We start from the raw sequence: 55,977 nt of genomic DNA on the forward strand, positions 1-55,977 counted from the left end.
ACACGTTCGGCGGATGCGTCTGGACGGCGTCGAGCGCCAAGGACGGCTTCAACGAGGCGATTTTCGCGGCGGTGCTGCCCAAGGCCCAGTACGAGTCCGTGGCCGAGATCGGGGACCCGCTGAGCGGATTCGTCGACGGCGCCACCTACGCCGAACTGCACGGCGAGCTGTGGTTCCCCTGCCGTGCCGGGGACTACTGCGGGATCAAGGTGCGAACCGCCAGCTCGGATGGCCGCCAGGAGACCGCGCTGCGACTGGCCAAGATCCTCCAGGACCGTATATAGGTATCGTCGAAACGTAAGAAACCCCCTGGACTCGGAGGTCCAGGGGGTTTCTCATTAGGTCTCGCCAGGAGGACACCGAGGCGCTATCGCGACCTCACTGCGGTGTCCATGGGAATCAGACACCTGCTTGGCCTACTGCCGCTTCGCTTAGCAGCCCGACGCGACTGGGCCGTTCTTCCACGTTATGATCTTGTTTTTGCTGTCGTATGCGATGACGCGCGTGTATGTCTGGTACGCGTTGCATCGCATGCTGGGGCTACTGATCCCGCCGCTGGAGTTCGACGGAAGCGTGCCAGTGCATGCACTCGGGCCGGGTTGATCAGTGTAGATCGTCTGCAGCATGAGGTTCACACACACTTTTTTCACCGTGGTGCCAGTCTTATAGGTGGCGTATGCATGAAGGTTTCCATTGTTATACGCAGGTAGATATGGCGTGAGACTGTAGGACGCAGCCGATGCCGGCACTGCGGACGCCGTGAGCAGAGCAGCCGATGCTCCAGTTGCGGCGAGAAAAGAAACCAGCTTGTTGCGGATCACCCGACATCCTTCCATTTCCCGTGATCTCTAACCTGGATGGAAAGTACTAGCGACCGCATCTCCATGCAAGGTCTTGTCGTGATTAATACGGCGTACTGATGAAGCCGCTACGCCGGGCAGATCTGTCATATTCAGGCATGACCTGGTCCGATGAATTTCCCTTGCAGGCGTCGTAGACGCCATCGATATCTGGGGCTCCAATTCGCAACGGGGACCACCATGCAAAGCCCCGCCGGTGTGTACGCCGGATGGTGCCCGGCCGATCGAGGTCGTCTACGGCGAACGGCACGTACTAATACTCCAGCCGCACTTATTGATCTTTGAGTTGTTGCCGCTGGTAGTGGGACTGCTGGGGCCGCCATTTTTCATGATCAGGTTAGTGGCGGCGGCGCTGGCGCTTGTAGTAGGCGCGCTTCGTGCGCCGAGCGTGCGGGTGAGTCCTTTTTGAAGCGGTGTCGGTGGTTGCGCCAGGTGGAACCAATAAAACCAGGAAGGGTCACCGAGGCCGGCCCGTATTTGCCCGGCCCGCTACGGACAGGAGCCGTACTTCTGCGCGTAGACCCGGGCTGTTCCGAAGTTTTCGACCTTGACGTAGACGGGGGTGCCCATGCCGGACCGGTTGTAGGTCATCTCCCAGTTCTTGCCCGGGACCGAGAACGCGACCTTATAGCACCATCCCGCGTCAACACGGAATGCGTCCCAGTCCTCGCCGTTGTTGGTCTGCAGCCGCCACCGCCGCCTGGCGCGTACGGGTACCCGCGCCCTCGTCCCCTCGGCGTGATCCAGCTCCTCTGAGGCGGTTACCCGGCGCCGGAGCCGAGGACGTCGCGGATTTGGTGGCGGGCGGTGACTCCAAGGAGGGGGAAGGACCGGTAGAGGTGGGAGCCGACGGTTCGGGGCGAGAGGCTGAGCCGTTCGGCGATCTCGCGGTTGGTCAGTCCCTGGGCGGCGAGACGGACGATCTCGCGTTGTTGCGGGGTGAGCTGCGCCAGGCCGTCTGACGCGGCGGCTCCGGGGAGGGTGACTCCGGAGGCGCGGAGCTCGGTTTCGGCCCGTTGCGCGTACGGCTTCGCTCCGATGCGCTGGAACACCTCCACGGCTGAGATCAGCAGAGGTTTGGCCTCGTTGATCCGCCGCCGTCGCCGCAGCCATTCGGCGTAGTCCAGCCGCAGGGAAGCTCGTTCGAAGGGCCACTGCTCACCCGCTGGGTCGGCGAGCGCGCGGGTGTAGTGCTCCTCGGCCCGATCGCGTCCGGACAACAACGCGCGCGCGTGCGCGACCAACTGCTCGAGACGTGGCGACATGTCCCCGTCCACCTGGCTCACCGCGCGTTCCACGATCGCTCTGCACTCGTCGACTTGGTCCGTACGGACCGCGGCGGAGGCGAAGTCCACCAGCGCGAAATATGAGGCGTGGTAGTGGAGCGGGACGCCGTCGTCGCCGAGCACCTGGCGGAGGATGGTGTAGGCCGCCTCGAAGCGTCCCTCGACCAGCGCGATCAGCCCCGTCACCCGGCGTTCTCGCGCCGCGATGAACGGGACGTCGGCCGGATCCACGGCGGCGACCGCCGTGGCGGAGAGGTCGCGCGCGCGGAGCGTGTCGCCGCGAAGGGCCGCCAGTGTGGCGGCGGTGAGGCTGATCCCCGCAGTGACGATCTCCATACCGTAGGCCGCGGCCAGTTCGGACGCCTCCGCGCACGCGTCCAGCGCCTCGTCCCATCGGGCGGTGTCGAGGCAGGCCCAGGCGAGCCCCATCATCATGGCGCCGCTGGCACCCTGGATGCCGGATTTGTGGAGCCTCTCGCGCGCCTCCGAGAGCCCTATCACCATGGCGCCGCTGGCACCCTGGATGCCGGGTTTGCGGAGCCTCTCGCGCGCCACCCGGAGAATGCGCACCGCCAGATCCGACTCGTCGAGCACCCAGGCGGCCGGGCCCGCCGTCGACAGGCCGAGGATGTCGAGCTCGCGTTCGGTGATCCGGCGAATGTCGGCCAAGGCCGCCGCCCGTCCCTGGTAGGGGCTGGTCGCCGTATGCGTGAACAGCCGGACGGCGTCCGCCCAGTCCGGGGCGCCGGCGTGGATCGCGGCCTCCCGCGGGGAAAGCCGGTCCACCACCTGACGCACCGCGATCCGTCCGGCAGGCGCTCCCAAGTGGTAGGCGACGGACGCCGCCGGCCCCAAGGTGCTCCAGGCGATGAGCGGGGCCCACGCCGCCGTCTCCTCACCGAGCGTGACGAGCGCTCTCAGCGCCTCGGCCTGATGTTTGGTCCAGGCGAGCGCCCACCCGATCGCCCGGTTCGCCTGCGCCCTCAACGTCGGGTCGGACGTGGCGGCCGATGCCCGGGTCGCGAGGTCACGCACCCATGTGGCCTGCCCCGTGGTGGTGGCGTAATCGGCCGCGATGACGAGCCGTCGTGCCCGGCTCTCAGGGTCCGGGCTGAGCTCCGCCGCCCGTTCCATGGCGAGGGCGGCGGCCACGCAGCCGCCGCGTCGCAGAGCCTCCGCCGCGGTCTCCTCCAGGAGCAAGGCCACACTCTCGTCGGGATGGAGTGTCGCCCTCGCCAGATGCCAGGCCCGGCGATCCGGCTGCCGTGTCAGTACGCCGGCCAGCCGGCGATGGGCGTCCGCGCGATCGGCGAACGAGGCCGCGTGGTAGACGGCCGAGCGCACCAGAGGGTGTGAGAAGGCCACTCCGGCGCCGCTCACCGTGATCAGGCCGGCGTTCTCGGCGGGTTGCCAGATCTGCGCCTCCAGGCCGGGAAGGCCGGCGCCGGCCGCCTCCGACAGCTCGGACGGGCCGGCCGCCGCGGCGAACAACAAGGCGGTACGGCAGGCCTGCGGCAGGGCGCTCACCCGTTCACTGAACAGACGTTCCAGGCGCTCACTCAGCGGAAGCGGGTCTTCGAGCCGGTATCCGCCCCATGTCCTGTCCGTCGCGATCGCCCTGGTCAGCTCTACCAAGGCCATCGGGTTGCCCTGCGCCTGGGCCAGGACGGTCGACCGAGCCAGGCCGCGAGGGGGGTGCGGCTGCGCGTCGAGCAACCGGTTGGCGTCTGTCTCGGTGAGCGGCTCCAGCCGCAAATGGGCGACGTCGTGGCCGAACGGCGACGGGGGCGCCTGTTCCCGGGTGCTCACCACCATCACGATCCGCTCGTTCCTCAGGCGTCTCCCGACGAAGGCGAGAACGTCGCGCGAGTTGTAGTCGAGCCACTGGGCGTCGTCGACGACGAGGAGCAGCGGGGACCGCTCCGCGACCTTGATGAGCAACGTCACGGCCGCTATGCCGATCAGCAGGCGGTCGGGAGCCGTGAACTCCTGTGCCAGGCCGAAGGCGGCCAGCAGCGCGTTCCGATGAGGTGGCGTCAGGTCGGCCACGGGGGAACCGGCCGAGCTGAGGATCGGGCCCAGCAGTTGGTGGAGTCCGGCGAACGCGAGATGGGTCTCGGACTGGTCGGCCACGACCGACAGGACGTTCACCTTCTTCTCCCGGGCCTGCTCGACGAACCGCGACAGGAGGCTGGTCTTGCCGATGCCTGCTTCGCCGAGGAGCGCCAGCGCCTGGCTCGATGGCGAGTCGAGCAGGCCGATGAGCCGGTGAAGCTCGGTATCCCGGCCGATGAGCAGCGACGACGTGCGTTCGGACATGCTGGCTGGGGTTTCCGTTCGGGTCTGAAGACAGGACAATTTGGACTTTAGTGCGGCAGGGGGAGGGTGCGTGGCCGGGGGTGCAGTCATCCTTCGGATACCGCTTGCGCACCCCCGCTCGGGAGACTGGTCCGGCCACGCAGCCTGATCCTTCGAAAGGAGCGGACGTCCGTCCATGAGCACCCGACCTGATCGAGGCAGCCTTGCTCCTGGGTCGTGAGGAGGAACTCGCGCAGTTGGAGGGTCTGCTCACGGCCGCCCGTGAAGGTGCCGGCGGCGTCCTCGTACTCAGGGGGCCGGCGGGGATCGGGAAGACGGCGCTCCTTGACCACGCCATGCGGGAGGCGCGCGGCACCCGGGTGGTGCGGGTCGCGGGCATCGAATCGGAGACGGAGATCGGCTTCGCGGCCCTGCACCAGCTCCTGCTGCCCTTCCTCGGCCGCCTGCCGAACCTGCCGCCCCCGCAACGATCGGCCCTGGCCGCTGTCTTCGGCCTGCGTCAGGGCAAGGAGCCCGAGCGCTTCCTCGTCGGGCTGGCCGCACTGAGCTTGCTGGCCGACGCCGCCGGTGAGCCCCTGCTGTGCGTCGTCGACGACGCGCAGTGGCTCGATCAGGAGTCGGCCCAGGTGCTGGCGTTCGTGGCACGCCGTCTCCAGGCCGAGCGCCTCGTCATGATGTTCGCGGTCCGCGAGCCCACCCCCCGGCTCCTGCCGCTGACGGGGCTTCCTGACCGCGAGATCCGGGGCCTCGCGCCGCGCGCGGCGGCCGAACTGCTGGCCTCGGCGACGCCCGGCAGGCCGGACGACCGGATCAGCGAGAGGATCGTCGCCGAGACGGGCGGCAACCCGCTGGCCCTCATCGAGCTCGCCCATGAGCTGGATCCCGGGCACCTGACCGGTGCGGCCCGGTTGCCTGACCCGCTGCCGATCAGCCAGAGGCTCGGGGCGCGGTTCGTCCGCGAGATCCGTGACCTGCCGGCGAGCTCACAGATGATGTTGCTGACGGCCGCCGCCGAGCAGACGGGCGACCCCGCGGTGTTGTGGCGCGCCGGGGCCGAGCTCGGCTTCGGGTGGGACGCGGGCGCGGGCGCGGAGGCGCGACAGCTCCTGGAGCCGGGCACGCGGGTCAGGTTCCGTCACCCGCTGATCCGCTCGGCGGTCTATTACGGCGCGTCCAGCGGTGAGCGTCGGAGGGTCCACCAGGTGCTCGCGGCCGTCACCGATCCCGATCGGGACCCCGACCGGCGCGCCTGGCATCTCGCCGAGGCAGCCACGGGGCCGGACGAGGTGCTGGCCGCGGCGCTTGAGGACGCCGCCGGCACGGCCAGGTCACGCGGCGGGTCCGACGCCGAGGTCATCATTCGGATGCGCGCGGCCGAGCTGACCCCCGAGCCCGCTCGCCGGGCAGGGCGACTGGTCGCCACCGCGCAGGCGGCTCTGACCGCCGGCGCCTTCTCCCAGGCGGGGTCACTGGTCGAATCGGCCGAGCCGGCCCTGGCGGATCCGCTCACACGCGCGCTGGCGGCGGAGATACGCGGCAAGATCCAGATGCGGGCCGGCGGCTCGGCCGCCCGGCTTCCCGCGCTGTTGCTGACGACCGCGCGCGCCTACGAGCACGTCGACGTACGGCGCCGCCGGGAAAAGCTCCTCGAGGCCATGAACATGGTCTTCACGGTCCGGCAAGCCGCTCTGGAGGTCACTCCGCTCGAGATCGCGAAGGAGGCGCTCACGCTCACGCCGCCGCCGGAGGGCGAGGCGACGCCCGGCGACCTGTTGCTGGAAGGCTGTGCCACGCTCATCGCGATCGGCTACGCCGAGGCCGTGCCCGTGCTCCATGCCGCCCTGGCCGCCCTGGCCGATCTCGCGGACCCGCGGGCGCCCGGCACGCTCGGGGTCGCGGCCGCGCACGCCGTGTGGGATGACCGTTTCGCCGACGAGTCCGCCGACGAGCGGGCCCCGGCCGTAGCGGGTCCTTCCGAGGCGCTCGGGCGTGGCCGCTACCGCGACGCGTTCGAGGCGGCCCGTCACCTGTGCGAGCTGGACATGGTGAACCTGGACCATCAGCGCCTGCCCGACCTCATCGAAGCCGGTGTCCGGTGTGGTGAGCGCGACCAGGCTCAGTCGGCGTTGTCGCGGCTCAGGGCGAAGGCCCAGGTGGCCGGCACTCCGTGGGCGCTCGGGCTGCTCGCGAGGTCGGAGGCGCTCCTGGCGGAGCCGGCCGACGCGGAGCGTCTCTACCTGCTGGCGATAGAGCACCTGGAGCGCACGCGTATGACGGCCGATCTGGCCCGCGCGTACCTGCTCTACGGCGAGTGGCTGCGCCGGCACAGGCGCAGGAACGACGCCCGCGCACGGCTGAGCATGGCCCACGACATGTTCGTGGAGATGGGCGCGGCGGCGTTCGCGGATCGATGCCGGATCGAGCTCGTCGCGGCCGGCACGCGCCACGGCGCGTCCGCGGACGCGTCCGATGACCTCACGCCGCAGGAGAGGCAGATCGCCACACTGGCGGCCGGCCGCGCGACGAACCAGGAGATCGCCGCGCAGCTGTTCATCAGCCCGAGCACCGTCGACTACCACCTCAAGAAGGTGTTCAGGAAGCTCGGAGTCACCTCACGCCGCCAGCTCAAGCTGAGGAAGCCGTGAGGTGGGCGGTGCGGTCAAGTGACCGCACCGCCCGGCGCTCAGCCCTCGGCGCAGGCCGCCTTCTCGATGAAGCTCGTGACGGTGCCAGGCTGGGAGATGATGCCCAGGTGGGAGGCGTTGAACTTCTGGGTGCGCGCGCCGGCGTGCTCGGCCATGGCGACCTGCTGCGCCTCCGGGATGATCTTGTCCTTGGTGCCGATCAGGTCCCATGAGGGGATCGTCTTCCAGGCCGGAGGCCCGGAGTGCTCGCCGAGGGCGATCAGGGACGTGGGGGACTGGGAGGCCGCGAGCTGGGCGCCGGTCGCAGGGGGCAGATCGCCGGCGAAGCCCCGGACGAACACGTCCGGCAGCACGTACGTGTCGTACACGCCCGCCGGTGCGCCCGGGTAGTTCACGAGCTTGAAGACCGATGTCGGGTCGGTGACCGCCGGTGCGAGCGCGGAGTCCTTGCCGCTGAGGTCGGCGACGGTCTGATCCGCGTCCGGGAGGTAGGCGTCGATGTAGACCAGGGCCTTGACGTTGGCGTTACCCGTCGCGGCGTTGGTGATGACGGCGCCGCCGTACGAGTGGCCGACGAGCACGATCGGGCCGGTGATGCCCGCCAGGTAGTCGCGCAGGTAATCGGCGTCGCTGGACAGGCCCCGCAGCGGGTTGGGCGCCACGGCGACGGTGTAGCCGTCGTGCTGGAGGCGGCTGACCTCGCCGGACCAGCTCGATCCGTCGGCCCAGGCGCCGTGGACGAGCACGATCGTGGGCTTCGCCGCGTGGTGGGTGGCCGTGGCGCTGGTCGTGGCGGTCGCAGCGGTCGCCGAAGTCAGTCCGAGGGGAAGCAGGACTGCTGCGGCCGCCGCCGCGGCCGTGGCGGCCGTGGCGTAGCGGATCCGGTGCACGAGCATGGACTTGCCTTTCTTCAATGCGGTGTGGGGATGAGTCGTGATCAGGCGAGGAAGCCGAGCAGGGCCGTGTTCACCTGGTCGGTGTGGGTCCACGCGATCGCGTGGGGCCCGCCTTCGATGACGATGTATTCGAGGTCGTCGACGAGCCCGCTCAGCCGCTCGCCGGCGACTTCCTTGGGCAGGATCCGGTCCTGGTCACCTGTGATCACCAGGATCGGCACGTCGAGCTTGGCCACGTCGGGCCGGAAGTCGGTCAGCCAGGTCGGGATGCACGCCACCGCGGCGACCGGCGAACCCGCGACCGCGATGTTCCAGCTCGACTGGAACGCCGGCTCACTGACGAGGGTGCCGCCGTAGACGTCGTAGTTGTAGAAGTTCTCGAGGAACTGCTTGAGCCACTGTGGCCGGTCGGCCTTGGCCGTCTCGACGAAGCCGTCGAACAGGCCCTGCGGAGCGCCCTCGGGGTTGTCGTCGGTCTGCAGCAGGAAGGGCGGGATCGGCGAGATCAGTACGGCCTTGCGCACGCGGGCACTGCCGTAGACGCCCAAATAGTGGGTCACGTCGCCCGTGCCCATCGAGTGGCCGACGAGCACGGCGTCGTGCAGGTCGAGCTTCTCCATCAGGGCGTTCAGGTCGGCGGCGAACGTGTCGTAGTCGTAGCCGGTGGCCGGCTGGCTTGAGTTCCCCCAGCCCCGGCGGTCATAGGTGATCACACGGTGCCCGGCGGCGATCAGCACGGAAACCTGCTTCTCCCACGCCTTCCCGCTCAACGGGTAACCGTGGCTCAGCACCACGGGTGCCCCCGCGCCGTGGTCCTCGTAATAGATGTCGATCGGTATTGAGTTCTCCGTGCCTACGTTCACGTAGGGCATGGTGGTTCTCCATCTCACGCGGTTTCGGATTCGTCCGCGGCAGACGCTAAACCCGAGCACTGATGTCGGGAATCATGTGAACCTCATAGTCCGGCTGCGACCCCCACGCACCGGACGGCGCCTGCGCTCGCGAAAAGACACCCGATCTGGGCAATTTGCACATGTAAACGCCTGTGAATGGCCGCATGGGGATGGCTACGTGTTTCACGGGATGTCGAGGTACTTCGCCCGCCCCGGCCGACCTCGGGCTGGGCGCGGAGACGGTCGCTGCACGCTCGAGGACCAGGCCCAGGTCGTGCAGAGGCACGTCTACGACCAGTCAGAACGTGATGGTCCATCCTTCACGCCGGGCCTGCTGCTTGGCGGAGGAGACGCCGTGGACCTTGAGACCGGCGGGGTCGAGCAGGGTGATGGCACCACCGCTGTTGCCCAGTTGGGCCCCGCCGTCGACCGGGAGGCGTACGGAGCCTCCGGGACCGAGGGGCCCGGAAAGGAGGAAGAGTGCGCTTGCCCTGATCGGCGAGACCCCATCCGGTGAGGTCGACCGGGTCGGGTGCGGAGTTCCCGCATGATGGTCGCCGTGTTCGGCATCGAGCCGACGGTGCATTACGCGCACGCGGCCCGGATGTGGCGGAGCGACTGCTGAACATCGCCGTCCGTGTCCGACAGCCCACCCGACGATGTCGGGAACGTCTGAGCGAACTCGAACAACGCGGCCTGAAGCTCCTTAGACGGGGCACCGTCCACGTCCGTATACGAGCCCTCAGCGAGCCCATCCGCCATCCGCGTCAGGGTGGACCACAGCGGCGTGGTCTCGTCCGGGGAGACGTATCCGACCGTCGTGCCCTGGTGCTCGACGATGTCGTCCACCTGACCGACAAGGACCATCGCCCTGTCGCACGGGGACTGCATGTCCTCCCGGTTCGCGCCAGCGAAGATGCTTGCCGCGACGAGCACCACCAGGCCCACCGTGACGCTCACCGCGATCCCCAACCACGGCGGTCGCTTCCTCGACGGCACGGTCGGCTCAGGTGGTCGACCCACTTGGAAGGTGGCTGGCTCGTCGGCCATGAGGTGCTCCACGGACTGGGGGGAGAGCTCGCACCCATTAGACAGAACAAGCTCAATGCTAGCGGGGGAGCATCACGCGGAACACGGTGCGGCCGGGGCGGCTGTCCATGTCGACCGTGCCGTTATGGGCTCCCACGACCGCCCTGACGATCGCGAGGCCGAGGCCGCTCCCCCCGGAGGCGCGCGAGCGTGCCTTGTCCGCTCGGACGAACCGCTCGAAGATCTCCCCCTGCAGCTCATCGGGGATTCCCGGCCCGTCGTCGGCGATTGTCAATGCCGCCGCGCTGGAGCCGGAAACCGTCGCGACATCGGTCGTGATGGTGACGGTGACGGTGGTGCCGGGCGGAGTGTGGGCACGGGCGTTGCCCATAAGGTTGGCGACCACCTGGTGGAGCCGGTCGGCGTCGCCGACCACGGTCACCGGTTCCTCGGGGAGCTCCAGCCGCCACCGGTGGTCCGGAGCGGACACGTGCATGTCACCCGTCGCGTCGATGACCACCCTGCTCAGGTCCACCTCGTCCCGGGCCAGCGGCCTGCCCTCATCGAGCCTGGCCAGCAGCAGCAGGTCGTCGACCAGTGCACCCATCCGGAGGGACTCCGCGTCGATCCGCTCCAGCGCGTGCTCTACGCGTGGCGGCATCGGGCCGGTGTCCCGGCGGGCCAGCTCGACGTGTGCCCTGACGGTCGCGAGCGGGGTGCGTAGCTCGTGGCTGGCGTCGGCCGCGAACGTGCGCATCCGCTGCTCGCTCGCGTGCCTGCGGGCCAGGGCGTCTCCGACATGGAAGAGCATGCGGTTGAATGCCGCGCCGACCTGCCCTATCTCGCTTCTCACGTCGTCGTCCGGCACGGGGGCGGGAAGCTCCACCGCCCCGCTGGCCAACGGCAACTCGGTGACGCGCCGGGCCGTTCCCGCGACTCGTTGCAGGGGGCGCAGCGAGAGCCGTACCCAGATCGTGGCGGCGACGCCGGTGCCGAGCATGACGGCGGCGAAGACGACGGACTCGATGATCTGGAGGCGGTGGACTGTGGCGTTGTCTCCTGCCAAGGGCAGCCCGTTGATCAGCACGTCGCCGTCGGCACCGGCGATGGCGATCACACGGTAGTCGCCGAGAGCCGACAGATCCACGGTGTGGGCGCGACCGTCGAGCGGGACCCGGGCCAGGCAGGACGCGTCGGCCGCGGGGAAGCTGATACGGGAGTTCCCGGACGCCACGACCACGGCGGCGTCGGTCACCTGCCCGCCCATGAGGCGTACGCCGAGAGTGCCGGGTGACTGCCCTCGGCTGTCGCCGAGGTCGCCGTTCTCAATGTGGTGCTCCAGGCTGGCGGCGAACTTGCCGACCGTCATCGACAGCTGCTGGTCCATGCGATCGAGGAGGGACCTTTCCAACGCGAGAGAGGTGGCCACGCCGACCGCCGCGCAGGCGAGCGCGAGCAGCACGAGCACGCCGGCCACCAGGCGGCCCCGGAGGGTGCGGGGCCTCATGGCTTGAGGACGTATCCCACGCCCCGAACCGTGTGAATGAGCGACGACCGTCCCGCGTCGATCTTCTTGCGCAGGTAGCTGATGTAGAGCTCCACGACATGGGCCTGGCCGCCGAAGTCGTAGGACCAGACCCGGTCGAGGATCTGGGCCTTGCTGAGCACCCGGCGCGGGTTGCGCATGAGAAAGCGCAGCAGCTCGAACTCGGTCGGCGTGAGTTCCACCAACTCGCCGCCGCGGGTCACCTCCCGCGCGTCTTCGTCCATGACCAGGTCTCCGACGATCAGCCGGTTTCCCTCCGTCGCCCGGGCCCTGCCGGCACGGCGCAGCAGCCCGCGCAGACGGGCCAGAACCTCCTCCAGGCTGAACGGCTTGGTCACGTAGTCGTCGCCGCCCGCGGTGATCCCGGCGATGCGGTCCTCCACGGCGTCCCTGGCGGTCAGGAACAGCACGCACACATGCGGCGCCTCGGCCCGCAGGCGACGCAGCACCTCGATGCCGTCGATGTCAGGCAGCATGATGTCGAGCAGCACCGCATCGGGGTGGAACTCGCGGGCGGCGCTCACCGCCGCCGCGCCGTCCGCCGCGGTGCGCACCTCCCAGCCCTCGTAGCGCAGCACCGCGCTGAGCACCTCGACGAGGTCGAGCTCGTCGTCGACGACGAGGACACGGACGGGCGTTCCATCTGGGCGGAGCAGGTCGGGAAGACCATCGGAGGTCGTACGCATGATGATGTCAGGGTCCTCCTTAATCTCGACGCGGACCCTCTGAGCTGCCTCTGAGAATGCTATGAACCGTTGGCAAATGACCCGGAACATAGGGAAACGAGAGGTTCAGTTGGCACGGTGAGTGCTCACAGCGACGAGAGGGGAGATCGCGTGAGCACCACCTTCACTGGGAGTACGGCCACCGGTACGCACCGGGCCGTTCGCTCAGGAGGCGCCCGAGCCAACCCGGCGGTCGTCCTGACGATCGTCTATGCGGGGGCGCTCGCCGTGCTCGGCCTCTGGTGGGCGAACACGCTCAGCGTCTCCGGTCTCGACGGCTGGCTGACCGGAGCGGGACGCATCACCGGGCTTCTCGCCGGCTATGTGATCGCCGTGCTCCTGGCGTTGATGGCCCGGATCCCCGCGCTTGAACGGGGAGTTGGATCCGACAAACTCGCCCGCTGGCACTCCATGGGCGGACGCTACGTGGTAGGACTCTCCGTCGCGCATACGCTGCTGATCATCTGGGGGTACGCGGTGGCCGACGGCACGGACGTCGTCGGCGAGACCGTCACGCTGAACCTGTCCTATCCGGACGTGCTCAAGGCGACGGTGGCCGTGCTCCTCCTCGTCGGGATCGGGACCGTCTCCGCTCGAGCCATCAGGCCGAGGCTGCGCTACGAGACCTGGTTCCACCTGCACTTCTACACGTACCTGGCGGCGTGGCTGGCGTTCGGGCACGTGCTGGCCACCGGCAACGAGTTCATCGGGAACCGGCCGGCGCAGGTCGCCTGGTACGCCCTCTACATCGGGGTCGCGGTGGTGCTCGCCTGGTACCGGTTCATCACGCCGGTACGGCACGCCTTCCGGCACCGGCTGAGGGTCACCCGGGTCGTCCGCGAGGCTCCAGGAGTCGTCTCCGTCCACATCACAGGGCGGCATCTCGACCAACTACGCGCGGAACCCGGCCAGTTCTTCCGTTGGCGGTTTCTCACCAGGCAGCTGTGGTGGTCCCCCAACCCGTACTCACTGTCAGCGACTCCCAGACGCGACGCACTGCGGATCACCGTGAAGGACCTGGGCGAGCAGAGCCGTCGGCTCGCGCGCCTGCGCCCCGGCACCAAGGTCGTCGCCGAAGGCCCCTATGGCGCGTTCACCGCGGCCCACCGCAAGAACCGCAAGGTGCTGCTCATCGCAGGAGGGGTGGGCATCACCCCCATGCGCGCGCTGTTCGAGTCGATCCCCGCGAGTCCCGGTGACCTCACCCTGCTCTATCGCGCGCGAACCCCCGCTGACCTGGTCTTCCGCGAGGAGCTTGAGGCGATCGCCGCACACCGGGGCGCGGCCCTGCACTACAGCGTCGGCCCCCGCGACGTGACCGGCGACCCCTTCGCCCCCCGGACGCTCACCGCGCTCATTCCCGGCCTGCGCGACCATGAGGTCTACGTGTGCGGCCCCTCCGGCATGACCGGCAGCGTGATATCCGCATTACGCGCCGCCGGAGTACCGAGCCGCCGCATCCACCACGAATCGTTCGAGTTCTAAAGGAATCCCATGCGCAGAGCGATATTGGCCGTGCTCGCCACCGCCGTCGGCCTGGTCCTGTTGTTGTCCTTCAAGCCCCACGAGATCACGGCGTTGGCCGATCCTCCCGCCGCGATCTCAGACAAGAGCAGCGGCTCGAGCGGGGACATGAGTGGGGATGGCAGTCCCAAGAAGTCGAACAGTTCGAGCACGTCGGGTGCCAAGGAATCGGTACACCAGGGGAACTGGACGAGCGCGGGCGCCGGCGCGGGTGCGACAAGCGGAGACAAGGTCGTCACCGGCGGTATCGCCGACACCCGCTGGGGGCCCGTGCAGGTGGAGATAGTCCTCTCCGGGGGGAAACTGACCGGTGTCAACGTGTTGCAGGCGCCCGACGGCAACAACCGGGACTTCGAGATCAACACCCAGGCGCTGCCGATCCTGAATCAGGAGACGCTTTCCGCTCAATCCGGCCGGATAGACAGCGTCTCCGGCGCCACCTACACCAGCGAGGGCTACATCGCGTCGCTGCAGAGCGCCATCGACAAGGCAGGGCTCTGACACGGCGCGTCGAGCACGTCATGGGGACTCACCTGGGCCCTGTTACGAAAGTGCTGGTCACAGTCGCAAGTACGTCTGGCCGCCGTTGCGGCGTGTGTCGGTGCGACCTCGCAGGCTCTTGGGCACGTGGTAGTAGGGATCGCCGTGGAAGACTCGACCGGTATCGCAGTGCTGACCGAGATCCTCACCAACCCGGGGAAGCCACCCCTCCTCTGCTGCCGAGGACGACCTCGTTGGCATTTTCGGATTCGCGCATGACCTCCTCGATCACTTCGCCTGAGACGAGCGTCGTGGTCACGTCGATGCCCGGCGCTCGTCGGCGGGCACGGTCGGCAGCGGCGGCCACCACACCCTCACAGTGGTCGAGGAAGTCATCGCGATCCGACACGTCTCCCACGGGATATTGGGTCTCCCATGGCTCACGAACGTGCATGATCTTCAACGTGGCACTCCTGCGGGACGTCCCCTTCAGCGAAGGACCCTCGTCCCTGCGTAGATCCCTTTTTGCGCATGCGTCACCTCATCGCACCCCCTCGCCGCAGGCCCTGTAGACGGATCAGCGAGCCGGCGGTCCTGATCGAGCCTGCGACGCCCGGGTTTCTGAATTGCGAATCTGCGCAATTCAGTTCATCATGATGTGAGATTTCTCGTTGCCGAGATCAAGGATGTGACGTGAGCGGGCCATTCGCTGCTGCGATCAGAGAACGGGCACGTTCAGCACGTGAGGCGCTCGAGCGGGCGCGCCGTGATCACGACGTCGACGAGCTGCTCGTGGCCGAAGGAGAGTGGGACGACGTGGTCCGGCTTGCTCGCGCGCGTGGTGTTCAGATCGGCGCCGAGGATGCCAACTCGGGCGAGGGGACGGCGCTGTGATGTCGGTGCCGCTGTACGAGGCGAAGGCCGAATTGTTCCGGCTCCTGGGACACCCGGTACGGATCCGCGTGCTGGAGTTGCTGCAGGACGGGTCGAGGCCGGTACGTGAGTTGCTGGCCGCCATCGAGGTCGAGCCGACGGGTCTGTCGCAGCATCTGGCTGTGCTGCGCCGCTCAGGGATGGTGACCGCTCACCGCGACGGCTCCACCGTGGTCTATGCCCTGGCCGGTGGCGACGTCGCCGACCTGCTACGAGCGGCCCGCAAACTCCTGACGCAGAAACTCACAGGGCAGAACGAGCTGCTGAGCGAGCTGCTCGACACGGAGACCGGAGTCCGGTGACCAATGCGCTCACCTCGGGCTTGGCCCGAGTCCGTTCCGTGTTGCCTGAGCGCGGCGAGCTTGCAGCGATGGGCCGTCGTCCCCGCCGCGACCTGTTGGCCGGGCTCACGGTGGCGATCGTCGCGTTGCCTCTGGCGCTGGGATTCGGCATCTCCTCCGGCATGGGGGCCGAAGCGGGCCTGGCCACCGCAGTGGTGGCCGGGGCGCTTGCAGCCGTGTTCGGCGGTTCCGGCCTGCAGGTGTCCGGCCCCACCGGCGCGATGACGGTGGTCCTGGTGCCGATCATGCACCAGCACGGCGCCTCCGGCGTGCTGACGGTCGGTGCGCTGGCAGGGTTGCTGCTCATCGCGCTCGCGCTGGGACGCGCGGGCAAGTACATGGCCCTGGTCCCGGCTCCCGTGGTGGAGGGCTTCACCATCGGCATCGCCTGCGTGATCGGTCTGCAGCAGATCCCCGCAGCCCTCGGCGTTCCGGCTCCCGCGGGCGACAAGGTCACCATGGTGGCCTTGCACGCGGCCGGCGACTTCCTCGCGCAGCCGCACTGGTGGGCCGTGGCCATCGCCGCCACCGTGGCCGTACTGATGCTGGTGGGAGCGCGCCGGCGACCCACGTTTCCCTTCTCGCTGGTCGCCGTCGCCCTCGCCACCGTCACCGCCGAGCCGGCCGGTCTGCCGGTGACGCGGATCGGAGACCTCCCCGCCGGACTGCCCGCTCCCTCCTTGTCCTTCCTGCAGCTGAGCGCGTTGCCTTCGCTGCTGACCCCCGCGATCGCGGTCGCCGCCCTGGCCGCACTGGAGTCGCTGTTGTCGGCCACCGTCGCCGACGGCATGAGCGTCAACCACAAGCACGACCCTGACCGGGAGCTCTTCGGCCAGGGTCTGGCCAACCTGGCGGCTCCGTTGTTCGGTGGTGTCCCGGCCACCGGAGCCATCGCTCGCACCGCCGTCAACGTCCGCTCCGGTGCCCACTCCCGGCTGGCGGCTCTGGCCCACGCCGGCATCCTGGCCGTGATCGTATTCACCGCATCCGGCCTGGTCGCCCGCATTCCGCTCGCCGCGCTGGCCGGCGTCCTGCTGGCCACCTCCATCCGAATGGTGGAGGCCGGCTCTGTGAAAGCCATGATGCGTTCCACCCGCGGCGATGCGGTGGTCCTGGTCCTGACCGCGATCGCCACCTTGGTGCTCGACCTGGTCCAGGCCGTCATCCTCGGCCTGATCGTGGCCGGCGCGCTGGCCCTGCGCACCATCGCACGCAATGTCCGCCTCGATGCGATGCCGATCCGCCCCGACCTGCCCGGCAACCACACCGACCAGGAACACGCCCTACTCGCCGAGCACATCGTGGCCTACCGCCTGGACGGCCCGCTGTTCTTCGCCGCGGCCCACCGCTTCCTGCTGGAGCTGTCCGAGGTTGCCACCGTTTCCGTAGTCATCTTGCGCATGTCCCGCGTGACCACCATCGACGCCAGCGGCGCCCTGGTCCTCGGCGACGCCATCCAACGGCTGGAACGCCGCGGCATCATCGTCTACATCTCCGGAATCCGCGACGGCCATCACCAGCCGTTGCATGCCCTTGGCGTCATCGCTCGCCTCGATCATGCGGGCCGGGTCTTCGCCACCACTCCGGAGGCCATCTCCGCCGCCCGCGACCAGCTCCGCCGCGTCGGAGTCCTTCCCGCCTCCCCGCACCATGCCCTGCCGGGCTGAACCGAACCGCTGCAGAGAGGTCCTCTCGATCTTGGGACCCATCTCCGCGAACGTAACGGCCCGGTGAGTCAGTCCAGCGCGTATGGCATCACTACGCGATCACTGGCGACATGGAGTTCCTCGCCGGGACCGGTGCGCGCCTTCTGGCCTAGATCGCCCGCTTCTGGGTGCTTGCCGAGTCTCACAGCACTGTCACTGTCCATCCGCTATCGGGGTGCAGAGCTCGCCATCGACGCCGATCCCATCCAGGTACGGATCACTCGAGCCGACGACGGGCCCCCGACGCTGGAGGTCACCGTGCACGGCCGGCACGCCAAGCTTCGACGCGGGGAAAGGCGCACGTTCTCCTTGCCGGGACAGAGCGTGGGCGCCTGATCGACAAGCGGGCCGCCGATCGCCCGAGCGAGAGTGGACCTGGGACCTCTGAGGCCAGGGCTTAGGTCCCTAGGCCCGCAGGGTTCACGGTGGGAGCGTAGACGAATATGAAGGCAGCAGTCGGCGACCGCCTCATCGAAAGTCCTCGTCTGGACGGGCCGCGCCGCATTGGTCTGATCACGGCTCTTTACCACGCCAACGGGTCGCCGCCCTACGTCGTGCTGTGGCTCGACCAGGTGCGGGAGACTCTCGTCTTCCCAGGGCCCGACGCGCATATCGAACACCAGCCGCATCCCTGGTAGGGCTGACCCCGGCGGGAGCCGCACAGGAACGTGCTCAAGGTCTGCCGCTCGCGGAGCCGAAGATGCGAACGCGAAGGAATATCGATGGAACCGTGGGCGCAGATCAAGGAGACGCATGCGGGCGTGGTGATCTTCCTCGGAGACCACGCGTACAAGGTCAAGAAGCCGGTGGGCCTCGGTTTCCTGGACTTCACCACACTGGAGGCCCGGCGGACGATTTGCCAGGAGGAGGTGCGGCTCAACCGGCGACTGGCGCCCGATGTCTACGAGGGAGTCGCCGACGTGTTGAGCCCGGGCGGCGAGATCTGCGAGCACCTGGTCGTGATGCGCCGTATGCCCGACGAGCGCCGCCTTGCCGCGTTGATCCGCTCAGGCAGTCCAGTGGAGGACCACCTCCATCAGATAGCCCGGATGGTGGCGAGCATGCACGCGCGATCCCCTCACTCCCCGGAGATCGACGAGGAAGGGGGCTGGAACGCGCTGAGATCTCGCTGGATGGCAAGCTTCGCCCAGGTCCGCGGGCTGCGGGATGTCCCAGTCGGTGGCGACGTCATCTCCGAGATCGAGCTCCTGACCGTGCGCTTCATCGACGGCCGGCATGCTCTTTTCGAGGCGCGGGTCAGTGCGTGCCGAATCGTGGACGGCCATGGCGACCTGCTCGCCGACGACGTCTTCTGCCTCGACGACGGGCCCCGAATCCTGGACTGCCTGGAGTTCGACGAACGCCTCCGCTTCGTCGACGGCCTGGACGACGCGGCCTTCCTGGCCATGGATCTGGAACGACTGGGCGCGGACCGGCTGTCCGAGCTCTTCCTGGGCTGGTACGCCGAGTTCTCCGGCGATCCCGCCCCGCCCTCGCTCTGGCACCACTACGTCGCTTACCGGGCTTTCGTCCGTGCCAAGGTCGCTTGTCTGCGGCACGCACAGGGAGATGCCGACGCGGCCTGGAGGTCCCGCGAGCTCGCTGAGCTCACCCTTCGCCACCTCCGGGCCGGCGCCATCACTCTCGTCCTCGTCGGTGGACCACCCGCGACCGGCAAATCGACCCTGGCGTCCGCCATCGCCGATCGTCTTGGCAACACGGTGCTCAGCAGTGACCGCGTCCGTAAGGAAATCGCCGGCATCGCGCCTGAACAATCCGCCGCCGCGCCATTCGGGGAAGGCATCTACCGGGCGGACTGGACCGAGCGCACCTATGAGGAGCTGTTGTCCAGAGCGGCGAGACTGCTCCGGCACGGAGAGCCGGTCATTCTCGACGCGTCCTGGACCGACGCCGCTCACCGGGCCGCCGCCGAACGGCTCGCGGAACGCACGTGCAGCGACTTCGTCGCGCTGTGCTGCACCGCCCCGCCGCACGTCGTCGCCGAGCGGCTCTCCCACCGTGTCGGCGGCGTCTCGGATGCCGACCAGACGATCGCCGCAGCCATGACGGCGAGAGCGGCGCCCTGGCCCGAGGCGTCCGAGATCGACACCAGCGCGCCCTCGGATCAGGCACGGGAGCAGGCACTCAGGGCGATCCATCCCCGCTGCGGCGGCGTTCCACGGCGGTTCCACCGATCCCGGATGCAACCAGGCTGATCAAGGAAGTCGACAGGAACATCGGTCCCGGAGGCATACGGATGGTGACACGACGGCAGTTCCTCAAGACGGGGGCGGGCGCGGCCGCGATGCTCGCATTCCGGACCGCCGGGGGCGCCGCGGCCACGGAACGGGCACTGGACCCGGCGGCGATCCCGAAATATGTGGCACCGCTGGCCATCCCTCCCGTGATGCCGAACCTGCCATCGCCGGAAGGACCGGTCGACCACTACATGATCGGCGTTCGGCAGTTCCAGCAGCAGATCCTGCCGCCGGGTCTTCCGACCACAACCGTCTGGGGTTACGGGTCCGTACTGCATCCGCGGACGTTCAACACCCCTGCCTGCACCGTCGAGGCGACGGTGGACCGGCCCGTCCGCATCACCTGGATCAACGAGTTGGTCGACGGCGACGGCCGCTACCGTCCCCACCTCCTGCCCGTCGATCCGACGTTGCACTGGGCCAACCCTCCGGGAGGGCCGTCCGAGCGAGACACCCGGGCGAGGTTCACATCGACTCCCGGGCGCTATCGGGGACCTGTCCCGATCGTCACCCATCTCCACGGCGGCCACAGCTGGGACGACAGTGACGGGCATCCAGAGGCATGGTTCCTGCCCGCGGCGAGGAACATCTCCGCCGGGTACGCCCGTGAGGGCTCACTCTATTCCGAGTTCGCGCACACGTTCGGAATACGGGAAGGTGTGCGATGGGCGGCCGGTTCCGCCGTCTACCAGTACGCCAACGACCAGAGAGCCGCCACACAGTGGTTCCACGACCACACATTGGGCATCACCCGGCTCAACGTCTACGCCGGCCTCGCCGGCTTCTACCTCCTCCGCGGCGGCCCCTCCGACCTGCCGTCCGGCGTCCTCCCCGGCCCCGCCCCCAGGGCGGGCGACGCCCCGACCACGCGGTATCACGAGATTCCGATCCTGATCCAGGACAAGTCGTTCTCGGCCGGCGGCTCGCTCCTCTACCCGGACAACCGAAGGCTCTCCGACGGCTTCTCCGGGCCCTATGTGCCCCGCAGTGACGTCTCGCCCATCTGGGTGCCGGAATTCTTCGGCACCACGATGACGGTCAACGGCCGGACCTGGCCGGACCTGCACGTCGAGCCGCGCCGTTACCGGTTCCGGTTCCTGAACGGCTGCAACTCCCGGTTCCTCGACCTCAAGATCGTCAGTGCTCCGCCGGCGAAGAGCGCGCGGACGGCGGCGCTGCCGTTCTGGCAGATCGGATCGGACGGCGGTCTCCTGCCGTCACCGGTCCAGTTGGGCGGCCTGCTCCTGGCTCCCGCCGAGCGGGCCGACGTCATCGTCGACTTCACCGGCATCCCGGCCGGGACACAACTGTTCCTGATCAACGAAGGACCTGACGGGCCCTATCGAGGTGCCCGATCAGCCCCACCGGCGAACCCCGCCACCACCGGACAGGTGATGAGATTCACGGTGGGGCCGCTCGTGGACCAGGACACCAGCGTGCCGCCCTCCGAACTCCACCTGCCCACTCTCAACCGGCTCGGCGCGGCCAGGCTCACCCGCAGGCTCGCCCTGCTGGAGCACAGCTCAGCGGTCGTCGCGGGCGCGGGGCCCATCGCGGCACTGCTCGGCAGTTCGGAGTCACGCGGTTCGGCGAAGATGTGGGCCGACCCCATAACCGAGAATCCGGCGACCGGTTCGACCGAGATGTGGGAGTTCCACAACTTCACACCCGACGCCCATCCCATGCATGTCCACGAGGTTCAGTTCGAGGTCGTCGACCGACGGCCGTCCAATGGGCTCACCCAGTTACCGGAACCCGGGGAGAGAGGGTTCAAGGACACGGTGATCGCTCCGCCGAACGCCATCACCCGCATCAAGGCCACTTTCGACCGGCCCGGGCTGTTCGTGTGGCACTGCCACATTCTCGAGCACGAGGACAACGAGATGATGCGCCCCTACCGCATCGGCGCCTGAGCCCAGCCAGTGGAGGTCCGGCCCGCGTCAGTGCTCCTCCAACACCTCCGAGGACGGGCGACGGACGCTGCCGGCATCGTCCAGGGTGAAGCCCAATCTCATGACCATCTGTGGGAAGGCGCCCTCACAGATGTGCCGCCGGATGAACTCCCGCAGATCATGCATCTCCAGCGCCTGAGTGTGGAAGGCCGCACTCACCCCGTACGCGGAGGCGTGAAGCAGGGTGCGCTGTAACGCCTGGCCGGCGGCCAGCCAGTCCTCGCGGGAGTCACCCGTCGTGGTGAGCACGGCGACGAGACCCGTGGCGACGGACACCGGCAGGTCGTCCTCCTTCCCCCATGCCTGCCCCCGGGTGTAGTCGCGCTGTGCGAAGTGCTGTGGTTGCGTGCGCCTCGGCGCCGCGGGGTAACTGCGAGCCGGAACACCGTCGCGCCGGGAACTGCCCGGAGGGCTGCTCCACCGCGTCATCTCCAAGCCGAACGCCCGGTTCTGAGATTCGACCTCCTGGGCCGCGCTCGTGAGCGTGGCGAGCACGCGCATCGCCGATTCCGACCGCACCACCATGAGCGCGGCCCCCTCCTCGCCCGCCTGGGCGGCCAGCGCCTCGATCAGAGCATCGGAGACAGGCAGAGCGGTGAATCCCGCACGATGGGTCCTGCGCCGCGGGATCTCCGCGTGGAGCATGCGGGCATCCTCATGAATCTCGCCACACGCTCGCGGCCGGACGGTGGCCAGCAGTGATGGGCGGTCGGGGTCGGGCAGCGCTCGCACGTCCGGCTCGTAGCCGAGTGCGCTCAACGTGACCCGCACGTTGAAGAGCGCGGCGCCACAACTGATCAGCATCTGCCGGCCGATCGGGTCGGCGACGTGCAGCTTCCTGTCGGGGTCCGCACGAAGGCAGATCTCATCTCCTGACACGCCGAACGACCAGGGCTGTGTGTTGTGCACCGAGGGCGCCCAGACCGCGGCCTCGATCGCCGCGCGCATCGCGCCGGCGACGGCTTCCGATGTTCGGGTGTTCATGTCTCGCCTCCAGGTGAGATGTCAGGCCGCGTCACGCGCGAAGGCGTCACAGGAGGGGCGGGGGCACGAGGAGGTCGTCGAACAGGAAGGCCAGGTCGGCCTTGACCTCGACGACACCGTCGACGGCGCGGACGGCGTCGAGCAGGGGCCGCAGCTGCGAGTGCTTGGGGATCCATCCCTTGAGGCTGACCACGCCCGCCTCGACCGTGACCCGCAGCTCCGACAGGTCGATGCGGAGCCGGCCCGCGATGCCCTCGATCTCACTGGTGATGTCGGCCGCCGGTCGGTTGAACACCTTCAGCAGATCGCCCTGGTGGACGGTCCCAGCGATACGGCCGGTCGTGGCGTCGATCACGGGAAGCTGCTTGATCCTTTTCTGGTGCATCAGCCTGGCCGCGTCGCTCACCGGCGTCTCACCAGTCACGGTGATCGCCGGCGTGGTCATGATCTCGCGCGCCGTCATGCCCTCCGCCTTGCGGTGCTCGGCGCGCTTCCGGGGACCCTCGATCACCCGTTTGCCGATTGCGGTCGTCGCCTTCAGCAGCATGTCGTCCTCCGACACCACTCCGACCGGGCGGCGATCGGAGTCGATCACGGTGACGGCCCCCACATTGAATCGCTGCATGATGTCGATGAGGTCGGCGAACGACGCGTCCATCCGGGCCGCGATCGCGACCTTTCCCATCACGTCCCGCACCCTGATTGCCATGGCGCCCCTCCTGTCGGCCTCTCTAAGAGCGTCGCCTGACCGGGCCTCGTCTGGTCAGCGGTGAAGGTCCTGGCCGCTGGGGACTTTCGGCCACACTTTCCGGGCCATCCATCGGTGCTCGAAGCCTTGAGGCCGCGGGCGCGCGCATCACTGGCTCGTCGTCCTCGTCATGATGCTCTGAGCTCCGGCTCTCCGGACGTGGCCGGAGCGGAGGCCAGTGAGAAGTAGGCCTCTTCCTCCTGCGCGAAGTGCAAAGTCAGTACGGCATGCAGGCCGTACAGGCAGGCCCGCAGGTCGTCGAGCTGGTCCGGACTCGGTCCCGCGTGCCCACCAGCTCCAGATGGCGGCCCAGCCGCACCACGAGCCGGTCGATCTCAGCGTTGCTCTTGCCGAAAACCTCATCCGCCCTGGTGCGAGGCATGGTGCACGGATGCGCAGGTTCCCGACTGCGGCTCGAGCTTGCGCTCTGGCAGAGCCGACAAGCTCTGCGGCATGATGATCGGCCGTGCTGCTGAGACTGGCTCACCTGGGCATGACGAACGCATTCGCGATGCTGCGGCTGCTGCCGATGAGCGACCGGCTGAAGGACGCGGAGATCCTGGCCTTGCGCCATCAGATCGCGGTGCTGGAGCGGCAGCTGGGCGGGCAGCGAGTTCGGTTCGAAGCAGGACCGGGACGGTAAGTTCACCAAACTGTTCGACACCACCCTCAAGAATGCCGGGATCCAAGTCGTGCTCAGCGGCGTCCGGATCCCCCGCATGAATTCCATCATGGAGAGATGGGTGCAGACCTGCCGACGCGAACTGCTGGACCGCACCCTCATCTGGAACGAACGGCATCTGCGCCACACCCTGCGAGAGTTCGAGCATTTCTACAACTCGCACAGGCCGCACCAGGGCATCGCGAACGCCCGCCCGCTACGCCCCCTCCCCCAACCGATCACCGATTCAGGGCAGATCACCCGCCTTGACATACACCGCACCGACCGGCTCGGCGGCCTCCTCCACGAGTACCAACATGCCGCCTGATCAGCGCGGATGAGGTTCTCGGCAAGGGCAAGTCCAGGCGCTCGCAATCACCCGGCTGTCACGCGCCAGGAGCCCGGTATGCCACCTCCATCCGCGCGGCATCGTCGATCTCCTCTGGCGTCAGCAGGACAGCGGTCTTCGTTCGTACCGCCCCAGACGCCGATATTGTGAGACCCAGAGCGGCCGAAGCCGCATTGTTCGGCAGGTCGACGATCACATACGTGTCTGTCTCGCCGAACGCGAAATACATCTGCTCGACCCGGCCGCCGACGCTTTCCGCCATGCGCTCCACCGCTTGCCGGCGTCCGGTGCCGCCATCTTGCAACACTCCTTTGAGGCCATCTGCGGTGTAGGTCGCCTGAATCAGGTACTTGGGCATAGTCGAGTCCCTCTTCTCGTGCCGTCACCCTGGCCGGGGCGGCCATCGCGGTCACGGGGTCGAGGTTCTCGGCTTAGGGTGACGGTAATCCCACCCGCTGTACTGGTTTTCCCCTGTCGCAGTCCTACGCTGCGAAGCCGGCAGCGGTTTTACAGCACGTGACCTTTCCCTGCCGCTCATTACCTCTGACCTGCGGCGAAGCTTTGCCGTACGGCTCACGCCAGCAAGATCATTGCACGGATATTGCACGGTGAGATGATCAAGCTCTTATGCCCGTGCGGCCCCGGACGCTTCTTCCCTGTCCGCGCATCCCGTATGCCATCGACCCATCGCGCGGTTCCCGTTTCGCGCCAGTCCCCCAGTTGGTGTCAGCAAGCCGCATTACCTCGGGACGCAGTGATCAGGAGGCCAACGCTCGTCCCAAGCGCCATAACGAGGGGGAGCTGAATAAACCATGGCATGCCGATGTGGTCAGTGATGGCCAGAGCAGCGAACGCGGTGAGGGCTCCCGCAATAGCTGGGATAGGAGAGAAGCCGAGTGTGCGCTTCAGGGTGATGAGCTGAGTTAGGCGAGCCCCGTAGCCAGACAACCTTTCCGACCGCTCAGGTCAACGACGACCGCAGCGCCAGCCACGCAAGAAAGGATCCGCCCCACCAGATCATCGGCACACCGAATAAGGCGTTACCAAGCGTGGGCCGGCCCTCTAGCCACAGCTGCCATGCCTCGAAGTAGCTGACGTCTGCCACACGCGCAGCGTAGAAGCGGCGAGGCAGGCTGCCTAGTCTTGCGACCGGAAACGATCACCGGAGTGCTGACCGGTCTCAGCGTTACTGGTGATATGGGTCAGGCCGATGAATTTTGCGCTGTCGGTCCACGGTTTCTGGGCTGGTTAGCCACGCACAGCAGCCAGGCACTCGTCGTACAGGTCCATGATGTCGCCCTTGCCGTCATTGTCGACCCACGTCATCGATGCGGCATCCAGGCATGCGAACGCTGTCGCGATCATTGCGCGGGCCTTCGCGCCCACGGTGCCGGTAGCAGCGTCCATACGCGCCTCGATGAGCGGCAGCAGGTCCTCCTGGAATCGCAGTCGCTTTTCGAGCCAACCGGCACGCAGCGAGGCGGTGTTGTGCAGGAGACGGAACCGCTCCAGGGCCTGTTCGCGGCTGTCATGCAAGGCCAGTACGGCCGCAACCCCTGCGCGCAGGGCCTCCCAGACACCGACTTCGACCGGCAGTTCGCTGATCGTGTCTGTCAGGACCTGCCCAAACCGGTCCTGGTTGCCGCCGAGAAGGTCCTCCTTGGTGCCGAAGTAGCGGAAGAGGGTGCGCTGGGAAACACCGGCCTCTCGGGCGATCTGGGCGATGGTCGTCTCGTCGTAGCCCTGCTCGGTGAACAGGCGCAGAGCCGTCTCAAGGATCTCTCGAGAGGCCAGCTGCCGTGTCCGGTCCCACAGCGTGGCCGGTGCACTCCTCGCTGTCTCGGCTTCCTGCTTCATGTGCCCAGGTTAGCTCAACACTGCCAGAGTGACGTGCGCATGCGATTTGGCAGTTACTGCCAAGCAGTCGTACGCTGTCAAAAGGTGACCGTCGCGGTACAGCCCCACGGACCGGAGCCGCGCACCGATCCCCTATCTCCCAGAAGCACGCAAAGGAACGCATCATGTCTGCACCTGCAGCTTTGATCACCGGTGGAACCAGCGGCATCGGCAAGGCGACCGCTGAACTGCTCCGCTCCCGCGGTTACCGCGTCATGGTTACCGGCGTCAGCAACCTCGCCAACTCCGGGCTTCCCGAAGACGTCACGGTCGTCCGCGCCGACGCACGGTCCCTGCCGGGTATTGACCATGCAATGGAGCAGGCACGCCGGCAATTCGGCTCCCTCGACCTGCTCTTCCTCAACGCGGGCATCTCCCGACCCGGCCCGATCGAGTCAACCGACGAAGCCGCCTTCGATGCCCTGTTCGACATCAACGTCAAGGGCACCTTCTTCACCCTGCAAAAGGCGCTTCCGCTCCTCAACGAAGGCGCCTCGGTCGTGTTCACCGTGGGCGCCGGCGAAGGGCTCGGTGCCGCCATGACAGCCGCCAAGGGCGCTCTGGTGCCCCTCATGCGGTCCCTCGCGCTCGAACTCGCCCCCCGCCGCATCCGCGTCAACGCCGTCAGCCCAGGACTGATCAACACCCCTGTCTATAGCAGGATGGGCGTCTCCCAGGAAATGATCGACTCCTGGGTTCGGGACGTCCCGCTTGGCCGCGTCGGCGCACCCGCCGATATCGCCGAAGCCGTGGCCTTCCTCGCTTCGGACGCCGCCAGCTACATCACCGGCGACAACCTCATCGTCTCCGGGGGCATGGGTGTTCACGCCCGCCCCTGACGGGCAGTTCCGCACTCGGCTCTGACCGGGAACGTTCACCGGGGCCAGGCGATCAGGCTGTGGCCTTTGTGAGCCGATGGCCCCAGCGGATGCCCTTCCCGCTGCGGATACGTGCGCGCTCGCGGCGCTCGGCGGTGAGGACGTCGGGGTGGCGGGCGTGGGCGTTACGCCAGCACAAATGGCGGTGATGGTTGCGTGTCCTACGTGGCTGAAGCCCTGGGAGAGGAGAGGGCCGGCAGGTAGGCCGCGGCGTCGCGGGCGTGCGTGCGAGCGGTACTCATCACTGTTTGTGGGCACAAGTACGGGCCTGCGTCCGTCGCCCGCAGGCGTCTCACGGCCGAGTCGGGGCCCCGTATCCGTCGGGGTCGCCGGACTCTGATCAGCTGCGAAGATGGCCTCGTGGATATGGACAAGATTCGTTTTCACGTCGAGGAGATGTCCCGGCTGTTCGGTGTCAAGCCCCCTGAGGTCATCCATGGCACGCCGCCCGAAGGAGCGGACTGCATTCTGAGAAGACTCGGGAAGAGCTCAGTGATCGTCATCGGAGATACTTTCGATGCGTTGCCGAAGCGTTTACAGGATGCGGATATCGCGTGGCTTGTCGCGGCATCCGATCGCGAACGTTCCCGTAAGGACGGTGTATCCATCAGGCGTGGCCTTGTCATAGGCCTTGTGGTCGGCACCCTGGTGGTCCCGTTTGTCATCCTGTTCGACTCGTTGATCCCGGCTGTCGTCGCAATTGTGGCGGTCGTCATCGTGATGAGTCCGTACGCCTTTAGGCAGCGGATATATGGGCTGGACCGCAGGGTGGCGAACGTCTGCGGAGAAGAGATGGTTCGTCACTTCTTCGACTACTGGCAGGAACACCCTCCCCAGATGCGGGGCCTCTATCGACTCGTGATGAAGCTCCAGCCGTCCTTGGCGAAACGAGCCGCTCGGCTGGCGTCCGCGAACCTGTAAACCCCGGAGGCGGTGCAAACCACGGGCTCGCCGAACTCCGATCCCGAACCTGGCCCCGCCCCGACACGCCAGGCGCACACAGCCGCCCGAGGGGGTCGGGTTGAACAGCCTGGTCCGCGCGGGACTCAAAAGGAATACGGTGGCAATCGCCATGACAGCTCTTGACCGGCGGTCAAGCAACGCCATGAGGTCGGACACAAAATGATCGTGGTCCCCAAGACGCCGAAAGGGCCGACCCGATCAATCGGATCAGCCCTCTGAGCTTGGTCGGGACGACAGGATTTGAACCTGCGACCCCTTGACCCCCAGGCAACCCAGACGGGGGTGGGATCAGCCCTGATACCCGCCCCCACCTGCGGAAACGGTCCGCGATTATCCATCGGCGTATGCCGCCATCCGCAGCGATTGTCACTCAGATAGTCACCCAGTCCGCGGCGGTTACGCTGCCCGCCACTCATCCCCCACACACTCCTCCTGGTGGAACCACCAGCCGGCCGCTTCGCCTTACCTCGCTTGATCGCGTCCGCGCCTCCCCATGTTCAACTGCACGTACCAACAACCCGGGGACCGATGGCAGCCCTTCCCGCATTGTGTGGAGACCTGGCCTCTACCTGCTCAGTGCTGGCCGTTACGGCCCGGAGCGTGCAAAAGCCTACGGGCGACGGTGGGGATGACGATCGTTGCAGCGAGCAGGTGCGCAAGAGCCAGCATCAGCTTGGTCGAGGTCACGGTGTCTCCGGCACCAAGCGGGGCGACCAGAGACACAGCGGTGAGCGCAACGGCGACCTGGACGTAGGCGCGCGCCGGGCGGGTCGCGTACCGCGCGAGGAGCACCGCCAGCACCGTCCCCCAGAACGTGCAGATGACCGTGCCCATGGCGAACATACCGATGATGATTGGCTGTGCGGCGCTGGCCCCGATGTTGCCGGCTGACATCGGAATGCCCAGAGCGCGTGCGGCGAGGCCGTACAGCTCGGTCACAGCGGCCGCGGCCATTCCGGTGAGCGCGCTGACCAGCCACACCGGCCAGGCGCGGAGGAAGTTGGCGGGGACGGCGTTGGTCGTGGCGTGCATCGTGGACTCCTTCAAAGGTTGGGTGGTGCGTTCGCCTGAAGGACGAAGCTGAGCCGGTTGACTCGACATCGGCGGCCGGAAATGCGCGGAAGAATGTCGGCGGGATGTCGAGGACGGCGCGTCTGCTCCGTCTGCTGGGTGACAGCGCGCCGACGGGGTGCGCGGACCGGAAGGATGCCCAAGATGAAGTACCTGATGCTGATCTACGGCAACCAGGAGAAGTGGAGCTCGCTCCCGGCGGAGGAGTGGCCGGAGGCCCTCGCCAAGCAGGGCGCGTTCAACGAGAAGTACCGGGAGACCGGCGAGCTTTTGGGTGCCTACGGCCTGGCTGATGCGGCGGCCGCCCGATTGGTGCTGCGCAAGGACGGGGCCCCAGCCGTTACCGATGGCCCGTACCTGGAGACCAAGGAGTACATCGCCAGCTTCTACCTGCTGGACTGCGAGAGCGAGGAACGGGCGCAGGAGATCGCGGCGGACATGCCCTGGGCCGACCTCGAGCCGGTCGAGGTGTGGCCGATCCTGCACGAGGCCGCGGCCGACCTGTGAGCCGGGATCGGGGCGTCGAGGATCTGCTGCGCGAGCTGGCGCCGCAGGTCCTCGGCGCGCTGGTCCGCCGGTACGGGCAGTTCGACGCGTGCGAGGACGCCACACAGGAGGCCCTGCTGAAGGCTGCGATGCGGTGGCCGACAGAGGGGGTACCGGACAATCCCCGGGGTTGGCTGGTCACCGTTGCCGCCCATCGGTTGATGGACGAGTTCCGCAGCGACCAGTCGCGGCGACGGCGAGAGAACGCGCTTTTCATGGCGACCCCACAATCCGCGTTGCTGGCCGCACCCGCAGACGCCGAGCCGGAGAAGGACCGGGACGAAACGCTGACCCTGCTGTTCCTGTGCTGCCACCCCGCGCTTTCGGCGCCCAGCCAGATCGCGCTGACGCTGCGCGCGGTCGGCGGACTCACCACGGCGCAGATCGCAGCGGCTTTCCTGGTCCCGGAGGCCACCATGGCCCAGCGCATCAGTCGGGCCAAGCAGAGCATCAAGGCGAGCGGGGCGTCCTTCGCGATGCCGGACGCCGCCGAGTGGGCCGAGCGGGGACGCGCCGTGCTGCACGTGCTGTACCTCATCTTCAACGAGGGCTACACCGCCACCATCGGACCAGACCTCACCGCGCCACAACTGTCCGACGAGGCGATCCGGCTCACCCGCCGGCTCCGGCGGCTCCTGCCGGATGACGGCGAGGTCGCCGGGCTGCTCGCCTTGATGCTGCTCACCGACGCGCGCGAGCCCGCGCGCACCCGGCCTGACGGGAGCCTGGTGCCGCTGGAGGAACAAGACCGCAGCAAATGGGACCGTCGAAGCATCACCGAAGGGGTCGAGCTGATCACCGAGACCCTGCCCCGAGGCCAGGTCGGCCCGTACCAGCTGCAGGCTGCCATCGCCGCGGTCCATGACGAGGCAGAGCACCTGGACGCGACGGACTGGCCACAGATCCTCGCCCTGTATGAACTCCTGGAACAGATAGCGCCGAACCCGATGGTGACCCTTAACCGTGCGGTCGCCGTCGCCAAGGTGCGTGGGCCTGCCGCTGGGCTATATCTGCTCGCACAACTGGAGTCCGATCACCGGATGGCACGCCACCACCGCCTACTCGCGACCCGGGCACACCTGTTGGAACTGGCCGGCGAGTACTCCGCAGCAGCGGCCAGCTACCAGGAGGCCGCCCGGCGGGCCACCACCTTGCCCGAGCGCCGGCACCTGATCGCCCGCGCCACACGACTTGCCAGCGAAATGGCGCCTAACCTCCATCCGCCAAATCGCGGGCCATTAGCGGGCCATTAACCAGGGTGACGAGGGGTCAGCCACGGTCACTCATGACCGGCCCGAAGCCCAGCTCAGCGCCCGTATGAGGCGTGATCCATACGCTTCCCAAGCTGACAGCGCGGGTTCGATTCCCGTCACCCGCGCCACACACAAAGGTCCAGGTCAGCGGATGATTCCCGAGCTGGGCCTCGATCTTTGTTGGGGTTGTTTCTCACTCGCGTGCCAGATTCGTGCCAGATCAGTTGATCTTCACTCCGGCATAGGGCAGATCATCCCCGTCGCCATCCTTCGCGCTGAGTCCGCGGCTGACGATCCCGCCCATGGCGTCAGCAATTGCACGATCTCTGTCCTTGGCAGCGTGCAGATAGACCGTGGCCGCCTTCGTGTTGGAGTGGCCGATGCGCGTCATCAGTTCCTTGAGGTCGTGCCAGCGGCCGCCGCCAGCGTGTTCCCCATGTGCCGAAGGTCATGGATGTGGATCTTTGGCAGTCCGGACGCGACGAGCGGGATGGACGGGCCTAGGTGGAGCTAGCGCCGCAGCACGTCAGTCGAATAGTACTGTCACGTCCAAGCCGCCCTCGGGACGTGGATGGGCCGTCAACTGCGCGCCGTGTGCTTCGGCGACGGCCTGCACGATGACCAGGCCCAGACCGTGGCCGTCGGCGGTGTGGGTTCGTTCCGTACCGAGTCGCTGGAACGGTTGGAACAGCCGCCGTACGTCCTGCGATCGGATGGTTGGGCCGGTGTTGCCGACCGACAGGCGCGCGTGCCCATTCGTGAGTTCGGTGGCGATGGTGACGTGTCCGTCGGGAACGTTGTGGCGGAGCGCGTTGTCGACCAGATTGCCGATCATGCTGGCGATGAGGTGGGGGTCGCCGCTCAGCGGTGCAGGGTCCAGCGATGCCTGAACCGTGATGGATCGCCGGCTGGCCTCTGCACCGCGCGACATCATCACCCGGTTGGTGACATCAGCCAGGTCGACCACTTCCCGGTGCTCGATACCCTTCTGGCCTTCCGCCAGCGTGAGCAGGGCGTCGATCAACCGTTCCTGCCGTTCTCCGAGACCGAGCGCTTCCTCGCACGCGGCTCGCAGGCTGGCCTCGCTCGCGTCGGGGTCGGCGAGCGCGACCTGGAGTACGGCGCGCTGACCGGCCAGCGGGGTGCGCAGCTCGTGCGAGGCGTTGGCCACGAAGTGGCGCTGCGCTGCGAACGAGGAGTCCAGCCGCTCGAACAGGTCGTCGAGGGTGCGACCCAGCTTGACCAACTCGTCGTCCGGGCCGTGCAGGCCGAGCCGCCGGTTGAGGTTGGTGGCGGAGATCTCCTGGGCGGTCGCGGTCATGGCACGCAGCGGGCGGAGGATGCGTCCGGCCAGCCACCACGCGGTCAGCGCGGTGAGGACCACGACGATGACCGCGACGGTCGCGAGCGCGGCGTCGACCTGCTGGGTGGCTGTGTCCGGCGGAGGGACGGCATCCCCCGCCCGGAGGCGGGCCTGGCCTCTCCCCAAGAGGAAGCCGGCGACCAGCAGCATCGGCACGATCACGGCCAGAACCAGGCCGGCGTACAGCGCCGTGAGCTGCACGCGCAGGGACGGCCTGCGCAGGTGGCGCCGGGCACGGCCGATCACCGTTGGGTGCGATGCGGCATTCATCGCGGAGCTCCGATCCGGTAGCCGCCCTCGCGGACGGTTTCGATCACCGGCGGCTCGCCGAGTTTGGCCCGCAATCGGCGCACCGTCGTCTTGACGGCCGTGGTGAACGGGTCAGCAGCTTCATCCCAGACCCGTTCCAGCAACTCCTCCGTGGACACAACCCGGTCACCGGCGGCGAGCAGGCATTCCAGCAGGGCGAACTCCTTCGGGGTGAGCATCAAGCGCCGCCCGCCACGAAAGGCCACCCGCCGGCTCGGGTCCAGGGTCAGATCTTCCGCCTGGATGATCGGCGGTACAGCGGGCGCCGAGCGCCGGCCCAGTGCGCGCACGCGGGCGACGAGTTCGGCGAAGTCGAACGGTTTGGGGAGGTAGTCGTCGGCGCCCAAACCCAGCCCCTCGACCCGGTCCCGCACGGTGCCCGCGGCGGTGAGCATCAATACTCGCGACCCGGCGCCACCGGCGGCGATGTCACGGCACACGTCGTCGCCGGGTGTGCCCGGCAGGTCGCGGTCCAGCACCACCACGTCGTATCGGGTGGCCGCCAGATGTGCCAGAGCGTCGTCGCCGTCGAGAACGACGTCCACCGCCATGCCCTCGCGGCGCAACCCGGTCCCGATCGCCCTCGCCAGAATCTCGAAGTCTTCGACGACCAGAACGCGCACGACCGTCCTCCTCGCCGGTGGTGGTGCCGTCTCCCGCCCATCGCGTTCGGTAGGCGGCGACCGCACTGCTCACGATGCCAGGGATCGGGTGTCAGCCGGGTGTCAGCTGCCGACACCCGGCTGACACCGGCCGTGCCATACAACCATCCCGGAACGGCGTCCAGCACACGAGCGAAATTCTCATTCGGAAAGGACCGGACGTGAGAGATCCACAGTTGACGCGGCGTAGGTTCCTGGCCGTCACCGGTGCCAGTGCAGCGGCCGGCGGACTGCTGACGACCAGCTCGACGGGCAGCGCCCATGCGGCCACACCGGACCTCACCCGGGCGGTGCTGGCGGCCTTCGAGCGCCACCAGCTCGTTGCGATCGGTGAGTCACACGGTCAGCAGGAACACGGTGACGCGCAGCAGATGCTGCTCGCCGATCCGCGGTTGCCGCAGGTGGTCGACGACATCGTCGTCGAGTTCGGCAACGCCCTGTACCAGCCGACCATGGACCGGTTCGTCGCCGGCGGGGCGGTCGATGACCCGGTGTTGCAGCAGGTCTGGCGGAACACCACGCAGTCGCCCGGGGCCACCGGCGACCAGCCGATCCGTGAACAGTTCTTCCGGACTGTGCGGGCGGTCAACTGGACGCTGCCCCCGAAGCGAAGGATCCGGGTGCTGCTCGGGGATCCGCCGATCGACTGGTCCCACATCACCACGCAAGACCAAGTGGATGCCTTTCTCGACCAACGTGATGTCCACATGGCGTCAGTGGTGGAGCGGGAAGTGCTCGCCAAGGGACGCCGGGCACTGATCTGCTACGGCAGCGGGCATGTGATGCACTCGCCGGCACCAGGACAGAACGCCGACCACGGAGTCCCGCTGATCGAGGAACAGACCGGCCAGCACGTCTACGTGATCGTGGCCGGCAGCCATCCCCGCCTGGCAACCTGTCCCCGGCGCACCGTGATCCCGTGCTCGGGCACGTGGCTGGAATCCACCGACGCGGGAGAGTTCATGGACGCGCCGCGGCTGTGCGGCGTCCCCTTGGGGAAGCTGGCCGACGCCGTGCTGTACCTGGGGCAACCGACGGACCTGACGCAGTCGCTGTGGAACCCTGCGATCTTCCTCGATCCGGAGTACTGGGCAGAACTCCAGCGGCGCAACGCGCTCAACGGCAACTTGATCGACCTGGAACAGTACCGGCAGGAGCAGCCGATCACCTGGCCCGCGCCGCCTCCCGTGAGCTGCGCCACCGACCAGGGTCACTGACTGCGAGAAGCGCCGATTCACCCGGTTTTCGGCGAAACTCCGCCAACATAAATACGAAGTACTTTCTCACTTTTAGGCGGCTGTAGTGCCGTGTGTACGGCAGAGGGAGCGGTTCCCTATCGGCCGCTGAGCGCGGTTGGACGATGCTGGCCGCGACCGGCCGGCCGCTCGGGGTGCGTAGCCGCGGTAGGCCCGCCACTCGTCCTCGACGTCGAACGGGTCACCCGTGAGCCGGTCGACCAGGTCGGCGACAGGCGACACCGACGGGGCGGTCGGATCCGACGCCGGAGGAGTTGGAGCGGTTCTTCTTCCTGGATCAGGCCGCGTTGGAGCCCGCGCGCCAGAACGTCGGCGGCACAACCGGCTGGGCTTTGCAGTCCGGTGAGGGACGGTGCGGATGCTCGGCATGTTTCTGGAGGATCCGGGGGACGTGCCGCGAGTGGTGGTCGAGTACGCGGCCGAGCAGCTGGGTGTCGATGATCCGTCGTGCATGAAGGAGTACGGGGAGCGGCTGCAGACTCAGGGTTCTCGTGGTGGGACGACGGTGTCGACGAGGCCGGTGAGGACGTCGTAGACGAGTCCGGAGACCTGGATGCCGTCGAGGCAGGGTTCTGCGCGCAGCGCGGCGACATCGCGGGTGACGGCGGCCCGCGGGTCGCCGACTGCGACGGCGGACAGGTTCTCCTCGGCCACCTCGAAGTAGGAGGTCAGCATGTCGGCCCGGTTCTGGATGAGCGTGAGGCCGCACTGGGTGTGCTGGAGTACGACGATGTGCCTCTCGGACGGGATGTCGGGCTGGTTGGCCCGCGCCACCTCCTGGAGTATGAGCAGTTGCTCGATCGTCCGCGGGGTGACCCGTCCGCCGGGGTTGCGCAGCACGGCGATCTCGCCTTGCTCGGCGCCGAGTACGACGGCTGGATCCACCCGGGGGTCGAGGCAGGTGATGACGGTGGTGTTCAGGCTCGGCCGCATACGCAGTCGCGGGTCGAATCGCGTCTCGGCGAACACTCGGTTCCGGCGGATGAGGGCTTCCAAGATGCTCATGGTGTGCTCCTTCGGGACACGAATACTGAGTCGATGTTCAGGAAGATGAGCTGCCGGCCCGAGGTGGTGTTGTCGGGTTGGTAGCGCGGTACGAACCGGCGGGTGGGGGTAGGCGAATCCGTCGTATTGCCGGTAGTGGGTGTCAGCGGGCCCCGAGGACGTCCGTGCTGTAGTCGTGCCGGCGCACCCTGGCGGGGGGTGCCCGGTGTGATCGCTATGAGCTCATGACCACCACACCGGGCTGCGGGCGAGCTATCGCGATGCGAGAGCCGGGTACAGGGCGGTGACGGGCTGGGAGAGCGCGGCGTGCACACGCTGGGTCATGTCGTCGACGAGTACTTCGTGCTCGCCGGCCTCCAGCGCGTCGAATACCGGCGCGACGACGTCGGACGGCTTGTGCTTGTCGGGCGAGGGGTTGTCGGCTTGCATCGGCGTGTCGGTGGGGCCGAAGTAGGCGCCGAGCACCTGCACTCCGTCGGGTGCGAGTTCGAGCCGGATGGCGTTCGTCGCCATCCACAGGCCGGCCTTGGAGACGCTGTGGGCCTTGCCGATCGCGAACCAGCTGAGGACGGAGCCCACGTTGACGAGCGCGCCCTTGGCCGATCGGAGTGCGGGTGCGAGGGCGCGGGTGAGGCGGATCGGTCCGACCAGGTTCGTCTCGATGGTCGCGGTGATGTCCTCGATCGGGGCGCTCAGCAGGTCACCTCGGGGGAAGACGGCCGCGTTGTTCACCAGGACGGTGGTGTCGCCGGCCTCGCCCGCGGCCCGTTCGATCGAGGCGGGGTCGGTCAGGTCCAGGTGCAGCGGCACGACGCGCTTGTCGTCCCATTCCTTCGGGTTTCGCGCGGCGGCATAGACACGGGCCGCGCCTCGCTCGAGGGCGGCCTGGACGAGTGCGGTACCGAGCCCGCCGTTGGCGCCCGTGACGAGGACGGTCGCGTTGTTCAGCGATGTCATCTTCTTGTTCCCTTTCACTCAGCAGTGATCTCTTGCGATGAGAAGGCCGGCGCTAGGCCGCATGGGCCTTCCGGCGCCGTGCAGTGCGCGTGCCGGTGACGACCACGCCGGCCATGGCCAGGACCGCGATGACGATCCCGAAGCCGGTCGCCATGGACGTCACGCCGACGGCCCCGGCGAACTGGCCGGCGATGATCGCGGGGATGCCCATGGCGAGATAGCCCACGAGGTAGATGGCGGTGAACAGCCCCGCGCGCTCGTGAGCCTTCACCTCGGGCACGAGTCCCCGGGTGATCCCCGAGAACGACGCACCGAGCCCCGCGCCGCCCAACACGGCGGCGATCCACAGGAAGGGCAGTGCTTCGGCGCGGACGCTCACGATGAACTCGAACGCGCCGACGGTTATCGCACTGGCTCCGAGAAGCCTCAAGTGGTGAGGCCGCACGCCGGTCGTGATCGCCGATACCACGGTCCCGACGCCGAAGGTGACGAACGCGGCCAACGCGCCGACGAGTGGGGTCCTGACCTCGAACACGGCGCCCATCACGATGGGGACCAGGCCCAGGAACAGCGCCATCGTCATGAACGCGCTGATCACCACCGGCATGGTTGATGCGAAGAGACCGCGTACCTGGGGCGGCACCGAGACGCGCGGGACCAGCGATGCCAGCGCGCCCGGCTTGCGGGACGACGTCTCCGGGGTGAACACGGTGAAGACGGTTCCGGCGGCCATGACCACGACGAGAACCCGCCAGGCCGTGAACGCGGGGTCGGAGACGAACTGGTCGAGCAGGCCCGTGAAGAGCGCTCCGATGCCCAGGCCCGCCAGGGGCGCCATGCTGGTCATCAGGGCGCCGAGCTTTTTGTGCCGCTCGGGAGCGAGTTCCACGACCGCGGCGCTGAGCGAGCTGGAGGCCGCCCCGGTGGCGACTCCCTGGACGATGCGGGCGGTGATGAGCCAGCCGATCGAGGGCGCGAACAGGAATACCAGCATCGCCGCCAGTTCGACCGTGAGCGCAGCGATCATGAGTGGGCGCCGGCCGACGTGGTCGGACAGTGATCCGATCACCAGGATCGCGATCAGGAGCGCGATGGCGTAGACGCCGAACGCGAGCGTCAGTTGCCAGGGCGCGAGGCCCCAGTTCTTCTGGTAGATCGGCAGGAGCGGCGTGGGGGCGCCGGCCGCGACGAGGATCGCCACCATCGCCGCCGAGATGCCGGCGAAGCCGACGGTGCGCGGCAGGTGCGGCCGGTGCGAGGACGGGTTTTGCGCTCGCCGGCCTTCGGGGCCGGAAAGCAAGCCAACCGTGTCTGGATTGGTCACAGCACCACCTAGGTCAGTCTCTGCCGCCGTTGAGGAGGTCGGCGTGCGAGCGGGCGTACTCGCCGACCGTCATCGACCGGCGGTCGGTGAGTTTCTCGATGTTGTCGTCGGCGCCCGACATGCGGCCGTTCTGGTAGTCGAGCATCGCGCCGGTGATGTGCGCGACGCCGTAGGGGGGCACGCCGGCCGCCTCGAGGTGCGCGGCGTACTCCGCCATGGGCGGGTTCTCAAAGACGATCTTCCTGCCCAGGGCCTCGGTGAGTTCGGCCGCCATCTGCTCGTGGCCCATCTCGACCGGGCCGGAGAGCGGGATGGTGGTGCCGATGTGCGCTTCGGGGTGCAGCAGCAGCGCGGCGATGGCGCGCCCTTGGTCCTCGGCGGCGACGGGGGAACTGGTGCCCTCGCCCACGGGCATGTACAGGACGCCCTCCCGCAGCTTGGGCAGCATCCAGGAGTACTGCAACCACTCGAGGAAGAGGGTCGGGCGGAGATGGACGACGTTCAGCCCGGACCAGTTGAGCACCTCTTCGGCGATGTAGGTGTCGCGGCACGAGGGGCTGGTGGACTCGCGGTTCGCGGACCGCTGGGAGCAGTTGAGGACCGCCTTGACGCCCGTCTCCTTCGCGGCCTGGGCGAAGTTGACGGTCGCGTGGATGAGCCCCGGCGCGACCGGATAGCACAGATATGCCGCGTCCACGCCTTCCATGGCCGGCCGGAGGGTGTTGGGGTCCAGGAAGTCTCCGACGACGACCTCGGCTCCCTGGTCGGCGAGGGCCTGGGAACGTGCGTCGATGCTGCGCACCATGGCCCTGACGTTGAGGCCGAGGGCGATGGACTCCCGGACGGTCGCTCGCCCGGTGTCACCGGTCGCCCCCGAGACGAGGACGGTCTTGCTTGTAGCTGATGAGGACATATGGTTCTCCGCTGGTCGATTCACGATGCGGTTGTGGACTGGGTGGAGTCAGCAGCCCCGTGCCGAACGGATCGGGGATCTTCGTGCCGTACGGCACGAGCCGAGTGGCCGCGATCCCGACCGGCAGGGTGCACCGGGAGTCTCCCGGCGCCGGTTCGCGTGACGAGCAGCCCGCCGATCACGGGTTCGAGGTGAGGGCGAAGGCGTCCGGGCCCGCCGTGGACGCGGCGAGCGACGGGGACCGTACGCGGGCTGTGCGTGACTGCCCGTCGCAACTTTGGACTAGGACGGTCGCCCAGGTCCGTTCGGTCATGTCGGTGACCCTAGGCGTGATACTTCGTTTTTGCAAGTCAACTTCACAGAACGAATCGAACAGCAGATTAAAGAGATTGCTATAGTTGAAGCATGAAGCGTCGTGATTACGGGCAGTACTGCGGCCTGGCCCGCGCGTTGGAGCTCGTGGGCGAACGATGGGCGCTGCTGATCGTGCGCGATCTCGCAGTGCGGCCGCACCGCTACACCGACCTGCTCGACGGGCTGCCGGGCATTCCCACCAACGTGCTCTCCACCCGACTCAAGGAGCTCGAGCAGTCGGGCATCGTCGAACGCCGCGTCGCGCCGGCCCCGCAACGCGGCGTCCTCTACACGCTGACCTCCGTCGGCCGCGAACTCGAGCCGGCCATCTTCGCCCTCGGGCGCTGGGGCGCCGCGCACACGGGCGAGCCACGGCCGGGCGAGATCGTCACGCCCGAGTCGCTGATCATGAACCTGCGGGGAGTATTCAACGCCGAAGCCGCGGCCGGGGTGACCGCGACCTGGGAGGTCCGCGCCCCCGACCTGGTGGTGCACCTCGCGGTCACCGACGGGAAGCTCGAAGCCGGCGTAGGCCCGGCTCCAGGCGAGCCCGATCTCGCAATCGCCTTCCAGCCGGACGGGCTCCCCTCCTACTGGGAGCTCACCCGGGCGGCCAAGTGCGGGCTGGTCGAACTGTCCGGGCGCCGCGAACTGCTGAACACCTTCCTGCACCTGTTCGCCATCCCCCAGCCGGCCTGAAGCAGGCCGTAAGCCCCGCGCCGACGACCTGGATGTTCTGCACGGCGAGTTCGAGCCGCAGGCCGTCGGTCAGGGACCAGAACGCGGACTTGGTCGAGGGGTGGGCCGAGGGCGAGGCCCGACAGCTCAGTCCAGAGTGGATGTCAACCAGCGCCCCACCGCCGTTGCGACCGTCCGCGTGACCCCCTTCGCCCGGGTGGCCGGCTTCTATAAGCACGAGTTCGAAGTTTTCGATCCCGCAGGTGGTTCGCTGACACGTCCGCCACGGTCTGACAGAAAGCGGACATACGCGGCCGTAACCTGGTGGCATGGCACGCATCGTGATCGTCGAAGATGACGCCGCCATCGGGGACAGACTCGCCGGGATGCTGCGGGGGCTGGGTCATGAGGCTGAATGGTGCCCCGACGGCGCCACGGCCGTGGCCAGGGTCGCCCGCGAGCCGGCCGAGTTGATTTTGGTCGATCTCGGACTGCCCGACGTCGACGGCTTCAGGCTGTGCCACCGCCTTCGGGTAAGCGCGCCGACAGCCGTGCTTGTCGTCCTGACCGCGCGTACCGAGGAGATGGACGTCATCCAGGCCCTGGAATCCGGCGCGGACGATTACCTGACCAAACCGTTCCGGCTCGCCGAGCTGCAGGCCCGGATCGCGGCGCATCTGCGCCGTGCCGCGCCTGCCGGACACGATGATGCCGATCGGGTTCACCTGGGTTCGTTGCTGATCGACCTTGCCGCGAGGCGCTGTTCCACCCCTGCGGGCGATGTGGACTTACGCCCTCGGGAATTCGACCTGCTGGTTCGGCTGGCCGCCTCATCGGGACAGGCCGTCAGCCGTGAGGACCTGATGAGCGAGGTCTGGGACGAGAACTGGTTCGGTTCCACCAAGACCCTTGACGTGCACGTCGCGGCGTTGCGCCGGAAGCTCGGCGACCGCGTGCGGATCACGACGTTGCGGCACTTCGGGTACCGGCTTGAATCCCCCAGCGGCTGAGACAAAGGCCGAGACAGGAGGATCGATGCGTCGCCGTATTCTGCGGGCGACCGTCGCCGCCGTGGTGTGCGCGGTGCTGCTGTTCGCCATGCCTCTGGGGTTCGCCGCGCTCCGCCTGTACGAACAGGACGAGGTACGTGAGCTGCAGCAGCTCGCCGAGCAGGTGGCGGTCAGCGTGCCCGCGCAGGTGCATTCGCCCGCCGATCCGATGGAGCTGCCCCGCACCGAGCAGGGCACCCAGATCGCGGTGTACGACAGTGGTCTACGGCGGATGCTCGGGGTCGGTCCGGCCAGTGGAGATGAATCGGTGCGTGCGGCCTCCGCCGGCCGGGCGTCGTCGCAGCGGACGAACGGCGGGCTGGTGGTCGCGGTTCCCGTTGGTTCGGGAGAGCAGGTCAGGGCGGTGGTCCGGGTCGATTCCAAGACGGCGGAGCCGTTGCGCCGAGCCGCCCTGACCTGGGCCGGCATGCTGGTGCTCGCGGCGCTCGCCGTCGGCGTCGGCGTGCTGATCGCCCTGCGATCGAGCAGGCGCCTCGCCCGCCCGCTTGAGGCGCTGGCGGCGACGGCCGGGCGGCTGGAGACGGGCGATCTGTCCGCGCGTGCCGCTACCTCGGGATTACCGGAGGCGGATGAGGTCGCGACCACACTGAACCGAGCCGCCGGACGCATCCACCGGCTCCTCCAGCGTGAACGTGCTTTCAGCGCGGACGCCTCGCACCAGTTGCGCACCGCGCTGACCAGGACACGCCTGGATCTGGAGGGCTCCTTGGCGGATCAGGGGTTGCAGGTGCCCGCGCAAGGTCCGTACGCCGCGATGCGCTCGGCCCTGGAATCGCTGAACGACATGGAGGCGACGCTCGACGACCTGCTGGCCTTGGCCCGCGACGACCCCGAGCGGGCGCCGCTCGACATCGGGACGTTGCTCGCGGAGGCCGAGCGGCGCTGGCACGGGGAGTTGGCGGCCTCCGGCCGGCCCTTGCGGATCGTCGCGGAGGACGACCTGCCGGAGGCGGTCGGGTCATCCCGGGCCGCCCGGCAGGTGCTCGACGTCCTGCTCTCGAACGCCGCTGCCCATGGGAAGGGCACCGTTACCGTCCGGGCGAGGGAGACGGCCGGGGTCGTCGCGGTCGACGTCGAGGACGAAGGCTCTGAACTGCCTGACGACGTGGACATCTTCGCCAGGCGGCAGGCGGCGGGCGGGGGCCTGGGGATCGGGCTGGCGCTCGCCCGATCCCTGGTGGAGGCGGAGGGGGGAAGACTCTTTTTGTCCCGCCAGTCCCCGCACCCTCGGTTCACCTGGCTCGTCGCGACCTCAACCGGGACCGGGGACTCCGATCCGTGACGCGCCGCGATCGCCGGTCACAGCTCCCGCGATGTCACAGTTCCCGCAGTTCGGTGAGCGGCGGACGGCGGGCATGCCGGGCCGCGGCCGATGCCGCGGCGGCAAGGGCTGCGATGACGGCGGCGGTCAACGTGGCGAGGTAGCTCCATGGCACGGAGAGCTGGTCGGGGGGCGGATCGAAGACGCCGGACAGGACCTTCACCAGCATCTCCGACAGTGCCCAGCCCAGCACTGCGCCGCAGACCCCGCCCGCCACGGCCACCAGAGCCGCTTCACTCCAGACGAACCCCGACAGTTGCCTTCCTCGAGCACCCAGGACGGATGCCAGCGCCAGCGTCCGGCGCCGCTCCGCCAGGCCGAGCGCGAGCACGAGGCCACCGGCCGAGGCCCCGATGACCAGCGCGAAGCCCAGCTCGACCCGGGTGAGTCCACTGAGATCCACGGCAGTGAGGCTTGAACCGGTGACGGTCCGGGCCGACGGCAGATCGGTGACGTGCGCGACCGGGCCGAGAGCCGTCTGCACGCGCCGGGCCACCTCCTGCTGCCCGGTGCCGCCGGTGTCGACCAGGAGCGTGCCGATCGCGTCGCTGCCGGTCATACGGGCGACGTAGTCGGCGTTGGCGATCATAAAGCTGTCCTTGGGAGCGGTCGGGAACTCCTTGGCCACCCCTGCGAAACGGAACGCCACGGTGTGCAACTGGTGTGTGCGGCCGTCCTGAAGGCGCAGCCGGATCTGATCGCCTGGGTGGAGCTGGAAGTCGCTCGCGGTCTCTGCACTGACCAGCAGGTCGTCGGGTTGCCGCGCGAGGCGATCCATTAGTTGCCGCGCTGTACCTCCGGCGAAGTAGGCGTTCTGCAGCCTGCCCGCGGCGACGACGGTCGACGGTCGCACGCCGTACAGGTCCTGCAGGTCCGCACCGACGTACGCGTAGCGGTGCTGTATCGGCTCGACATGCTGAACGCCGGGCAACGCGGCCACTCTCGCCGCGTCCGCCTGTCCTGCTGTGGAGGCCGGCGGCTCGGTGACTGTGACATCCGCACCGTTCGTCAGGACGGCGTCGACCTCGGCCTGCTGGCGGTAGCTGGAGTTGAAGACGGCGGTCGAGGTCGCGAATGCCCCGGCGAGGGCGAGCAGCACCACCGCCCGGACCACCGTGGTGCCTTGCCGGGACAGACTCGCGGCGACCGTGTCCGCGAGCGGCCCTGCTGCGGGGCGCAGCAGCCGGGCCAGGAACGGCCGGCCGCGCCGCAGAAGCAGGTCTACCAGCAGCCAGGCAAGCATGGCGCCGCTCGCCCACAGCAGAGCCGGACCGGCGAACGCCCAGTAGTCCACAGACAACGTCGGTGTCCCCTCCGGAGCGAGCACCAGCGCGTAGTTCGTCTGGCTGGTGATGTTGAAGATCACGAGCGAGATCGCCAGAAGTACGGCCGTCAGCGCCCACCACATGGCGCGGGGCACCCGGCGGCGCTCCAACGCGGCACGACCGGCGACGACCGTGACACTTCGCACGTCCCGGCGGCCGGGCACCAGCACGGTCGCGAACGCGATGAGCGCCCCCATGGCGAGCGCGGCCAGCGCCCAGACGAAGGAGAACCCTGATGCGCCGAAGACGGAACGTCCCACCAGCGCCGCGACCGTGAGACCGGCCGCCCCGCCTACGACGGCCACCATCGCCGCCTCCGCGGCGGCCATCGCCAGGAGTTTGCCCGCCGTGGCACCACGCGTGCGCAGGAGTGCCTGCTCCATACGCCGCCGGGACGCGCCCGCCGAGGCGACGGCGGCGGTCAGGGCCCCGGCGAGCAGTGCGCCGGGCACGCCGAGGAAGAGGAAGAGCAGTTGCGCATACAGGGCGTCCGAACGGGCGGCGTCCAGGACGGAGCCGAGATTGTCGCCGACCATACCTGCACCGACCAGCCGCGCCTCGGTGTTGTGCGCCTTACCCGTCGCCGCAGCATAAGCGGCGGCAGGGTCCGGCGGCAGGCTGTGGCTTCGCAATACGTGGATCTGCGCTCGGACCAGGTCGGGACGGCTTGCGGCCAGCGGGTCGAAAAGGGTGTGCCAGCGATCCTGCGGCAATAGCACGACGTTGTCCGGTGGCGCGGACGGCTGAGACTGCGGAGGCGCTCCGACCTTCTGGAACAGCGAGTCCGCCAGCGGCAGCTCCACCACGCCGTCGACGCGAATCGTGACCGGGGGCAGGCCCGCCCGGCCGATGGCCACCGTGTCTCCGGGCGCGGCGTGCAGGTTGGAGGCGGTCTGCTGGGCGAGCAGCACGCCGTCGCCGACCCCGGACAGCACTCGGATCTCTCCGGGGAAGGAGGACCGGTATCCGGGTGGGATTCCGAGCACCGCACCGGGCCCGGTGGTCTGCGTCGTACCCCCGGTCGTCGCGGTCAGACCGCTGGTGTCGGCGTATCCGACAGGAAGGGCCGCCCGTGTGCCCTGCGTGTTCAGCACGGTCATCAGGACCGACTGCGCGTCCGCGCCGGCGGCTACCTGCACCTGCCAGTCCACGCTGACCCTGCGAACAGACTGTGCGGTCATCGTCGCCCGGGTGACGGCGAGGAAGCTGCCGAGTGCGGCCAGCAGCGCCACCGCCGTGGCCACTCCCGCGACGACGCCGAGCAGTCGGCCGCTGCGCACACGCACCAGCCCGGCAAGCCAGATACGGATCATTGGGCGCCGTCTCCTTCCACATCCGACGACACGAGGCGCCCATCCGCCATGTGCCAACGGGTATCCAGCTCTTGGGCTATCTGGAGGTCATGCGTGGTCACCACGACTCCGGCACCGACCTCGTCCGCGGCGGCGAGCAGCACCGTCATCACCTGACGACCGGTTTCGCTGTCCAGCTGGCCGGTCGGCTCGTCGGCCAGGACGAGCCGGGGCCTGCGCGCCAGCACCCGCGCCACCGCCACCCGTTGTGCCTGACCAGCGGACAGCTCGTCCGGCAGCCTGTCGGCCAGTCCGTGCAGCGCCAGGCTGTCCAATGCGGCCAGCGCCCGGGCTGCGGCCTCCTCCTCGGGTACACCGTCGATCCGCAAGGGCAGCGCGACGTTCTCGGCGGCGGTCAGCGGCGGCAGCAGGCTGGGGCCCTGGAAGACGATGCCGATGAGCTGCGAGAGAGTGCCTCCCGTCAGGCCCGGATGGCTCACCCTGCCTGCCGTGGGGCGATCAAGACCCGCCATCAGGTGCAGCAGCGTCGACTTGCCCGAACCGGAGGGCCCGACCACGGCGATCCGGTCGCCCCGCTTCACCGCACAGTTCGCGCCGTGCACCGCGACGACGGCACCGCTTCCCCTTCCGTATGTACGGGCCGCGTCCTCGCAACTCACGAGGAGATCGGAGGCCGACATCACACCCACCGCCCGTCACGCATCCGTAGCACGCGGTCGGCGGCCGCGGCCACGGCACGGCTGTGAGAGATCACCACGACCGCCGTTCCGGTGGAGGCACGCTCGCGTAGCAGCGCCAGCACCCTCCGCTCGGTCTCGCCGTCCACCTCACCGGTGGGCTCGTCAGCCAGCACCAGCGCGGGCGCGTTGGCGAGGGCGACCGCGAGACCGGCGCGAGCCGCCTCGCCGCCGGACAACTGCCGCGGAAGAGCACCTGCCCGGTCGCGGATGCCCACCTGGTCCAGCAGGTCTTCGGCCGGTACGGGCCGCCGGCCGCGCACCAGTCGCTGGACGAGTGCGATGTTGTCCCGCACGCTGAGGTGGTCCACAAGGTTCTTCGACTGGAAGAGCACCCCGATATGCCGTGAGCGGAGGGCACTGCGCTCACGTTCGGCCCGATGGCTGATTCGTTCACCGGCGACCCGTACGGTGCCACCGTCCGGCTCGTCCAGCCCCGCGAGGCAGTTGAGTAACGTCGTCTTACCTGATCCCGACGGTCCGGTCACGGCGACGATCTCTCCGGGCTCCGCCTCCAAAGTGACGCCCTGAAGCGCGAGAGTCTCTTCCTCCCCGGCCCGGAAGAACCGGTAAAGGGAATGAGCGCTGAGCACGAGTGCGGTCATCAGGCCCACCTGAACGAGTCGGTCACGATTCGCCACGGGTCGACGTTGTCCGCCCCCACCGCACCCGACAGGGTCAACACGACCTCGCTGCCCGACTTGAAGAAGACGTACCGCTCCACGTCCAACGCGACGCTCTTCCCGGTCACCTGATCGGGCGCGGAGCCGGCACGGTACTCGGCGAGCACGGCGCTGCCGCCCTTACGCGGCACGACCGTGACGCTTTTCAGACTGAAGCCCGCGGCCCCGCGCTGGATCGCGGGGATGTCAGCGGAGCGTACGGAGTTCACGGTCGGAGCGGTGGACGCGGCAACGCGTTCAATCTGGACGCTGTTGAACTTGTCGGTGAAGATGGTCGCGGAGCCTTGCGCCAGCCGGGACCAGCCCTCGGGTACCTTCACAGTGAAACCGCCCCCGGACGGTGACCACGGTACATACACCTGGGTGTCGGGTATGTCGCCAGGCGCGGCCGTCTCAGGAGCAACTGGCGGCTGTGCGGTCGCCGGCGACGATGGAGAAGCGGTCGTGGCGGAAGAGGAGCAGGCCGCCACCCCGATGGTGACGACGATCCCGGTCGCGAGAACAGTGAGTAGTCGACGCATGATGTTCACCTCGCAGCGATGACGAGGCGGCGGATTGTCCGCCTCTGTTCCCGACGACGCTACGAACCGTGCAGCCAGCGTCTGGCGTGCGTGCGGCAAGGGCGCGGTTAACGTCCACAGCCGACGCCCGGGGAGATCGACTCGACCTCGACGCCGATGGTGGTGGGCTGAGATCGTCCCAGGGCTAGGGTCGTCCGGCCCATCCACACCCGTGACGGCGGCTGCCATCTTGCCGGCCGTCGTCACGGCGGTGGGGTTGTCATGCTCTCAACTAGCCGGACCATCAACGTGAAGCCCACGCCTCCGCACACCCCACGGAGCTGTGGGTCACCCGGCTCGGTCGCAACCTCGTTGATCGGCACCCGCACAGTGCCACAGTTTCCAGCCGAGCTGGTCATCCGATATCACCGGATAGATAGATGACAGAGGGCAATCAGTCAGTCACATTCTGGGGGTATCGGCTGACTCGTACACCTCTAGCCCCGGGGAACTCATGTCGCTGAGCACAGCGGATGTCACCCATGTCCTGATCGCTCTGACGCTACTGCTCGTGGCCGCCCACGCCTGCGGGCAGCTGTTCACCAGGATGAGACAGCCGGCGGTCATCGGCGAGATCATCGGCGGTCTCCTGCTGGGCCCGACCCTTCTCGGCGCTGTCGCCCCTGGCTTCGCCAACTGGGTCTTCGGCTCCAGCAAGGTGACCACGAGCGTCCTCGGCGCGATGTACCAGATCGGTCTGCTGCTGCTGATGTTCCTGGTCGGTGCCGAGCTGCAGCTTCGGGCGACCCGCCGCGAACGTCGGAAGGTCGCTCTGATCACCGGCATCGGGCTGGCTGTACCGTTCGCCATCGGAATAGGCGTTGCCGGCGTGCTCAGCACCAAGCACTACTCCGGGCCGCACGGCACCCCGCTGACCATCGGCCTGATCTTCGGGATCGCGGTCGCGGTCACCAGCATCCCGGTCATCTCACGGATCCTGATGGATCTGGACATCCTCGAGACCGCGTTCGCCCGGGTCGTCCTGACCGTCGCCGTCCTCGAAGACGTCGCACTGTACGTGGTGCTCGCTCTCGTTCTCGGGCTCGCGAACACCGGAGGCCAGGGGGTCTTCGGCCTGTGGTCGCTGGGCGACACCGACGACGTGCCGCTCACCGCGCTCTACTACGTGCTCGCCAGCCTGGCGTTCCTCGCGGTCGCCCTCGTCGGCGGCGCGCGGACGGTCTTCTCCCTCGCCAACAGCCGGTTCAACCTGGTCGAACTGCGCAACCCAGCCGCGTTCCGGCTGCTGGTGCTGTTCGTCGCCGTCCTGGCCTGCACAGGTCTCGGCATCAACCCGATCTTCGGCGCACTGCTCGCCGGCATCGCGTGCTCACGGGCCGACGGTGGCGACCGGGCCACGTCCGAGACCTGGGTGTCGCTGAAGCAGTTCGCCCAGGCCTTCTTCATCCCCGTCTACTTCGCGATCGTCGGGCTGAAGCTCGACCTCCTGCATAACATCGACCTCCTGTTCCTCGTCTGGTTCTTCACCTTGGCCTGCGTCACCAAGGCCGCTTCGGTCTGGGTCGCGGCCCGTCTCGCAGGGGAGGACAGCAAGTCGGCCGTCCAGCTGGCCGTGGCGATGAACGCACGCGGCGGTCCCGGCATCGTGCTGGCCACCGTCACCTTCGGCGCCGGGATCATCAACGAGAAGTTCTTCACGATCCTCGTGCTGCTGTCGATCGTGACGTCCCAGATCGCCGGCTACTGGCTCGACCGCACGTTCCGCAGGGTCACCGAGCCCGAAACGGTGAAGACATGAGCGATGGACTCAGGCTGACGGCCTTCGTCAGCGACAGCGATCTTTGGCACCACAAGCCCGTCTACCACGAGATCGTGCGTCGGGCGCAGAAGGCGGGGCTCGCCGGCGCCAGCGCCTTCCGCGGCATCGAAGGCTACGGCGCCACCGGCCGGATCCACACGACCCGCATCCTGTCCCTGGCCGACGAACTCCCGACCATCGTCATCATCGTCGACACCCGCGCGAAGATCGAGGCGTTCCTCCCCCAGCTCGACGAGCTCATCCCAGGCGGCCTGGCCACCCTCGAACCCGTCGAAATCCTCCACTTCTCCGCCGCCCGGCAACGCCGCGCCATGTAGGGGACTGTAGGACGAACACACGGCATGGAGAACCTGAGTGAGAGGGAGGCCGCGCGGATCGGCGGAATCCCGACCTGGGGCTTTGGCGACACCGTTACGACCAAGGTCGTCCACTAATCCCGAGGGACCGCCGGCTCGGCGGCGGAGTGGATGAACTCCGGGCACGACGGACCAGGGAAGGGCTCAGGCGTCGCGGTGACGCAGCAGGTAGGTCGCGGCGAGGAAGACCGCGGCGATCCAGAGGCAGTAGACGGCGAATCCGCCCCAGGGGCCCAGCATGCCCGGGTCGGGCACGACCACGGCGATCTGTGACCCCGCGTTGGGCGGGAAGTACTTCGTCACGGTCCTGCCCCATGAGCTGGGCAGGATGCCGATCATCGGTGGCAGGACGAACAGAATGGCCACCGTCGCGGTGATCGCGGCGGCGGAGTGGCGGATCAGCGTGCCGACTCCCAACCCGAGCAGCCCGGTGGCGACGAGGTACAGCCCGGCCCCGAAAACCACCCGGAACGCGTGCGGGTCGACCAGCGTGGCCGCGTCGTACCTGGCGGACAGGATCGCCTGGGTCACGAAGAAGGCGCCGAACGCCGAGATCATGCTGACGACGAAGGCGACCCCGCCGAACACCAGGGCCTTGGCCAGCAGCAGCCGCAGGCGCCACGGCACCGCGGCGAGCGAGGTGCGGATCATCCCGGTGCGGTACTCACCAGTGATCGCCAGAGCTCCGAGAGTGGCCAGCGACAGCTGCGCGAGCACCGCGCCCTGGAAACTCAGCTCGATGACGTTGAACGACGGATTGGCGTCGTTCTCCTCGGCCCCCAGCGCGGCCATGCCGATCGCGGCCGCCGCACCGATCATCAGCACGGCCGTGGTGATGAGGGCCCACATCGTGGAACGGACCGTCCGGAGCTTGGTCCATTCCGAGAGAAGAATCCGCGCGAAGCCGCGATTGGCGGCACCGCGCGCCGGAACTACCGCGACAGAGGCGGGGCCAGTCATTTCCGCTCCGAGACAATAGGGGTGCCGAGGTGATACTCGACGCTGTCCTTGGTCATCGCCATGTAGGCCGCCTCCAGGGAGGTCTCCTGTGCGACCAGTTCGTGCAGGGGAATGCCGCGGGCCGCCGCCAGGTCTCCGATCATGGCCGCGGGCATCTTCCGCACCCGCAGATGGTCATCGACCGACGACACCTCGGCGCCACGATCGGTGAGCAGCGAGGCGAGCTCGGCCGGCTCCGGCGAGCGGACCCGCACGTAGCTCTCGGTGCCGCCGCCGACGAACTCCGCCATGCCCGCGTCCTTGATGAGACGCCCCTTGCCGATCACGATGAGGTGGTCGGCGGTCAGCGCCATCTCGCTCATCAGATGGCTGGAGACGAACACGGTCCGGCCCTCGGCCGCCATTGCGCGCATGAAGCCCCGGATCCACATGATCCCTTCGGGGTCCAGCCCGTTCACCGGCTCGTCGAACATCAGCACCGGTGGGTCGCCGAGCATGGCGGCGGCGATGCCGAGCCGCTGGCCCATCCCGAGCGAGAAACCACCGATGCGCCGCGTGGCCACGGAGGCGAGACCCACCTGGTCGAGCACCTGGCCCACCCGCTTGGCCGAGATGCCGTTGCTCTGTGCCAGGCAGAGCAGGTGGTTGTGGGCGGAACGGCCACCGTGGGCAGCCTTGGCGTCGAGGAGCGCGCCGATCGCCCGCAGCGGATCTCGCAACTGGGTGTACGGCCTGCCGTTGATCCTGATCGAGCCGTTCGTCGGGTGGTCCAGATTGAGGATCATTCGCATGGTCGTGGACTTGCCGGCGCCGTTGGGCCCGAGGAATCCGGTGACCCTGCCGGGGCGTACGGTGAAGGACAACCTGCTGACCGCGGTGGTGGTGCGGTAGGTCTTGGTGAGGTCCTGCACCTCGATCGTCGTCATGTTTCGAGCATCGCGCGCCGTCCGGCCGGTCGCCTCCTCCCCGAGAAGGCATGATCACTAGGCCTCTGGTCCCAGCGACTGGGTCCAGGAGCCCAGCGGCCGGGCCCAGCGCGGCGGGGACTCAGGCTCCCGGCGTCACCAGGCCGGCCTCGTAGGCGACGATCACCGCCTGTGCCCGGTCATGTGCCCCGATCTTGGTGAACAGGTTCGTCACGTGGTTCTTGACGGTGGAGACGGCGACACCGAGAGCCTCGGCGATGTCGGCGTTCGAGTGGCCCTTGGCGATCAGTGTGAGCACCTCGCGCTCACGCTCGCTGAGGCCCAGCGACGACAGCGCGGCGTTACCGGACGCCACTCCCCCCACCCTGAGGGAGGGCCGGACGAAGGTACCGATCAACCGGGTGAGCAGGCGCGGCGCGACGATGGAGTCCCCGCGATACACCACACGCACCCCCTCGACCAGCTCCTCGGGAGACACCTCCTTTGGCAGGAACCCCGCGGCCCCCGCCCGCAGCGCCCCGACAACGTACTCGTCGAGGTCGAACGTGCTCAACGCCAGCACCCGCGCTCCGGGCGAGACCGCCATGATCTGCTCGATGGCCGCGACACCGTCCAGCTCCGGCATGTGAATGTCCATGAGGATCACGTCGGGCCGCAGTTCGCGGGTACGGCTGATCGCCTCCCGTCCGTCGGCGGCCTGCCCCACCACCTGGATGTCCGGATGCGACTCCAGGATCAGGCGCAGACCATACCGGACCACGGCATGATCATCGACGAGCAGGACAGTGATCATGAGATCTCTTTCTCGGGTACGGAAGAAGGCAGCGGAAAGCCGGCGAACACCCGGAAACCGCCCTGCGGCCTGGGGCCGGCCTCGAAGGTCCCCCCGCACAGAGCGACCCGTTCGGCCATGCCCGCCAGCCCGTGACCCCCGACGCCGGCGCGGCGCACGCTCATCGCGTCGTCGACGATCTCCACATCGAGCGTCGAGGGCCCGTAGGTCAGCCGGACCGACGCCCTGCCACCCTGGCCGTGCTTGCGGACGTTGGTGAGGGATTCCTGCACGATCCGGTAGACGGCCAGATCGACGGCAGCGGACAGGGACCGCTGCTCCCCCACCACTAGTAGCTCCGCGGACAGACCCGTCTCACGGGCGCGGGCCACCAGGGCGTCGAGGGCGTCGGGTGACCGGACCGCCGCGCCGTCCCTGCTACTGCTGTCCTCGGCGTCGTCGGCCCGCAGGATGTCGAGCAGTCCCCGCATCTCCGCCATCGCCTCCCGCCCCGCCAGCTCCGCTCCGAGCAGGGCCTCGCGAGAGGAGTCAGGGTCACGGGTGGTGCGGGCCGCACCGATGAGAAGGTTCATCACGCTGATGTGGTGGGCCACCACGTCGTGCAGTTCACGGGCGATCCTGCGCCGCTCGATGTGGACGGCCTCGGCGGCGGTCTCGGTGTGCCTGCGCCTGTCCAGCTCCCATCTCGCCCTGACGCTCTGACCGATCGCGATCAGCACGATCGCGTAGACCACGATGGCCTGTGGGGGTATGTCGTAGCTGTAGACCAGAGCGGCGACGACGCCCACGGGCCATCCGCTCCGCGGCGGAAGATACCTGCCGCAGCTGTAGAACGCCACGCAGGCCGACATGAGGGTGAGGCCCTTGTCGTTCGCCCCGAAGATCATGACCACGAGGAATTCGGCGCCGACGGTCACGGCCACCACGAGGATCGGCCGGTCACGCCGCACGATCAGCGAGAGGGCCGCGATCGCGGCGATACCGACGGCGGCCAGCACCTGGGAGACCACGACGGGACCGGCATGCGTCGCGGTCACGGCGAGGTAGGTCAGCGAGACCGCCAGAGCCAGCGCGGTGAGAATCGCGTCCTGCACGCGAGGCCGAGACAGGAACCCCGGCGCCTGAGCCCCGTGCATGGTTCCGATCCTATTCAACCCGGACCTTTCGCGACCATGAACAGTGACACCGGGTTGCGGCTCTCGACCAGAACCTCGACATCACCACCCCCGAGGGCAGGCTCTTCGGCAGGGAGGGACCCACCTCGAACATCTACAAGAACAATTCGGCAGACTTCTTCCTGCTGGGCAAGGGGCTCTGCGCTGCCAGTTTGGCTGGCGGCAGGTGTAGGACGTGAACCTGCGTAGGCTGAGCCGACGGTTTTACAGCACGTGACCTCTCCCTGCCGCTCATTACCTGCGAGAACGATCGTCTCTGTAGGACGCCCATAGGAGATCATTCCGCGTATATTCCGTGCGGCGAGGGTCCTCCGCGAGGGCACCAGAATTACGGACACACGCCGTGCGACATGGCGGACTGGGACTGGGACGGGCACCAGGACATCGCGGTCAAGTTGGTTACCCAGACATGGCCCAAGGATCGGACCGGCTTGGTTCTCCTCGAACATGGACGATGCGATCGGGTGTGGTGAGGTTGGCAGTACGGACTCTGCCTTCGCACAGACCCTGGCCCGTGTCTGCGAACTGATATCTGTGGGCGTAGACCTGACCCCTCCGGAGCCATTCATATCGAACGACCGGACGTCTCCAAATGGTCTCGAACCAATCCGCTGTGATCGCCGCCAATTCCGCAGGGCTACCAGGCGGCACTCTAGATCAGGACGGCGAGGCCAGAGCCAGCGGTTTTTCGATTGCGACTCTTGCTCCGCAAGCACCTGTCATGTTCTTCGAACCTGGCGTTTGTCCAGGTCAAGGCCACATGTCGCGACCTCACGGTCTGCGGTCTTCGCTTGTGGGAAAGTGTGCGGCACACAGCATGCCGGCCTGGTCATTTTCGTACTGCTGCGCGCCTGTGTCCGTGGTCTGCCCGTGAGGGCTTCGCCGACCGCCCCAGCCAGCAGGGGGGACTTTTCGGTGTGAACCCTGCGCGGTTGATCAGCGTGCGCGATGCCGGCGCGTCGCTCGTCTTCATGTAAACGATCAGATCACCCTCACACGGCGCGAAGGCGCGGGTTAGCCATGGTCAACCCGGCAACGCCCCGCGCAGGTCAAGCGGGCCGGCCAGGTGCCCGTGCCGATCTTCCCAGTCGGGCCGCAGCGATAGATTCGCCCAATGTCCATAGGGACGCACCTAGCAGCACCAAGTCTTTGAGCAGAAATTGCCCCAAAGGCGACAGTGCTGGAAATCCTCCGGCGGTTGGATCGCCAACGCCAGGAGTGGTGAACAGGAAACTCAATGTGGCGAGGAACAGCAACGCGGCCAAGGCGCTGCCAACGGCGGAGAAATGCGGAAGCCATGGCCCGAGGGCGACCAGAAGAGCCGCGATGATCTCAACGGTACCCAGGAAATTGGACAATGCCCGGACGCTGAGGGCGTCGGCCATCCAGCTCATGAACGGACTGTGCGTAATGTACTGTTGAATACGCACAGCCTCCGAGTCAGTGTATTTCAGGGCACCGATCCAAGCGACGACCACCACGAGTCCGTATCGGAGGATAAGGCTGCCGGCGAGCAATACGTACCGTTCGATTATGGGACGATCTCCTGGGGAAGCAATCATCGACTAGCCACTCCCTGTCAAATGAATTTCGACCGCACTCTAACGCTTGATGCGTTGGCCATACCGGAAGAACGCACCGGGAGCGGTCCGAGGCCGATGGGTGAACCACGGTATCGCGCAGGACGAATATCTAGACTTCGTCCGTCCGGCCGTCTGTAGAAGCCACATTGAGCATGTATGCCCAGCCAGGCAGCCAGTTTGGAAGATCTGTGTACATGATCCTTCCTGGTCAGAGCACAAGCTCCAGCCTTCCGGATCACCCGCCTCACGCACACGAACTTTCTGACACTCCCGTCGGTTTTTTTGGTGACCTCACGTGGAATCGGTGTCTTGGTTCGGACAGGCGGTCAGGGGGTGACGATGTTGAAGTCCCGGTCGGGGTCGTCCAGGAGTTCTATCAAGGTGGTGAATGCCTGACGGGCTCCGGATGCCTGGACGCCGCCGAGGTCCCCGGACGCGATCACGGCGAGCAGTTCCGGCTTGGTCAGGGTCACCGTGAGATCGGCCGGTGTCGCCTCTCGTGACCGGGTCTGAGTGAGGACCCCGTTGGCCAAGCTGGTCCTGATCTCCTCTTCGAGGTCGGTGAAGTTCCAGTCGATGGTCAGCCGGATGTCCCAGGCACGAGGACCGTTGACACGGATCGCCAGGGAGTCGAAGATCTGCTCGGCGCTCAGAGCTCGGGCGAGGTCGGTGCCGGCGCTGTCGATAGGGTTCTGCGGCTTGTCGCCCCGCAGTTCCGCGGCGCCTTGCAGGTAGAAGTTCCGCCACGTGCCGTTCTCGCTGCCACGGCCGAGCTCGTCGTAGACCTTCGCCAGAAGTTCCCTGGCGACGACGTCGGCCGGATCGGCGAACACGACATAGTTGAGGATCTGTGCGGCCCACCGCCACTCCCCTGCCTGATAGGCCGCCTCGGCCTTGGCCAGGATGTTCGAAGCTCCGCCCATGAGCTCCACGTGTCTACGGGCCGACTCTTGCGGGGGAAGCTCCCACAGATGGGCCGGGTTGCCGTCGAACCAGCCCATGTAGCGCTGGTAGATGGCCTTGACGTTGTGGGACACCGAGCCGTAGTAGCCGCGAGCGTGCCATGCCCGGCCGAGCGCCGGCGGAAGCTCGATCATCTCGGCGATCTCCACACCGGTATGGCCCTGGTTGAGCAGTCGCAGCGTCTGGTCGTGCAGGTAGGCATACAGGTCACGCTGCTGGGACAGAAACACGGTGAGCTCCCGCGTACCCCAGGTCGGCCAGTGATGCGAGGCGAACAGCACCTCCGAGTCGGCGGCGAACATCTCGATCGCCTCGGTGAGATAGCGGGACCAGACCCGCGGATCCCGGACGAGCGCGCCGCGCAGGGTCAACACGTTGTGCAGATTGTGGGTGGCGTTCTCAGCCATGCAGAGAGCCCGGCGACCGGGAAGGAAGAAGTTCATCTCGGCAGGCGCCTCGGTGCCCGGAGTGAGCTGGAATACGATGCGGACGCCGTCGATCACCTCCTCCTGGCCGGTGCGGGTGACGTGGAGCGTGGGCTCGATCAGCGAGATCGTTCCAGTGGAAGTGGTCTGACCGAGCCCCGCGCCGATCTGGCCGACCGCGCTCTTGGGCAGCGCGGCTCCGTACATGTAGATCGCCCGCCGGTTCATCGCCGTCCCGGCGTACACGTTCTCGGAGACGGCGTGCTCCAAGAACCCGGCGGGAGCGATGATCGGGATGTTCCCTCCGTCGGGCACCACTCCCCGGACGCCGCCGAAGTGGTCGGCGTGGGAGTGACTGAAGATGACCGCGGTCACCGGCCGGTTCCCCCGATGCCGCCGGTAGAGCTCGACCGTGGCCGCCGCACACTCGGTGGACAGGAGCGG

The 55,977-nt window shown here is 67.9% G+C and carries 56 protein-coding genes and 1 pseudogene (2 of these 57 running past the window's edge); 24 read left to right on the forward strand and 33 right to left on the reverse strand.

Going from position 1 to position 55,977, the window contains the following annotated elements; genetic code table 11:
- Positions 1–284, forward strand: partial view of a hypothetical protein gene (locus tag Psi02_RS27085; protein ID WP_203978486.1) — the 3' portion only. 229 nt of this gene lie to the left of the window's left edge; the window shows 284 of its 513 coding nt (coding positions 230–513); its start codon lies off the left edge, out of view; the stop codon is at positions 282–284.
- Between the two features lie 1,337 nt (positions 285–1,621).
- Here the strand turns inward: Psi02_RS27085 and Psi02_RS27090 are convergent.
- Positions 1,622–4,465 carry a helix-turn-helix transcriptional regulator gene (locus tag Psi02_RS27090; protein WP_203978487.1) on the reverse strand — a complete coding sequence of 948 codons (2,844 nt, stop codon included), beginning with the start codon at positions 4,463–4,465 and terminating at the stop codon, positions 1,622–1,624.
- A 203-nt stretch (positions 4,466–4,668) separates the two neighbouring features.
- Here Psi02_RS27090 and Psi02_RS27095 point away from each other — a divergent pair, with 203 nt between their 5' ends.
- Positions 4,669–7,110, forward strand: a complete 2,442-nt coding sequence (locus Psi02_RS27095; protein WP_203978488.1) for a helix-turn-helix transcriptional regulator — start codon at positions 4,669–4,671, stop codon at positions 7,108–7,110.
- A 38-nt stretch (positions 7,111–7,148) separates the two neighbouring features.
- On the opposite strand, the gene Psi02_RS27100 is transcribed toward Psi02_RS27095, so the two are convergent.
- The 6 genes from Psi02_RS27100 to Psi02_RS27125 form a co-directional block, all read right to left on the reverse strand.
- Positions 7,149–8,006, reverse strand: coding sequence for an alpha/beta fold hydrolase (locus Psi02_RS27100; RefSeq protein ID WP_203978489.1), 858 nt, complete (start codon positions 8,004–8,006; stop codon positions 7,149–7,151).
- Positions 8,007–8,047: 41 nt separating this feature from the next.
- Complete coding sequence (locus Psi02_RS27105) at positions 8,048–8,878, reverse strand: alpha/beta fold hydrolase (RefSeq protein ID WP_203978490.1); 831 nt, start codon at positions 8,876–8,878, stop codon at positions 8,048–8,050.
- 319 nt (positions 8,879–9,197) lie between these two features.
- Positions 9,198–9,485: a hypothetical protein gene (locus Psi02_RS27110; RefSeq protein WP_203978491.1), complete on the reverse strand. Its 288-nt coding sequence runs from the start codon at positions 9,483–9,485 to the stop codon at positions 9,198–9,200.
- Entirely contained in the window at positions 9,485–9,859 is a 375-nt protein-coding gene (locus tag Psi02_RS27115; RefSeq protein WP_203978492.1) for a hypothetical protein, read from the reverse strand. Before Psi02_RS27115 ends, Psi02_RS27110 begins: the two co-directional genes overlap by 1 nt.
- Before the next feature lie 148 nt (positions 9,860–10,007).
- Positions 10,008–11,435: a sensor histidine kinase gene (locus Psi02_RS27120; RefSeq protein ID WP_203978493.1), complete on the reverse strand. Its 1,428-nt coding sequence runs from the start codon at positions 11,433–11,435 to the stop codon at positions 10,008–10,010.
- Complete coding sequence (locus Psi02_RS27125; RefSeq protein WP_275415261.1) at positions 11,432–12,160, reverse strand: response regulator transcription factor; 729 nt, start codon at positions 12,158–12,160, stop codon at positions 11,432–11,434. Before Psi02_RS27125 ends, Psi02_RS27120 begins: the two co-directional genes overlap by 4 nt.
- Positions 12,161–12,310: 150 nt before the next feature.
- On the opposite strand from Psi02_RS27125, the gene Psi02_RS27130 reads away from it, so the two are divergent.
- Both Psi02_RS27130 and Psi02_RS27135 read left to right on the forward strand, forming a co-directional pair.
- Complete coding sequence (locus Psi02_RS27130) at positions 12,311–13,684, forward strand: ferredoxin reductase family protein (RefSeq protein WP_203978494.1); 1,374 nt, start codon at positions 12,311–12,313, stop codon at positions 13,682–13,684.
- 30 nt (positions 13,685–13,714) lie between these two features.
- Positions 13,715–14,224 carry an FMN-binding protein gene (locus Psi02_RS27135; protein ID WP_203978495.1) on the forward strand — a complete coding sequence of 170 codons (510 nt, stop codon included), beginning with the start codon at positions 13,715–13,717 and terminating at the stop codon, positions 14,222–14,224.
- Positions 14,225–14,408: 184 nt separating this feature from the next.
- Here the strand turns inward: Psi02_RS27135 and Psi02_RS27140 are convergent, their stop codons facing one another.
- Complete coding sequence (locus Psi02_RS27140; RefSeq protein ID WP_275415268.1) at positions 14,409–14,696, reverse strand: universal stress protein; 288 nt, start codon at positions 14,694–14,696, stop codon at positions 14,409–14,411.
- A 200-nt stretch (positions 14,697–14,896) separates the two neighbouring features.
- On the opposite strand from Psi02_RS27140, the gene Psi02_RS27145 reads away from it, so the two are divergent.
- The 7 genes from Psi02_RS27145 to Psi02_RS27175 all read left to right on the forward strand — a co-directional run bounded on the left by Psi02_RS27145 (position 14,897) and on the right by Psi02_RS27175 (position 21,354).
- Positions 14,897–15,097 (forward strand): hypothetical protein, encoded by a 201-nt coding sequence (locus Psi02_RS27145; RefSeq protein WP_203978497.1) that lies wholly within the window; start codon positions 14,897–14,899, stop codon positions 15,095–15,097.
- Positions 15,097–15,438: an ArsR/SmtB family transcription factor gene (locus Psi02_RS27150; RefSeq protein WP_203978498.1), complete on the forward strand. Its 342-nt coding sequence runs from the start codon at positions 15,097–15,099 to the stop codon at positions 15,436–15,438. The genes Psi02_RS27145 and Psi02_RS27150 overlap by 1 nt, the downstream gene beginning before the upstream one ends.
- Positions 15,439–15,506: 68 nt before the next feature.
- Positions 15,507–17,144: a SulP family inorganic anion transporter gene (locus Psi02_RS27155; protein ID WP_239095189.1), complete on the forward strand. Its 1,638-nt coding sequence runs from the start codon at positions 15,507–15,509 to the stop codon at positions 17,142–17,144.
- A 171-nt stretch (positions 17,145–17,315) separates the two neighbouring features.
- Positions 17,316–17,519, forward strand: a complete 204-nt coding sequence (locus Psi02_RS27160; protein ID WP_203978500.1) for a glycosyl hydrolase family 65 domain-containing protein — start codon at positions 17,316–17,318, stop codon at positions 17,517–17,519.
- Between the two features lie 107 nt (positions 17,520–17,626).
- Entirely contained in the window at positions 17,627–17,821 is a 195-nt protein-coding gene (locus Psi02_RS27165) for a DUF1918 domain-containing protein (protein ID WP_203978501.1), read from the forward strand.
- Between the two features lie 84 nt (positions 17,822–17,905).
- A complete protein-coding gene (locus tag Psi02_RS27170) occupies positions 17,906–19,399 on the forward strand; it encodes a bifunctional aminoglycoside phosphotransferase/ATP-binding protein (RefSeq protein WP_203978502.1) in 1,494 nt (497 codons plus the stop codon).
- A 41-nt stretch (positions 19,400–19,440) separates the two neighbouring features.
- Positions 19,441–21,354 (forward strand): multicopper oxidase domain-containing protein, encoded by a 1,914-nt coding sequence (locus Psi02_RS27175; RefSeq protein WP_239095190.1) that lies wholly within the window; start codon positions 19,441–19,443, stop codon positions 21,352–21,354.
- 27 nt (positions 21,355–21,381) lie between these two features.
- Here Psi02_RS27175 and Psi02_RS27180 read toward each other — a convergent pair whose 3' ends face one another.
- The 3 genes from Psi02_RS27180 to Psi02_RS27190 form a co-directional block, all read right to left on the reverse strand.
- The gene (locus Psi02_RS27180) at positions 21,382–22,377 is read right to left on the reverse strand and encodes an Acg family FMN-binding oxidoreductase (protein WP_203978503.1); all 996 of its coding nucleotides are present in this window, start codon (positions 22,375–22,377) and stop codon (positions 21,382–21,384) included.
- Between the two features lie 46 nt (positions 22,378–22,423).
- The gene (locus Psi02_RS27185; RefSeq protein ID WP_239095191.1) at positions 22,424–23,086 is read right to left on the reverse strand and encodes a CBS domain-containing protein; all 663 of its coding nucleotides are present in this window, start codon (positions 23,084–23,086) and stop codon (positions 22,424–22,426) included.
- Between the two features lie 256 nt (positions 23,087–23,342).
- Positions 23,343–23,507: a hypothetical protein gene (locus tag Psi02_RS27190; protein WP_203978504.1), complete on the reverse strand. Its 165-nt coding sequence runs from the start codon at positions 23,505–23,507 to the stop codon at positions 23,343–23,345.
- A gap of 84 nt (positions 23,508–23,591) precedes the next feature.
- On the opposite strand from Psi02_RS27190, the gene Psi02_RS27195 reads away from it, so the two are divergent.
- Both Psi02_RS27195 and Psi02_RS27200 read left to right on the forward strand, forming a co-directional pair.
- Positions 23,592–23,768 carry a hypothetical protein gene (locus tag Psi02_RS27195; protein WP_203978505.1) on the forward strand — a complete coding sequence of 59 codons (177 nt, stop codon included), beginning with the start codon at positions 23,592–23,594 and terminating at the stop codon, positions 23,766–23,768.
- Between the two features lie 49 nt (positions 23,769–23,817).
- Positions 23,818–24,114, forward strand: coding sequence for an integrase core domain-containing protein (locus Psi02_RS27200; protein ID WP_275415262.1), 297 nt, complete (start codon positions 23,818–23,820; stop codon positions 24,112–24,114).
- A 58-nt stretch (positions 24,115–24,172) separates the two neighbouring features.
- On the opposite strand, the gene Psi02_RS27205 is transcribed toward Psi02_RS27200, so the two are convergent.
- Complete coding sequence (locus Psi02_RS27205) at positions 24,173–24,493, reverse strand: GYD domain-containing protein (protein ID WP_203978507.1); 321 nt, start codon at positions 24,491–24,493, stop codon at positions 24,173–24,175.
- 890 nt (positions 24,494–25,383) lie between these two features.
- Positions 25,384–25,992 carry a TetR/AcrR family transcriptional regulator gene (locus Psi02_RS27210; protein WP_203978508.1) on the reverse strand — a complete coding sequence of 203 codons (609 nt, stop codon included), beginning with the start codon at positions 25,990–25,992 and terminating at the stop codon, positions 25,384–25,386.
- Between the two features lie 164 nt (positions 25,993–26,156).
- On the opposite strand from Psi02_RS27210, the gene Psi02_RS27215 reads away from it, so the two are divergent.
- A complete protein-coding gene (locus Psi02_RS27215) occupies positions 26,157–26,870 on the forward strand; it encodes an SDR family NAD(P)-dependent oxidoreductase (protein ID WP_203978509.1) in 714 nt (237 codons plus the stop codon).
- Positions 26,871–26,922: 52 nt separating this feature from the next.
- Here the strand turns inward: Psi02_RS27215 and Psi02_RS40995 are convergent.
- Positions 26,923–27,051: pseudogene (locus tag Psi02_RS40995) on the reverse strand (IS630 family transposase); the annotation flags it as partial.
- Between the two features lie 224 nt (positions 27,052–27,275).
- Between Psi02_RS40995 and Psi02_RS27220 the strand changes: the two are divergent.
- Positions 27,276–27,830, forward strand: coding sequence for a hypothetical protein (locus Psi02_RS27220; RefSeq protein WP_203978510.1), 555 nt, complete (start codon positions 27,276–27,278; stop codon positions 27,828–27,830).
- 615 nt (positions 27,831–28,445) lie between these two features.
- Here Psi02_RS27220 and Psi02_RS27225 read toward each other — a convergent pair.
- Complete coding sequence (locus Psi02_RS27225) at positions 28,446–28,904, reverse strand: DUF6069 family protein (RefSeq protein WP_203978511.1); 459 nt, start codon at positions 28,902–28,904, stop codon at positions 28,446–28,448.
- Positions 28,905–29,087: 183 nt separating this feature from the next.
- Between Psi02_RS27225 and Psi02_RS27230 the strand changes: the two genes are divergently transcribed.
- Positions 29,088–29,450, forward strand: a complete 363-nt coding sequence (locus Psi02_RS27230; RefSeq protein WP_203978512.1) for a YciI family protein — start codon at positions 29,088–29,090, stop codon at positions 29,448–29,450.
- Positions 29,447–30,742 carry an RNA polymerase sigma factor gene (locus tag Psi02_RS27235; protein ID WP_203978513.1) on the forward strand — a complete coding sequence of 432 codons (1,296 nt, stop codon included), beginning with the start codon at positions 29,447–29,449 and terminating at the stop codon, positions 30,740–30,742. The genes Psi02_RS27230 and Psi02_RS27235 overlap by 4 nt, the downstream gene beginning before the upstream one ends.
- Before the next feature lie 220 nt (positions 30,743–30,962).
- Here Psi02_RS27235 and Psi02_RS27240 read toward each other — a convergent pair whose 3' ends face one another.
- From Psi02_RS27240 to Psi02_RS27250, 3 genes are all read right to left on the reverse strand, one after another.
- Positions 30,963–31,133, reverse strand: a complete 171-nt coding sequence (locus tag Psi02_RS27240) for a hypothetical protein (RefSeq protein ID WP_203978514.1) — start codon at positions 31,131–31,133, stop codon at positions 30,963–30,965.
- Between the two features lie 135 nt (positions 31,134–31,268).
- Positions 31,269–32,375 (reverse strand): sensor histidine kinase, encoded by a 1,107-nt coding sequence (locus tag Psi02_RS27245; protein WP_203978515.1) that lies wholly within the window; start codon positions 32,373–32,375, stop codon positions 31,269–31,271.
- A complete protein-coding gene (locus Psi02_RS27250) occupies positions 32,372–33,037 on the reverse strand; it encodes a response regulator transcription factor (protein ID WP_203978516.1) in 666 nt (221 codons plus the stop codon). Before Psi02_RS27250 ends, Psi02_RS27245 begins: the two co-directional genes overlap by 4 nt.
- Positions 33,038–33,237: 200 nt before the next feature.
- Here Psi02_RS27250 and Psi02_RS27255 point away from each other — a divergent pair, with 200 nt between their 5' ends.
- Positions 33,238–34,293 (forward strand): hypothetical protein, encoded by a 1,056-nt coding sequence (locus Psi02_RS27255; protein WP_203978517.1) that lies wholly within the window; start codon positions 33,238–33,240, stop codon positions 34,291–34,293.
- A gap of 406 nt (positions 34,294–34,699) precedes the next feature.
- Positions 34,700–34,867 (forward strand): DUF4158 domain-containing protein, encoded by a 168-nt coding sequence (locus Psi02_RS27260; RefSeq protein ID WP_239095197.1) that lies wholly within the window; start codon positions 34,700–34,702, stop codon positions 34,865–34,867.
- On the opposite strand, the gene Psi02_RS27265 is transcribed toward Psi02_RS27260, so the two are convergent.
- The 5 genes from Psi02_RS27265 to Psi02_RS40805 all read right to left on the reverse strand — a co-directional run bounded on the left by Psi02_RS27265 (position 34,813) and on the right by Psi02_RS40805 (position 38,844).
- On the reverse strand, positions 34,813–35,337 hold the full coding sequence (locus Psi02_RS27265; protein WP_203978519.1) for a carbonic anhydrase: 525 nt from the start codon (positions 35,335–35,337) through the stop codon (positions 34,813–34,815). The two genes, Psi02_RS27260 and Psi02_RS27265, sit on opposite strands and share 55 nt — an antisense overlap.
- A 252-nt stretch (positions 35,338–35,589) precedes the next feature.
- Positions 35,590–36,294 (reverse strand): SDR family oxidoreductase, encoded by a 705-nt coding sequence (locus Psi02_RS27270; RefSeq protein WP_203978520.1) that lies wholly within the window; start codon positions 36,292–36,294, stop codon positions 35,590–35,592.
- Between the two features lie 52 nt (positions 36,295–36,346).
- Entirely contained in the window at positions 36,347–37,618 is a 1,272-nt protein-coding gene (locus tag Psi02_RS27275) for an MFS transporter (protein WP_203978521.1), read from the reverse strand.
- A gap of 13 nt (positions 37,619–37,631) precedes the next feature.
- Positions 37,632–38,531 carry an NmrA family NAD(P)-binding protein gene (locus tag Psi02_RS27280; RefSeq protein WP_203978522.1) on the reverse strand — a complete coding sequence of 300 codons (900 nt, stop codon included), beginning with the start codon at positions 38,529–38,531 and terminating at the stop codon, positions 37,632–37,634.
- Positions 38,532–38,709: 178 nt separating this feature from the next.
- The gene (locus tag Psi02_RS40805; RefSeq protein WP_275415263.1) at positions 38,710–38,844 is read right to left on the reverse strand and encodes a hypothetical protein; all 135 of its coding nucleotides are present in this window, start codon (positions 38,842–38,844) and stop codon (positions 38,710–38,712) included.
- Between the two features lie 92 nt (positions 38,845–38,936).
- On the opposite strand from Psi02_RS40805, the gene Psi02_RS27285 reads away from it, so the two are divergent.
- The 3 genes from Psi02_RS27285 to Psi02_RS27295 all read left to right on the forward strand — a co-directional run bounded on the left by Psi02_RS27285 (position 38,937) and on the right by Psi02_RS27295 (position 41,915).
- Positions 38,937–39,584, forward strand: a complete 648-nt coding sequence (locus Psi02_RS27285) for a winged helix-turn-helix transcriptional regulator (RefSeq protein ID WP_203978523.1) — start codon at positions 38,937–38,939, stop codon at positions 39,582–39,584.
- Between the two features lie 308 nt (positions 39,585–39,892).
- Positions 39,893–40,573, forward strand: a complete 681-nt coding sequence (locus tag Psi02_RS27290) for a response regulator transcription factor (protein WP_203978524.1) — start codon at positions 39,893–39,895, stop codon at positions 40,571–40,573.
- Positions 40,574–40,598: 25 nt separating this feature from the next.
- On the forward strand, positions 40,599–41,915 hold the full coding sequence (locus Psi02_RS27295) for a HAMP domain-containing sensor histidine kinase (RefSeq protein WP_203978525.1): 1,317 nt from the start codon (positions 40,599–40,601) through the stop codon (positions 41,913–41,915).
- A 34-nt stretch (positions 41,916–41,949) separates the two neighbouring features.
- Here the strand turns inward: Psi02_RS27295 and Psi02_RS27300 are convergent, their stop codons facing one another.
- The 4 genes from Psi02_RS27300 to Psi02_RS27315 are packed head-to-tail and all read right to left on the reverse strand — an operon-like array spanning position 41,950 to position 46,332.
- The gene (locus Psi02_RS27300; protein WP_203978526.1) at positions 41,950–44,592 is read right to left on the reverse strand and encodes an ABC transporter permease; all 2,643 of its coding nucleotides are present in this window, start codon (positions 44,590–44,592) and stop codon (positions 41,950–41,952) included.
- A complete protein-coding gene (locus Psi02_RS27305) occupies positions 44,589–45,272 on the reverse strand; it encodes an ABC transporter ATP-binding protein (protein ID WP_203978527.1) in 684 nt (227 codons plus the stop codon). Before Psi02_RS27305 ends, Psi02_RS27300 begins: the two co-directional genes overlap by 4 nt.
- Entirely contained in the window at positions 45,272–45,934 is a 663-nt protein-coding gene (locus Psi02_RS27310) for an ABC transporter ATP-binding protein (protein WP_203978528.1), read from the reverse strand. The genes Psi02_RS27305 and Psi02_RS27310 overlap by 1 nt, the downstream gene beginning before the upstream one ends.
- The gene (locus Psi02_RS27315; protein ID WP_203978529.1) at positions 45,934–46,332 is read right to left on the reverse strand and encodes a hypothetical protein; all 399 of its coding nucleotides are present in this window, start codon (positions 46,330–46,332) and stop codon (positions 45,934–45,936) included. The genes Psi02_RS27310 and Psi02_RS27315 overlap by 1 nt, the downstream gene beginning before the upstream one ends.
- 694 nt (positions 46,333–47,026) lie before the next feature.
- Here Psi02_RS27315 and Psi02_RS27320 point away from each other — a divergent pair.
- Together Psi02_RS27320 and Psi02_RS27325 are read left to right on the forward strand one after the other, a co-directional pair.
- On the forward strand, positions 47,027–48,331 hold the full coding sequence (locus tag Psi02_RS27320) for a cation:proton antiporter (RefSeq protein WP_203978530.1): 1,305 nt from the start codon (positions 47,027–47,029) through the stop codon (positions 48,329–48,331).
- Positions 48,328–48,669, forward strand: a complete 342-nt coding sequence (locus Psi02_RS27325) for a DUF190 domain-containing protein (protein WP_203978531.1) — start codon at positions 48,328–48,330, stop codon at positions 48,667–48,669. The genes Psi02_RS27320 and Psi02_RS27325 overlap by 4 nt, the downstream gene beginning before the upstream one ends.
- A 183-nt stretch (positions 48,670–48,852) precedes the next feature.
- Here Psi02_RS27325 and Psi02_RS27330 read toward each other — a convergent pair whose 3' ends face one another.
- The 6 genes from Psi02_RS27330 to Psi02_RS27355 form a co-directional block, all read right to left on the reverse strand.
- A complete protein-coding gene (locus tag Psi02_RS27330) occupies positions 48,853–49,668 on the reverse strand; it encodes an ABC transporter permease (protein ID WP_275415264.1) in 816 nt (271 codons plus the stop codon).
- Positions 49,665–50,594, reverse strand: a complete 930-nt coding sequence (locus Psi02_RS27335) for an ATP-binding cassette domain-containing protein (RefSeq protein ID WP_203978533.1) — start codon at positions 50,592–50,594, stop codon at positions 49,665–49,667. Before Psi02_RS27335 ends, Psi02_RS27330 begins: the two co-directional genes overlap by 4 nt.
- Before the next feature lie 121 nt (positions 50,595–50,715).
- Positions 50,716–51,387: a response regulator transcription factor gene (locus tag Psi02_RS27340; RefSeq protein WP_203978534.1), complete on the reverse strand. Its 672-nt coding sequence runs from the start codon at positions 51,385–51,387 to the stop codon at positions 50,716–50,718.
- A complete protein-coding gene (locus Psi02_RS27345) occupies positions 51,384–52,523 on the reverse strand; it encodes a sensor histidine kinase (protein ID WP_203978535.1) in 1,140 nt (379 codons plus the stop codon). Before Psi02_RS27345 ends, Psi02_RS27340 begins: the two co-directional genes overlap by 4 nt.
- Positions 52,524–53,611: 1,088 nt before the next feature.
- Positions 53,612–54,124, reverse strand: coding sequence for a YkgB family protein (locus tag Psi02_RS27350; protein ID WP_275415265.1), 513 nt, complete (start codon positions 54,122–54,124; stop codon positions 53,612–53,614).
- Positions 54,125–54,471: 347 nt separating this feature from the next.
- On the reverse strand, positions 54,472–55,977 hold the 3' portion of the coding sequence (locus tag Psi02_RS27355; RefSeq protein ID WP_203978561.1) for an alkyl/aryl-sulfatase. Its footprint extends 294 nt past the window's final position; 1,506 of the gene's 1,800 nt are visible here — the last part of the coding sequence; its start codon lies off the right edge, out of view; the stop codon is at positions 54,472–54,474.

The sequence above is a fragment of the Planotetraspora silvatica genome (assembly GCF_016863315.1).
GTDB lineage: Bacteria > Actinomycetota > Actinomycetes > Streptosporangiales > Streptosporangiaceae > Planotetraspora > Planotetraspora silvatica.

Bases quoted from the DNA above. Each gene is read 5' to 3' on its own strand.
- Psi02_RS27090 (WP_203978487.1), bottom strand. From the start codon at position 4,465: ATGTCCGAACGCACGTCGTCGCTGCTCATCGGCCGGGATACCGAGCTT.
- Psi02_RS27100 (WP_203978489.1), bottom strand. From the start codon at position 8,006: ATGCTCGTGCACCGGATCCGCTACGCCACGGCCGCCACGGCCGCGGCG.
- Psi02_RS27105 (WP_203978490.1), bottom strand. From the start codon at position 8,878: ATGCCCTACGTGAACGTAGGCACGGAGAACTCAATACCGATCGACATC.
- Psi02_RS27110 (WP_203978491.1), bottom strand. From the start codon at position 9,485: ATGCACCGTCGGCTCGATGCCGAACACGGCGACCATCATGCGGGAACT.
- Psi02_RS27120 (WP_203978493.1), bottom strand. From the start codon at position 11,435: ATGAGGCCCCGCACCCTCCGGGGCCGCCTGGTGGCCGGCGTGCTCGTG.
- Psi02_RS27125 (WP_275415261.1), bottom strand. From the start codon at position 12,160: ATGCGTACGACCTCCGATGGTCTTCCCGACCTGCTCCGCCCAGATGGA.
- Psi02_RS27150 (WP_203978498.1), top strand. From the start codon at position 15,097: ATGTCGGTGCCGCTGTACGAGGCGAAGGCCGAATTGTTCCGGCTCCTG.
- Psi02_RS27155 (WP_239095189.1), top strand. From the start codon at position 15,507: ATGGGCCGTCGTCCCCGCCGCGACCTGTTGGCCGGGCTCACGGTGGCG.
- Psi02_RS27165 (WP_203978501.1), top strand. From the start codon at position 17,627: ATGAAGGCAGCAGTCGGCGACCGCCTCATCGAAAGTCCTCGTCTGGAC.
- Psi02_RS27170 (WP_203978502.1), top strand. From the start codon at position 17,906: ATGGAACCGTGGGCGCAGATCAAGGAGACGCATGCGGGCGTGGTGATC.
- Psi02_RS27175 (WP_239095190.1), top strand. From the start codon at position 19,441: ATGGTGACACGACGGCAGTTCCTCAAGACGGGGGCGGGCGCGGCCGCG.
- Psi02_RS27180 (WP_203978503.1), bottom strand. From the start codon at position 22,377: ATGAACACCCGAACATCGGAAGCCGTCGCCGGCGCGATGCGCGCGGCG.
- Psi02_RS27185 (WP_239095191.1), bottom strand. From the start codon at position 23,086: ATGGCAATCAGGGTGCGGGACGTGATGGGAAAGGTCGCGATCGCGGCC.
- Psi02_RS27190 (WP_203978504.1), bottom strand. From the start codon at position 23,507: ATGCCTCGCACCAGGGCGGATGAGGTTTTCGGCAAGAGCAACGCTGAG.
- Psi02_RS27205 (WP_203978507.1), bottom strand. From the start codon at position 24,493: ATGCCCAAGTACCTGATTCAGGCGACCTACACCGCAGATGGCCTCAAA.
- Psi02_RS27210 (WP_203978508.1), bottom strand. From the start codon at position 25,992: ATGAAGCAGGAAGCCGAGACAGCGAGGAGTGCACCGGCCACGCTGTGG.
- Psi02_RS27215 (WP_203978509.1), top strand. From the start codon at position 26,157: ATGTCTGCACCTGCAGCTTTGATCACCGGTGGAACCAGCGGCATCGGC.
- Psi02_RS27220 (WP_203978510.1), top strand. From the start codon at position 27,276: ATGGACAAGATTCGTTTTCACGTCGAGGAGATGTCCCGGCTGTTCGGT.
- Psi02_RS27225 (WP_203978511.1), bottom strand. From the start codon at position 28,904: ATGCACGCCACGACCAACGCCGTCCCCGCCAACTTCCTCCGCGCCTGG.
- Psi02_RS27230 (WP_203978512.1), top strand. From the start codon at position 29,088: ATGAAGTACCTGATGCTGATCTACGGCAACCAGGAGAAGTGGAGCTCG.
- Psi02_RS27240 (WP_203978514.1), bottom strand. From the start codon at position 31,133: ATGACGCGCATCGGCCACTCCAACACGAAGGCGGCCACGGTCTATCTG.
- Psi02_RS27245 (WP_203978515.1), bottom strand. From the start codon at position 32,375: ATGAATGCCGCATCGCACCCAACGGTGATCGGCCGTGCCCGGCGCCAC.
- Psi02_RS27260 (WP_239095197.1), top strand. From the start codon at position 34,700: ATGTTTCTGGAGGATCCGGGGGACGTGCCGCGAGTGGTGGTCGAGTAC.
- Psi02_RS27265 (WP_203978519.1), bottom strand. From the start codon at position 35,337: ATGAGCATCTTGGAAGCCCTCATCCGCCGGAACCGAGTGTTCGCCGAG.
- Psi02_RS27270 (WP_203978520.1), bottom strand. From the start codon at position 36,294: ATGACATCGCTGAACAACGCGACCGTCCTCGTCACGGGCGCCAACGGC.
- Psi02_RS27280 (WP_203978522.1), bottom strand. From the start codon at position 38,531: ATGTCCTCATCAGCTACAAGCAAGACCGTCCTCGTCTCGGGGGCGACC.
- Psi02_RS40805 (WP_275415263.1), bottom strand. From the start codon at position 38,844: ATGACCGAACGGACCTGGGCGACCGTCCTAGTCCAAAGTTGCGACGGG.
- Psi02_RS27285 (WP_203978523.1), top strand. From the start codon at position 38,937: ATGAAGCGTCGTGATTACGGGCAGTACTGCGGCCTGGCCCGCGCGTTG.
- Psi02_RS27290 (WP_203978524.1), top strand. From the start codon at position 39,893: ATGGCACGCATCGTGATCGTCGAAGATGACGCCGCCATCGGGGACAGA.
- Psi02_RS27295 (WP_203978525.1), top strand. From the start codon at position 40,599: ATGCGTCGCCGTATTCTGCGGGCGACCGTCGCCGCCGTGGTGTGCGCG.
- Psi02_RS27300 (WP_203978526.1), bottom strand. From the start codon at position 44,592: ATGATCCGTATCTGGCTTGCCGGGCTGGTGCGTGTGCGCAGCGGCCGA.
- Psi02_RS27305 (WP_203978527.1), bottom strand. From the start codon at position 45,272: ATGTCGGCCTCCGATCTCCTCGTGAGTTGCGAGGACGCGGCCCGTACA.
- Psi02_RS27310 (WP_203978528.1), bottom strand. From the start codon at position 45,934: ATGACCGCACTCGTGCTCAGCGCTCATTCCCTTTACCGGTTCTTCCGG.
- Psi02_RS27320 (WP_203978530.1), top strand. From the start codon at position 47,027: ATGTCGCTGAGCACAGCGGATGTCACCCATGTCCTGATCGCTCTGACG.
- Psi02_RS27325 (WP_203978531.1), top strand. From the start codon at position 48,328: ATGAGCGATGGACTCAGGCTGACGGCCTTCGTCAGCGACAGCGATCTT.
- Psi02_RS27330 (WP_275415264.1), bottom strand. From the start codon at position 49,668: ATGACTGGCCCCGCCTCTGTCGCGGTAGTTCCGGCGCGCGGTGCCGCC.
- Psi02_RS27335 (WP_203978533.1), bottom strand. From the start codon at position 50,594: ATGACGACGATCGAGGTGCAGGACCTCACCAAGACCTACCGCACCACC.
- Psi02_RS27340 (WP_203978534.1), bottom strand. From the start codon at position 51,387: ATGATCACTGTCCTGCTCGTCGATGATCATGCCGTGGTCCGGTATGGT.
- Psi02_RS27345 (WP_203978535.1), bottom strand. From the start codon at position 52,523: ATGCACGGGGCTCAGGCGCCGGGGTTCCTGTCTCGGCCTCGCGTGCAG.
- Psi02_RS27350 (WP_275415265.1), bottom strand. From the start codon at position 54,124: ATGATTGCTTCCCCAGGAGATCGTCCCATAATCGAACGGTACGTATTG.